At 71.7% G+C, this 54,715-nt stretch carries 57 protein-coding genes, 1 other RNA gene and 1 pseudogene (1 of these 59 cut by a window edge); 32 read left to right on the top strand and 27 right to left on the bottom strand.

Translation table 11 applies throughout. The annotated features are described in order from the left end of the window. The 4 genes from BM419_RS21425 to BM419_RS32520 form a co-directional block, all read right to left on the bottom strand. Positions 1-2,528, bottom strand: partial view of an efflux RND transporter permease subunit gene (locus BM419_RS21425; RefSeq protein ID WP_091927612.1) — the 5' portion only. It extends 622 nt beyond the left edge of the window; the window shows 2,528 of its 3,150 coding nt (coding positions 1-2,528); its start codon is at positions 2,526-2,528; its stop codon lies beyond the left edge, outside the window. A gap of 11 nt (positions 2,529-2,539) precedes the next feature. Then, a complete protein-coding gene (locus BM419_RS21420) occupies positions 2,540-4,276 on the bottom strand; it encodes an efflux RND transporter periplasmic adaptor subunit (protein WP_056530501.1) in 1,737 nt (578 codons plus the stop codon). A gap of 86 nt (positions 4,277-4,362) precedes the next feature. Next, positions 4,363-4,812, bottom strand: coding sequence for a hypothetical protein (locus BM419_RS21415; protein ID WP_056530504.1), 450 nt, complete (start codon positions 4,810-4,812; stop codon positions 4,363-4,365). Beyond that, positions 4,809-5,081 carry a heavy-metal-associated domain-containing protein gene (locus BM419_RS32520; RefSeq protein WP_056530506.1) on the bottom strand — a complete coding sequence of 91 codons (273 nt, stop codon included), beginning with the start codon at positions 5,079-5,081 and terminating at the stop codon, positions 4,809-4,811. The genes BM419_RS21415 and BM419_RS32520 overlap by 4 nt, the downstream gene beginning before the upstream one ends. Positions 5,082-5,604: 523 nt before the next feature. On the opposite strand from BM419_RS32520, the gene chrA reads away from it, so the two are divergent. Beyond that, a complete protein-coding gene (chrA, locus tag BM419_RS21405; protein WP_020094873.1) occupies positions 5,605-6,780 on the top strand; it encodes a chromate efflux transporter in 1,176 nt (391 codons plus the stop codon). Positions 6,781-7,148: 368 nt separating this feature from the next. Here chrA and BM419_RS21400 read toward each other — a convergent pair whose 3' ends face one another. After that, entirely contained in the window at positions 7,149-7,352 is a 204-nt protein-coding gene (locus tag BM419_RS21400; RefSeq protein WP_128083351.1) for a hypothetical protein, read from the bottom strand. A gap of 410 nt (positions 7,353-7,762) precedes the next feature. Between BM419_RS21400 and BM419_RS21395 the strand changes: the two genes are divergently transcribed. Continuing rightward, positions 7,763-9,202 (top strand): 8'-apo-carotenoid 13,14-cleaving dioxygenase, encoded by a 1,440-nt coding sequence (locus tag BM419_RS21395; protein ID WP_056530508.1) that lies wholly within the window; start codon positions 7,763-7,765, stop codon positions 9,200-9,202. Between the two features lie 41 nt (positions 9,203-9,243). On the opposite strand, the gene BM419_RS21390 is transcribed toward BM419_RS21395, so the two are convergent. Next, complete coding sequence (locus BM419_RS21390) at positions 9,244-9,879, bottom strand: class I SAM-dependent methyltransferase (RefSeq protein ID WP_056530512.1); 636 nt, start codon at positions 9,877-9,879, stop codon at positions 9,244-9,246. A 550-nt stretch (positions 9,880-10,429) separates the two neighbouring features. On the opposite strand from BM419_RS21390, the gene BM419_RS21385 reads away from it, so the two are divergent. The 7 genes from BM419_RS21385 (at position 10,430) to BM419_RS21355 (ending at position 13,509) form a co-directional block, all read left to right on the top strand. Next, positions 10,430-10,639 carry a cold-shock protein gene (locus BM419_RS21385; protein ID WP_012329763.1) on the top strand — a complete coding sequence of 70 codons (210 nt, stop codon included), beginning with the start codon at positions 10,430-10,432 and terminating at the stop codon, positions 10,637-10,639. Positions 10,640-10,747: 108 nt separating this feature from the next. Beyond that, positions 10,748-11,110 carry a DUF6481 family protein gene (locus BM419_RS21380; RefSeq protein WP_043712997.1) on the top strand — a complete coding sequence of 121 codons (363 nt, stop codon included), beginning with the start codon at positions 10,748-10,750 and terminating at the stop codon, positions 11,108-11,110. Positions 11,111-11,164: 54 nt separating this feature from the next. Then, positions 11,165-11,359 carry a hypothetical protein gene (locus BM419_RS21375; protein WP_020094878.1) on the top strand — a complete coding sequence of 65 codons (195 nt, stop codon included), beginning with the start codon at positions 11,165-11,167 and terminating at the stop codon, positions 11,357-11,359. 112 nt (positions 11,360-11,471) lie between these two features. Further along, on the top strand, positions 11,472-11,747 hold the full coding sequence (locus BM419_RS21370; protein ID WP_020094879.1) for a hypothetical protein: 276 nt from the start codon (positions 11,472-11,474) through the stop codon (positions 11,745-11,747). Positions 11,748-11,943: 196 nt separating this feature from the next. Continuing rightward, positions 11,944-12,162: a hypothetical protein gene (locus BM419_RS21365; protein WP_056530514.1), complete on the top strand. Its 219-nt coding sequence runs from the start codon at positions 11,944-11,946 to the stop codon at positions 12,160-12,162. 430 nt (positions 12,163-12,592) lie between these two features. Next, on the top strand, positions 12,593-12,937 hold the full coding sequence (locus tag BM419_RS21360; RefSeq protein WP_056530516.1) for a hypothetical protein: 345 nt from the start codon (positions 12,593-12,595) through the stop codon (positions 12,935-12,937). Positions 12,938-13,140: 203 nt separating this feature from the next. Further along, entirely contained in the window at positions 13,141-13,509 is a 369-nt protein-coding gene (locus BM419_RS21355; RefSeq protein WP_020094882.1) for a hypothetical protein, read from the top strand. Between the two features lie 73 nt (positions 13,510-13,582). Here BM419_RS21355 and BM419_RS21350 read toward each other — a convergent pair whose 3' ends face one another. The 9 genes from BM419_RS21350 to BM419_RS21315 form a co-directional block, all read right to left on the bottom strand. Then, positions 13,583-13,855, bottom strand: coding sequence for a hypothetical protein (locus BM419_RS21350; RefSeq protein ID WP_128083350.1), 273 nt, complete (start codon positions 13,853-13,855; stop codon positions 13,583-13,585). 11 nt (positions 13,856-13,866) lie between these two features. After that, positions 13,867-14,076 (bottom strand): hypothetical protein, encoded by a 210-nt coding sequence (locus BM419_RS21345; protein WP_020094884.1) that lies wholly within the window; start codon positions 14,074-14,076, stop codon positions 13,867-13,869. 66 nt (positions 14,077-14,142) lie between these two features. Further along, the gene (locus BM419_RS33280) at positions 14,143-14,274 is read right to left on the bottom strand and encodes a hypothetical protein (RefSeq protein WP_280141598.1); all 132 of its coding nucleotides are present in this window, start codon (positions 14,272-14,274) and stop codon (positions 14,143-14,145) included. Positions 14,275-14,317: 43 nt separating this feature from the next. Beyond that, entirely contained in the window at positions 14,318-14,596 is a 279-nt protein-coding gene (locus tag BM419_RS21340; protein ID WP_056530519.1) for a hypothetical protein, read from the bottom strand. Positions 14,597-14,875: 279 nt separating this feature from the next. Further along, the gene (locus BM419_RS21335; RefSeq protein WP_056530523.1) at positions 14,876-16,132 is read right to left on the bottom strand and encodes an extracellular catalytic domain type 1 short-chain-length polyhydroxyalkanoate depolymerase; all 1,257 of its coding nucleotides are present in this window, start codon (positions 16,130-16,132) and stop codon (positions 14,876-14,878) included. A 56-nt stretch (positions 16,133-16,188) separates the two neighbouring features. Then, the gene (locus BM419_RS21330; RefSeq protein WP_091927611.1) at positions 16,189-16,608 is read right to left on the bottom strand and encodes a CopG family transcriptional regulator; all 420 of its coding nucleotides are present in this window, start codon (positions 16,606-16,608) and stop codon (positions 16,189-16,191) included. Between the two features lie 229 nt (positions 16,609-16,837). Next, a complete protein-coding gene (locus BM419_RS21325; RefSeq protein WP_091927610.1) occupies positions 16,838-17,527 on the bottom strand; it encodes a hypothetical protein in 690 nt (229 codons plus the stop codon). A gap of 154 nt (positions 17,528-17,681) precedes the next feature. Continuing rightward, a complete protein-coding gene (locus tag BM419_RS21320; RefSeq protein WP_056530534.1) occupies positions 17,682-17,903 on the bottom strand; it encodes a hypothetical protein in 222 nt (73 codons plus the stop codon). Between the two features lie 104 nt (positions 17,904-18,007). Continuing rightward, a complete protein-coding gene (locus tag BM419_RS21315) occupies positions 18,008-18,580 on the bottom strand; it encodes a cobalamin B12-binding domain-containing protein (RefSeq protein WP_244540820.1) in 573 nt (190 codons plus the stop codon). Positions 18,581-19,221: 641 nt separating this feature from the next. Between BM419_RS21315 and BM419_RS21310 the strand changes: the two genes are divergently transcribed. Next, entirely contained in the window at positions 19,222-19,452 is a 231-nt protein-coding gene (locus BM419_RS21310) for a DUF6894 family protein (RefSeq protein ID WP_020094891.1), read from the top strand. A 395-nt stretch (positions 19,453-19,847) separates the two neighbouring features. On the opposite strand, the gene BM419_RS21305 is transcribed toward BM419_RS21310, so the two are convergent. After that, on the bottom strand, positions 19,848-20,141 hold the full coding sequence (locus BM419_RS21305) for a hypothetical protein (protein ID WP_056530538.1): 294 nt from the start codon (positions 20,139-20,141) through the stop codon (positions 19,848-19,850). A gap of 84 nt (positions 20,142-20,225) precedes the next feature. Then, positions 20,226-20,604: a transfer-messenger RNA gene (gene ssrA, locus BM419_RS21300) on the bottom strand. Positions 20,605-20,741: 137 nt separating this feature from the next. Here ssrA and BM419_RS32515 point away from each other — a divergent pair. Both BM419_RS32515 and msrA read left to right on the top strand, forming a co-directional pair. Next, complete coding sequence (locus tag BM419_RS32515) at positions 20,742-20,897, top strand: hypothetical protein (RefSeq protein WP_020094893.1); 156 nt, start codon at positions 20,742-20,744, stop codon at positions 20,895-20,897. Positions 20,898-21,059: 162 nt separating this feature from the next. Beyond that, positions 21,060-21,578 carry a peptide-methionine (S)-S-oxide reductase MsrA gene (gene msrA / locus BM419_RS21295; protein ID WP_026605211.1) on the top strand — a complete coding sequence of 173 codons (519 nt, stop codon included), beginning with the start codon at positions 21,060-21,062 and terminating at the stop codon, positions 21,576-21,578. A 226-nt stretch (positions 21,579-21,804) separates the two neighbouring features. Here the strand turns inward: msrA and BM419_RS21290 are convergent, their stop codons facing one another. From BM419_RS21290 to BM419_RS21275, 4 genes are all read right to left on the bottom strand, one after another. Then, complete coding sequence (locus BM419_RS21290; RefSeq protein WP_020094895.1) at positions 21,805-22,560, bottom strand: ABC transporter ATP-binding protein; 756 nt, start codon at positions 22,558-22,560, stop codon at positions 21,805-21,807. 8 nt (positions 22,561-22,568) lie between these two features. Then, complete coding sequence (locus BM419_RS21285) at positions 22,569-24,404, bottom strand: branched-chain amino acid ABC transporter ATP-binding protein/permease (RefSeq protein ID WP_091927609.1); 1,836 nt, start codon at positions 24,402-24,404, stop codon at positions 22,569-22,571. Then, complete coding sequence (locus tag BM419_RS21280; protein WP_012329745.1) at positions 24,401-25,276, bottom strand: branched-chain amino acid ABC transporter permease; 876 nt, start codon at positions 25,274-25,276, stop codon at positions 24,401-24,403. The genes BM419_RS21285 and BM419_RS21280 overlap by 4 nt, the downstream gene beginning before the upstream one ends. Positions 25,277-25,339: 63 nt before the next feature. Continuing rightward, positions 25,340-26,503: an ABC transporter substrate-binding protein gene (locus BM419_RS21275; protein ID WP_020094897.1), complete on the bottom strand. Its 1,164-nt coding sequence runs from the start codon at positions 26,501-26,503 to the stop codon at positions 25,340-25,342. A gap of 510 nt (positions 26,504-27,013) precedes the next feature. Between BM419_RS21275 and BM419_RS21270 the strand changes: the two genes are divergently transcribed. After that, a complete protein-coding gene (locus tag BM419_RS21270) occupies positions 27,014-28,207 on the top strand; it encodes an alpha-hydroxy acid oxidase (protein WP_056530545.1) in 1,194 nt (397 codons plus the stop codon). Positions 28,208-28,836: 629 nt separating this feature from the next. Here BM419_RS21270 and BM419_RS21265 read toward each other — a convergent pair. Then, positions 28,837-29,373, bottom strand: a complete 537-nt coding sequence (locus BM419_RS21265; RefSeq protein WP_056530934.1) for a DUF2059 domain-containing protein — start codon at positions 29,371-29,373, stop codon at positions 28,837-28,839. 207 nt (positions 29,374-29,580) lie between these two features. On the opposite strand from BM419_RS21265, the gene BM419_RS21260 reads away from it, so the two are divergent. Next, on the top strand, positions 29,581-29,874 hold the full coding sequence (locus tag BM419_RS21260) for a hypothetical protein (protein WP_056530937.1): 294 nt from the start codon (positions 29,581-29,583) through the stop codon (positions 29,872-29,874). Between the two features lie 63 nt (positions 29,875-29,937). Here BM419_RS21260 and rnhA read toward each other — a convergent pair whose 3' ends face one another. After that, the gene (gene rnhA / locus BM419_RS21255) at positions 29,938-30,600 is read right to left on the bottom strand and encodes a ribonuclease HI (protein ID WP_056530549.1); all 663 of its coding nucleotides are present in this window, start codon (positions 30,598-30,600) and stop codon (positions 29,938-29,940) included. Between the two features lie 275 nt (positions 30,601-30,875). Here rnhA and BM419_RS21250 point away from each other — a divergent pair, with 275 nt between their 5' ends. After that, complete coding sequence (locus tag BM419_RS21250; protein WP_056530551.1) at positions 30,876-32,087, top strand: MFS transporter; 1,212 nt, start codon at positions 30,876-30,878, stop codon at positions 32,085-32,087. 88 nt (positions 32,088-32,175) lie between these two features. Here BM419_RS21250 and BM419_RS21245 read toward each other — a convergent pair whose 3' ends face one another. Beyond that, positions 32,176-32,586 (bottom strand): group III truncated hemoglobin, encoded by a 411-nt coding sequence (locus tag BM419_RS21245; RefSeq protein ID WP_020094904.1) that lies wholly within the window; start codon positions 32,584-32,586, stop codon positions 32,176-32,178. Between the two features lie 187 nt (positions 32,587-32,773). On the opposite strand from BM419_RS21245, the gene BM419_RS21240 reads away from it, so the two are divergent. The 3 genes from BM419_RS21240 to BM419_RS21230 all read left to right on the top strand — a co-directional run bounded on the left by BM419_RS21240 (position 32,774) and on the right by BM419_RS21230 (position 37,758). Then, a complete protein-coding gene (locus BM419_RS21240) occupies positions 32,774-33,859 on the top strand; it encodes an efflux RND transporter periplasmic adaptor subunit (protein ID WP_056530554.1) in 1,086 nt (361 codons plus the stop codon). Then, on the top strand, positions 33,856-36,969 hold the full coding sequence (locus BM419_RS21235; RefSeq protein WP_056530556.1) for an efflux RND transporter permease subunit: 3,114 nt from the start codon (positions 33,856-33,858) through the stop codon (positions 36,967-36,969). Before BM419_RS21240 ends, BM419_RS21235 begins: the two co-directional genes overlap by 4 nt. A gap of 246 nt (positions 36,970-37,215) precedes the next feature. Further along, positions 37,216-37,758: a TetR/AcrR family transcriptional regulator gene (locus tag BM419_RS21230; RefSeq protein WP_020094907.1), complete on the top strand. Its 543-nt coding sequence runs from the start codon at positions 37,216-37,218 to the stop codon at positions 37,756-37,758. Positions 37,759-37,932: 174 nt separating this feature from the next. Here the strand turns inward: BM419_RS21230 and BM419_RS21225 are convergent, their stop codons facing one another. Together BM419_RS21225 and BM419_RS21220 are read right to left on the bottom strand one after the other, a co-directional pair. Beyond that, on the bottom strand, positions 37,933-39,630 hold the full coding sequence (locus BM419_RS21225) for an IlvD/Edd family dehydratase (RefSeq protein ID WP_056530558.1): 1,698 nt from the start codon (positions 39,628-39,630) through the stop codon (positions 37,933-37,935). Between the two features lie 51 nt (positions 39,631-39,681). Then, positions 39,682-39,981 carry a hypothetical protein gene (locus tag BM419_RS21220; protein ID WP_056530560.1) on the bottom strand — a complete coding sequence of 100 codons (300 nt, stop codon included), beginning with the start codon at positions 39,979-39,981 and terminating at the stop codon, positions 39,682-39,684. 120 nt (positions 39,982-40,101) lie between these two features. Here BM419_RS21220 and BM419_RS21215 point away from each other — a divergent pair, with 120 nt between their 5' ends. The 10 genes from BM419_RS21215 to BM419_RS21170 all read left to right on the top strand — a co-directional run bounded on the left by BM419_RS21215 (position 40,102) and on the right by BM419_RS21170 (position 50,081). Next, positions 40,102-41,025: a CDP-diacylglycerol diphosphatase gene (locus tag BM419_RS21215; RefSeq protein ID WP_091927608.1), complete on the top strand. Its 924-nt coding sequence runs from the start codon at positions 40,102-40,104 to the stop codon at positions 41,023-41,025. A gap of 435 nt (positions 41,026-41,460) precedes the next feature. Then, positions 41,461-42,483 carry an ABC transporter substrate-binding protein gene (locus tag BM419_RS21210; protein WP_056530566.1) on the top strand — a complete coding sequence of 341 codons (1,023 nt, stop codon included), beginning with the start codon at positions 41,461-41,463 and terminating at the stop codon, positions 42,481-42,483. Next, positions 42,480-43,232, top strand: coding sequence for a succinate dehydrogenase/fumarate reductase iron-sulfur subunit (locus BM419_RS21205; RefSeq protein ID WP_091927607.1), 753 nt, complete (start codon positions 42,480-42,482; stop codon positions 43,230-43,232). Before BM419_RS21210 ends, BM419_RS21205 begins: the two co-directional genes overlap by 4 nt. Beyond that, complete coding sequence (locus tag BM419_RS21200) at positions 43,229-43,558, top strand: succinate dehydrogenase/fumarate reductase transmembrane subunit (protein ID WP_020094913.1); 330 nt, start codon at positions 43,229-43,231, stop codon at positions 43,556-43,558. Before BM419_RS21205 ends, BM419_RS21200 begins: the two co-directional genes overlap by 4 nt. Then, positions 43,555-43,932 (top strand): succinate dehydrogenase, cytochrome b556 subunit, encoded by a 378-nt coding sequence (locus tag BM419_RS21195; RefSeq protein ID WP_056530578.1) that lies wholly within the window; start codon positions 43,555-43,557, stop codon positions 43,930-43,932. The genes BM419_RS21200 and BM419_RS21195 overlap by 4 nt, the downstream gene beginning before the upstream one ends. A gap of 29 nt (positions 43,933-43,961) precedes the next feature. Beyond that, a complete protein-coding gene (locus BM419_RS21190) occupies positions 43,962-44,834 on the top strand; it encodes a fumarate hydratase (protein WP_056530581.1) in 873 nt (290 codons plus the stop codon). Between the two features lie 10 nt (positions 44,835-44,844). Beyond that, a complete protein-coding gene (locus BM419_RS21185; RefSeq protein ID WP_056530583.1) occupies positions 44,845-45,456 on the top strand; it encodes a fumarate hydratase C-terminal domain-containing protein in 612 nt (203 codons plus the stop codon). Continuing rightward, positions 45,453-47,177, top strand: coding sequence for an L-aspartate oxidase (locus BM419_RS21180; RefSeq protein WP_056530585.1), 1,725 nt, complete (start codon positions 45,453-45,455; stop codon positions 47,175-47,177). The genes BM419_RS21185 and BM419_RS21180 overlap by 4 nt, the downstream gene beginning before the upstream one ends. A 13-nt stretch (positions 47,178-47,190) precedes the next feature. After that, positions 47,191-48,816, top strand: a complete 1,626-nt coding sequence (locus BM419_RS21175) for a thiamine pyrophosphate-binding protein (RefSeq protein WP_056530587.1) — start codon at positions 47,191-47,193, stop codon at positions 48,814-48,816. Positions 48,817-49,076: 260 nt separating this feature from the next. Next, positions 49,077-50,081: an ABC transporter substrate-binding protein gene (locus BM419_RS21170; RefSeq protein WP_056530590.1), complete on the top strand. Its 1,005-nt coding sequence runs from the start codon at positions 49,077-49,079 to the stop codon at positions 50,079-50,081. Between the two features lie 17 nt (positions 50,082-50,098). On the opposite strand, the gene BM419_RS21165 is transcribed toward BM419_RS21170, so the two are convergent. After that, positions 50,099-50,845 (bottom strand): sulfite exporter TauE/SafE family protein, encoded by a 747-nt coding sequence (locus tag BM419_RS21165; protein WP_056530594.1) that lies wholly within the window; start codon positions 50,843-50,845, stop codon positions 50,099-50,101. Between the two features lie 337 nt (positions 50,846-51,182). Between BM419_RS21165 and BM419_RS21160 the strand changes: the two genes are divergently transcribed. The 4 genes and pseudogenes from BM419_RS21160 to BM419_RS21145 all read left to right on the top strand — a co-directional run. Further along, positions 51,183-51,500 (top strand): UxaA family hydrolase, encoded by a 318-nt coding sequence (locus tag BM419_RS21160; RefSeq protein WP_020094921.1) that lies wholly within the window; start codon positions 51,183-51,185, stop codon positions 51,498-51,500. A 7-nt stretch (positions 51,501-51,507) separates the two neighbouring features. Beyond that, complete coding sequence (locus BM419_RS21155) at positions 51,508-52,788, top strand: UxaA family hydrolase (protein ID WP_056530944.1); 1,281 nt, start codon at positions 51,508-51,510, stop codon at positions 52,786-52,788. 136 nt (positions 52,789-52,924) lie between these two features. Beyond that, positions 52,925-54,289, top strand: a complete 1,365-nt coding sequence (locus BM419_RS21150) for a cation:dicarboxylate symporter family transporter (protein ID WP_056530596.1) — start codon at positions 52,925-52,927, stop codon at positions 54,287-54,289. Between the two features lie 12 nt (positions 54,290-54,301). After that, positions 54,302-54,715 (top strand): annotated as a pseudogene (locus BM419_RS21145) (3-phosphoglycerate dehydrogenase); the annotation flags it as partial.

The raw sequence follows: 54,715 nt of genomic DNA, 5'->3' as shown, positions 1-54,715 counted from the left end.
GTGAAGAAGCCCGGTGGCAGCGGCTCCTTCGCCACCGCCTCGCGGATGGCCGCCACGACGGTGGCCATGTCGCGCCCGCCGTCGGTGTTGGCCTGCACCACGATGCGGCGCCGGGCGTTCTCGCGCAGGATCTGGTTCGGCCCGTCCGTCTCGCGGATGTCGGCCACCTGGCGCGCCGGCACCCAGCCCGAGGGCGTCTCCAGAAGGAGGTCGCCCAGGCCCGCGGTGGTCCGGCGGTCCTCGGACAGGCGCAGCACCACGTCGAAGCGGCGCACGCCGTCGACCACCGTCGAGACCACGCGCCCGTTCGAGAGGCGGCTGATCTGCTCGATCACGGCCGCGGGCTGCACCCCGTAGAGGGCCGCCCGCGTGTAGTCGACGCGGACCTCGAGCTGCGGGATGCGGACCTGGCGCTCCACCTGCAGGTCGGCGAGGCCGGGGATCGCCGCCATCCGGTCGCGCAGGGCGTTCGCGACCCGCCGCAGGGCGTCGAGATCCTCCCCGTACACCTTGAGCGCGATCTCGGCGCGCACGCCCGAGAGCATGTGGTCGAGCCGGTGCGAGATCGGCTGGCCGACGTTGACGGCGACCGGCAGGGCCGCGAGGCGTCCGCGGATGTCGGCGACCAGCGCCTCCTTCGGGCGCTCGGCACCCGCGTCGAGGGCCACCTCGATCTCGGAGGCATGGACGCCCTCGGCGTGCTCGTCGAGTTCGGCCCGGCCGGTGCGGCGGCCCACCGTCCTCACGCCCGGGATGTCGAGCAGCAGCTTCTCGGCGATCAGCCCGACCCGGTTGCTCTCGGCGAGCGAGATGCCCGGGTTGAAGGTCATGTTGACCGTGAACGAGCCCTCGTTGAACGGCGGCAGGAAGGCCCGCGGCAGGGTCCAGGCCGCCACGCCGGCGGCGACCACCGCGACCGCGACCGTGCCGACGAGCAGGCCCTGGTGCCGGAATGCGACCCGCAGCAGGGCGGCGTTGCCGCGTTTGAGCCGCTTCAGGAGACGGCTGTCGTGCTCCTCCAGCGTCTTCAGGCCGGGCAGCAGTAGGGACGCCAGCGCCGGGGTCAGAGTGATGGAGGTGAGCAGGCTCGCCAGGATGGAGATGATGTAGGCCTCGCCCAGCGGGGCGAAGAGGCGTCCCTCGATGCCCGACAGGGCGAAGAGCGGCACGAACACGAGGATGATGATGAGCGTCGCGTAGACGATGCCCGAGCGGACCTCGTTCGAGGCCTCCACCACCACCTGGAGCACGCCTCTCGGGTTGGCCGCCCGCCGGTTGTCGCCGAGCCGTCGGTAGATGTTCTCCACGTCCACCACCGCGTCGTCGACGAGCTCGCCGATGGCGATGGCCAGCCCCCCGAGCGTCATCGTGTTGATGGACAGCCCGAACAGGTGGAACACCGCCGCGGTCGTCAGCACCGAGACCGGGATGGCCAGCAGCGAGATGGCCGTCGTCCGCACGTTCAGCAGGAAGGCGAACAGCACCACCGCCACCACCAGCACGGCCTCGACGAGGACGCGCGCGACGTTGCGGATCGAGGTCTCGATGAAATCGGCCTGGCGGAACAGGACTCGGTCGGCCCTGATGCCGGACGGCAGGGTCGGGCCCATCTCCTTCAGGGCGGTCTCGATGCTGCGGGTGAGCCGCACCGTGTCGACGTCCGGCTGCTTCTCGACCGAGACGATGACCGCGGGTCGCGCCATGTAGCCGGCGTCGCCACGCTTCACCTTCGCGGCGAACGAGACCTCGGCGACCTGCCTCAGGTGGACGGGCGCGTCGTTGATCGTCGCGACCACCAGGCTGCGCAGGTCGTCGAGGCTCATGGTCCGGCCGATGTTCCGGATCAGGTACTCGCGCGCGTTCTGGTCGGTGAATCCGCCGCCGGCATTGGTGCCGAACCGGGCGAGCGCCGCCTCGAGCTGCGCGTTCGTGACGGCGAGCGCGCGCATGGCGGCCGGGTTCGGGCTGACCCGGAACTGGCGCACCTCGCCGCCGATGGGGATGACCTGCGCGACGCCCGGGATGGTCAGCAGCCGCGGCCGGATCGTGAAGTCGGCGACCTCGCGCACCTGCATGGGGGTCGCGGTGTCGCCCGTGACCGCCACCAGCAGGATCTGGCCCATGATCGAGGAGATCGGGCCCATGACCGGGGTCACGCCCCGGGGCAGCTGGTCCTGCACCAGGGCGAGGCGCTCCGCGACCTGCTGCCGGTTCCGGTAGATGTCCGTGCCCCAGTCGAACTCGACGTAGGTAATGGACAGCCCCACGCCCGAGACCGAGCGCACCCGGGTGACGCCCGGCAGACCGTTCATCCGGGTCTCGATGGGGTAGGTGACGAGCTGCTCGACCTCCTGGGGCGCGTAGCCCTCGGCCTCCGTCATGATGGTGACGGTGGGCTTGTTGAGGTCGGGGAAGACGTCGACGGGCAGCTTGGTGGCGGTAAAGGCGCCGTAGAGCACGAGCACCGCGGCGAGCGCGAGGACGAGCAGGCGGTTGCGGACCGATTGTCCGACGAGGACGGTGAACATCGGCGGATTCCTCAGCGGACCTGGTCGAGGAGTTCGGCGCCCTGCGTCACGACCCGCGTGCCGGGCCCGACCCCCTCCGCCACCAGCACCCGGCCGCCGTCGAGGGGCTCGACGCGGACCGGCCGTGCCTCGAAGCGCTCGGCGGTGGTGTGCTCGTAGACGACGTCCTGCCCGTTCCCCGCGCGCACGACCGCCGCGCGCGGCAGCGCCAGCCCGGCCTGCTCGGTGTCGGTCCCGGCGAGCACGGTGACGAACTGCCCGACCCGCAGGCCCGAGGCGTCGCCCTGGACGGCGAACTGCACCGGAATGGCCTGGTTGCGGTCGGCGAGGCCCGAACCCTGGTAGGCGAGCTTGAGGGTCCGGCCGTCGGCGAGCCGTGCCGTGGCGTCCTGCGCCGCCGCGAGGGCGTCGAAGCTCAGAGCCTCGACCCAGAGGCGGCCCGGGTCGACGACCTGGAAGACCATCTGCCCGGGGGTGGCCATCTGACCGGCCACCGCCGCGGCCTGCGCGACGACGCCGTCGACCGGCGCGACGAGCGGTTCCGGCTCACGCCTGATCCTGTCGAGGGCCGTCCGTCGGTCCTGCAGGCCCTTGAGCTCGGCCAGGGCGTCGTCGAGCTGGGTCTGGGCCACGGCGCCGGTCAGGGCGAGCCGCCTGTAGCGGTCGACCCGGCGCTCGACGATGGAGATCTGCTGGTCGAGATCCCCTTGCGTCTGGCGCATGTCGGAGACGTCGACGGCCTGGATCGGCGGTGTGACCGTGGCCAGGACCTCGCCCTTGCGCACCCGCGTGCCGAGGCGCGGGAACAGTCCCGAGGGCGGAGGCGACAGGCGACCGCCGACCGAGGACTGCACGACGCCGCTGGCGTTCGGGTCCGGGATGATGCGGCCGGGCAGCTCGACCGAGCGGTGGAAGCTGTCCCGCTCGGTCACCGTCGTGCGCAGGGCGAGCAGGCGCTGGGTGGGCTTCGGCACGAAGACGGATCCGTCGGGCAGGCGCTGCGCGAGATCCGACGCGGACGGCGCGGCCGGGCGCGTCCCGGTCAGCGCGGCCCCCTGCACGGGGGGGGCTTCGCGGTCGTCGTCGCCGTGCGCGAAGGCGGCGGTGCCCAGAACGAGGGTGATGCCGACGGCGATCAGCGCCGCCGTCGGGACGCCGCGGCGGCCCCGCGCGAGGGCGGTGACGAGGACGCCGAGCAGGAAGGCGACGGCGACCGCGCCGACCAGGATCGGGTCCCCGGCGCCGAGGCGCTGGCGGACGCCGCGGGCGACCTCCGAGACGCGCGCGAGCGCCGCCCGTGCCGCGGCCGGCTCGGCGGGAATTGCGGCGCCGGCATCGGCCGGCACGGTCACCGTGACCGGCAGCACGTCGACCGCGTCGCCGGCGGTGACCGTCGCGACGAGGTCGTGCCGGCTGTGCCTCGACAGCCACGGGGCCGGCAGCGTGTAGCCGCCCCCGGGCGTGGCGCTGGCGGTCCTCGGGCCCTCGGGGGTCTCGACCTCGATCGTCGCGCCGGTCACCGGCTCGTTCGTCCGGAAGCGGTCGAGGAACAGGGTCAGGGTGCCGTCGCGCGGGATGGCGACCAGCTCGAAGGCGTCGGAGAAGGCCTCGCCGCGCGGGGCGATGGTCTTCGAGACGGGGGGCTGGGCGGCGCCGTGGTCGTGGCCCTCGTGGGCGCGGGCGGGCCCCGCCGGGACGGCGGCGAGCAGCGCCACCGCGCCGAGGGCGGCGGCAAGACGGGTCGACATGGAAACGGTATCCTCGCGATGGGGATGCCGGGCGCGGCCACGGGCGGGCGCACCTCGGGCGTCGCGCGCCTCGGGCGCGCCTCATCTCACGCGCGGGTTCGTGGGGGCTCGGGCAGGGCCTCGGGGCCGAGGCCGGTGCGGCCGGCGACGTCGCCCGGGACCAGCGTGACGGCGCCGAACAGGTCCGGCGACAGGCCAGGGGGCCCCCCGAGGACGCCGGTGGCGCAGCAGGCCATCGTCCCGCAGCAGCGGGTCTCGCGGCCCGGACGACAGCACCCGTCCTCGGTCGGCTCGACGCGCGCCGCCGCGACGGTGGCGCGGGCGACCTTGGACCATGCCGGCGCCGCCGACCGGGCGGCGGGCGTCACCGGTACGGACGCGGCGACCGGGGCGACCGCCCTCGGCTGCGCCGCGGCCGCGCGGTGGCCGTGGTGGGCATGGCCCTCGTGGGCCTGGGCGGCGGACGGCGCGACGTAGGCGATGATCGCGAGGATCATCGCCGCCATCAGGCGCAGGATCTGCCGGTCCGGGCTCATGGGTACGGGATTACACCGGTTCTGGCGGCGGGACCATGTCCGCGGCCGGGACGTGGATGCCGACGTGCGATTCCGGTCGCTGCGGCGTCCCCTGGGGCCGCCGCGAGCACGGGCTCGGCCGGGAAGAAGGCCGCGGTGACGCGCTTCGTCGCCAGGTCGACCTCTATGTCGACCTCGATCCGGGCGCCGGGCGCGACGGCCTGCACGGCGCGGGTCACGGACCCGGCGCAGCCGCCGCGCCCCGTCTTCCCGACCTCGAAGCGGACCATGTGGCTCTCCTCCCGACGGCGTCCGAACGAGATGGGGCTTCCCACCGTTGGAAGGTCAAGGCCCGAGGTTTGCCCAGTTTCGCGCCCATCGCAGGCCGAGACTCGTCCGGTGCCATCCCGCCCGGCCGGGATGGTATCCTGCGCCGTTCGTCCCGCGCCCGGCCTCGCCCGCCACGAGCGGAGCGGATCAGTCCCGCGAGCGCCCCAGCGCCGCTCCGCCTGTTCGCGAGGACGTGACGGACGCGCTCCCGGCACGGCCGCCCGCGAACCGCGGAAACCGGTTGGGTCATCCTGGTGCGCCTGCTGGTAGGCCAGGTGGTAAGCTTGGTAATACGCCCGGCGGTGTTCTTCCCGGACGGCATCCGGACGCGGCTCGACCCCGAGGTGCCCGGGGCCGGTCGTTGGACGCCAGCCACGCCCGCCCCTTCGCGACACGCCCGGACCCAGGCCGCCCATGACCGACGCCTCATCGTCCGCTGAGCCCGGGCGGCCCGAGTCCGCGTCCGCACGCGCGCCCGGTTCCGTGGGAGAGGTCTTCCGCGCCTTCCTCAAGCTCGGATTGACCGCGTTCGGCGGCCCCATCGCGCACCTGGGCTACTTCCGCGACGAGCTGGTCACCCGGCGCCGGTGGCTGGACGAGCGCGGCTATGCCGACCTGGTGGCGCTGTGTCAGTTCCTGCCCGGGCCCGCCTCCAGCCAGGTCGGGTTCTCGCTCGGCGTGCTCCGCGGCGGCGGCCTCCTGGGCGGGCTCGCCGCCTGGGCGGGGTTCACGCTGCCCTCGGCCCTGCTGCTCTTGGCCTTCGCCTACGGCGCCGCGGCCCTGTCGGGTCCGGTCGCCGACGGCGTGATCCACGGTCTCAAGCTCGTCGCCGTGGCGGTCGTCGCGCAGGCGGTCTGGGGGATGGCCCGCTCCCTGGCACCGGACCGGCCGCGCGCCGGCATCGCGGTGGCGGCCCTGTTCCTCACAGTGTTCGTCGCGGGCTCGGTCGGGCAGCTCGGCGCCATCGCCCTCGGTGCCCTCGCCGGGCTCGTCCTCTGCCGGGCGGCACCGCAGGCGCAGGCGGGGCACCTCGCGGTCCCAGTGTCCCGGCGGGCCGGCGCCGCGGCGCTGGTCGCCTTCGCCCTGCTCCTCGTCGTGCCCCATCTGCTCGTCGCCGGCCTGCCATCCCAGGGCCTGGCGCTGTTCGACGCCTTCTACCGCTCCGGCTCCCTGGTGTTCGGCGGCGGCCACGTGGTGCTGCCGCTGCTGCAGGCCGAGGTGGTCGCGCCGGGCTGGGTCGGCCCCGGCACCTTCCTCGCCGGGTACGGCGCCGCCCAGGCCGTGCCCGGCCCGCTGTTCACGTTCGCGGCCTACCTCGGCGCGGTCGCGGGGCCGTCGCCCCACGGCGTGGTCGGCGCGGCCATCGCGTTGGTCGCGATCTTCCTGCCGGGCGTGCTCCTGGTCTACGGCACGCTGCCCTACTGGGACGCGTTCCGGACGCGTCCGCTGGCCCAGGCTGCGATGCGCGGGACCAACGCGGCGGTGGTCGGAATCCTCGGTTCCGCGCTCTACGATCCCGTCTGGAGCAGCGCGGTCGGCAACCCGCGCGATTTCGCCGTGGCCGTGCTGGCGTTCGTGCTGCTGACGGTCGGTCGGGTGGCGCCGTGGATCGTCGTCGCGCTCACGGCCCTGGGCGGTGTCGCCCTCGCCTCGCTCTGACCGGAGCCGCCCTGACCCGATCGGCCCGCTCGACCCGGCCGACCTGAACCCGACCGACTTGGACCCGACCGACCTGGACCCGACCGACTTGGACCCGTCCTGGCCGGTGCGAGCGAGAGGATCGGCTTCGACCGAGGGAGCCGGACATGCGGCGCGGTCGGAAGACGAGCGCGGAGCAGGCGGTGCTGACGCTGCGCCGGATCGCGGTGCGGAACGGAACTGCCCCGTCCCCGTCGCGGAGCTTCGCTTCGGCTGCGCGCCCAGACCGGCGGCATCGCCGGCGGCAGCGGCGTCGGCCCCGGTCGCGATGGGCGGGCCCTGTGGGCCTGGAATGCGTCACAGGGCCCGCCACCTTCGAGGCGCCTCGGCTACGGCTTGTTGGCGGGAGCCGGGTTCGTCGTCGTGGCCGGAGGCGCAGGGTTCGCCGGCGCCGTGCCGGCGGGAGGCGGAGGCGGCGGGGGGGTCTCGGCCTTCTTCTCGTCCTTGCAGGCCGTGAGCGCGAGCAAGCCGACGAGCGGCAGCAGATAGCGAATTCGCATGAGCGTTCCTCCTGTCTGGGCGATGTAGGCCATGAGGAACGTCACCCGGCCGCTGTTCGATCCAGCGCGCAGCGAGACCGGCCCCTCGGACGATGCCGATTCATCGCGGGTCGCGGCAAGGCACGGCCATGGGCCCGATCCCGCGGGCCGGCAGGTCGGAACGACGCGGAGCGGACATCGCGAGAGCCGGCCTCGGGTCGGGAACAGGCGCGCCGGCAACGTCCGCGACCCTGGATCACCGCGCGGAGGCGGACCGTCGCGAGACCACCCGCATGCGTCACGCGCGCCGCCTCCGGTCGCAGCGGCATCCGGCAGCACGCCGCCTCACCGCTTTCGGCTATACTGCGCCGTGAAGCGCGTGCGGCGGCCTCCGGTGGCGAGGATCCGGACGGCCTCGCGTCGATGTCGCTCCTGCCCGCCGCCCCATCCTGGAAGCGCTGCCGATGCCGAATCGAGTCCAGTCGGCCTTCCGCGCGGCCGCCGAGTTCGGCGTCGGCCTGGTGGCGGCCTGCAACCGGCTGCGGCTGCCCGGGGCGGCGAATCCCTTCGTCGTCGGTGTCCACGCGCCGATGCGCGCGGAGCTGACGCTGGAGAACCTGCCGGTCACCGGGACGATCCCGCCCGGCCTCGACGGCCTCTATCTCAAGATGGGGGCGAACCCCGTCCGCGCGGCGACGCGGGGCCACGACTGGTTCCTCGGCGACGGCATGGTGCACGGTCTCGCGCTCGAGGGCGGCAGGGCGCTGTGGTATCGCAACCGCTGGATCGGCTCGCGCACGGCCGCCGCGGCGCTCGAGCGGCCCGCGGCGCCCGGGCCGCGGCGGGGCGGCAACGACACCGTCAACACCAACGTCGTCGCGATCGGCGACCGGATCTTCGCGGTGGTGGAGGCCGGCAGCTTCCCGGTCGAACTCTCGCCCACCCTGGAGGCGCAGCGCTACAACCCGTTCGACGGGACGCTGGCCGGCTCCTTCAGCGGGCACCCGCACCGCGACCCGCTGACCGGCGAGACGCACGCCGTCGCGTACGACGGCCGCGTCTGGGACAGCGTGCGCCACGTCGTCCTCGCCCCGAGCGGGCGGGTCGTGCGCGATGTGCCGGTCGCGGTCGCGCACGGCCCCTGCATCCACGATTGCGCGATCACGGCGCGCTTCGTGATCGTGCTGGACCTGCCGGTCACGTTCTCGTTCCGGGCCCTGCTCGCCGGGTACCGCTTCCCGTTCCGCTGGAACCCCGGCCACGGGGCCCGTGTCGGCCTCCTCCCGCGTCAGGGCGACGGCGCCGACATCGTCTGGTGCGCCGTCGAGCCCTGCTTCGTGTTCCACACCGCCAACGCCTACGACGACGCGGACGGGCGGGTGATCCTCGATGTCGTCGCCTACGGGACGGTGTTCGCCTCGGCCGGCGGCGGGCTCGACGCGCCGGGCCGGCTCGAGCGCTGGATCATCGACCCGTCGACGGGTCGGGTCGAGCGGCGCGTGATCGACGCGGCGGCGCAGGAATTCCCCCGCATCGATGAGCGGCGCCTCGGGCAGCGCCACCGCTACGTCTACACGGTCAGCGTGCCGGCCGACGGCAACACGCAGCTCGCCGGTGCGACGCAGCTCTACAAGCACGACCTCGAGACGGGCGCGCGCCACATGCACGACTTCGGTCCCGGTCACGTCCCGGGGGAGTTCGTCTTCGTGCCGGCGCGGACCGGGGCCGATGAGGACGAGGGCTGGCTCGTCGGGCTCGTGATCGACACCGCCGGCGACGTGACCGACTTCACCGTCCTCGACGCGCGGGCGTTCGACGCCCCTCCCCTCGCCCGGATCCGCCTCGGGCACCGGATCCCCCCGGGCTTCCACGGCAACTGGTTCCCGGCGCGCGCGCCGGCCTGAGAGACCGGGCGCGGTCCCGGTGACGGCCGAATCCGGACCGATCAGGCCGCGGCGGTCCAGCCGACCACCGCCGTCACGGGGTCGCCGGGACCTCCCGAGGGCTTGAGGACGCGCCGCTCGACGCGGGCGAAGCCGGCGCGCTGGAGGTACAGGCCGACGAGCTGGGCATGTCCCCCACCGTCGAGGGCACTCCAGATGGCCACCGCCTTGGTCGGGAAGCAGCGGTTCGAGAAGCTGATCACCGCCGGGGCACCGGGGCGCAGCACGCGCGCGACCTCGGACAGGACGGAGACGGGGCGCTGGAGATACTGGACCGAGACGCAGATCAGCGCGGCGTCGACGCAGGCCGTGTCGAGCGGCAGGCGCGGCTCGGCGTTGAGGTCCTGCACGAAATGCCGGGTCAGGCGCGGGTTGGCGGCGAGTTCGGCGGCGTTCAGGCCGTGACCGGTGACGCTGGCATACGCGACCTCGTCCGGCAGGTGGCTGACCCAGCTCGACATCAGGTCGAGGACGTCGCCGCCCGCCGGCACGATCGCCCTGTAGAGGTCGGTGACCGCCGCCACCGCGGCGGCATCGATATGGGTCACGAAGCGCGGTTGCGCGTAGAAGGCGGGATCGGGATCGCGGTCGTGCTTGGCGAACGCCTCCGGGGGAAAGTCCGGCAGATCCTGGGTCATCGTAGCGCGCTTCCGGATCTGACGGCGCGCCGGCTCCGAGAGACTGCGCGCGAACCGTGGATTGCGTGCGCGTGTAGAGAGAGCCGTGACGCCCCGCGGCCAGGTGTTCACGTCGCCGCATCCGCGCCGTGGCGCGGACGGCATCACGGGTCGGAGCCGACATTGCCGCCGCTTGTCCGCCCCGCTGGCGCGGCCCTCCTCATCACGCGCGACCGGCCGTCGACACTGCCGGAGATCGGGCGGCCGAACGCGGGACCGCACGGGAACCGGCAAGCCGCTTCGTCCGAGCCGTTCACGGGAAACGCCACGCGAAGTTTCAGGATAAATAATCGCCGCACAAATCGGCGTGAAACTCGCAATTTCTCAATGTACTTGTCATCGACACGTCGATGGCGTACAGATACGAAATCGATTTTTGGCCAGGTATCCGGCCGTATCGCCTCAACAGGGCGAGCGTTCTGCATCTCTCCCATTTTCGACATCCGGCGACCGGGCGCGTGTGATCCATGCGCCCGCCCTATCTATTTGCCTTCACTGACATGGAATACCTATGACCATCGGCACCGTTAAATGGTTCAACGACACCAAGGGCTTCGGCTTCATCCAGCCGGATGACGGCGGCAAGGACGTGTTCGTCCACATCTCGGCCGTCGAGCGCGCCGGCATGCAAGGCCTGAACGAGGGCCAGAAGGTCTCCTACGAGATGGAGACCGACCGGAGGACCGGCAAGCAGTCGGCCGGCAGCCTTCAGGCGGCCTGAGTCTCACGCGTCCACTCGTGACGCGCTTCGAAGCCGTTCCTACCGCGGAGCGGCTTCATCCATGTCTCGCCACCGGGGGCTGACGTCCGGTGCGCCCACGGAGAGTTCGTGAAGCCTTTGAAAACCGATCACCTCGTCGATCGTCTCGCGGAGACGGCCAGAGCGCGGCAGGCCACACTGGCCCGGTTCCGGGCACGCCCGGCGGCCGATGATCCGGTCGTCCTCGCGCGGCAAGCCGCGCGGCGCGCGGTCGTCCAGGCCCGGGACCTGCGGGCGACCGAACGGGAAGCCGTTCGTCTGGCCGCCGAGATCGAGCGTGAGGCTGAGGTCCAGGCCGCGCAGGCCCGCGCCGAGGCCGAGTCAGACCGTCTGGCCGCCGAGAAGGCGGAGCAGCAGGTTGCCCGCGCCGCCGAACAGAAGGCGGCACGCGACGCGCGATTCGCGGCCCGCAAGGCGCGTGCACGTCGCTAGCACGCCGCTAGGTCGAACCCAGCCCGCGCGCGCCATCACTCCGGAGGACGACCCATGTCTCACAAGTTCAAGATCGGCCAGCATGTCCGGCAGCTGGGGATCAGCTACGCTGGCAGTAAGAGCACCGTCGACGGCCTCTTCGAGGTGGTCCGCCTGACGCCGGACGATCGTTCCGGCGAGCCGACTTACCGCATCAAGTCCGCGAGCGGCGAGCGCGCCGTGCGGGAAGGCGAACTCACGCCCGCCTGAACCGTCTCGGGCGCGCGGGGGACGACGCGACGTCCCGTGACGCGCATCCGCCATAGTGCAACGGCCCGGCGGAAGGCCTCCGGATGGACCGAGATCGAGGCCTTTGCGATCCATGACGACGACGAAGGACATCCACCCGGCCGATGCGGCGATGATCGAACCCAATCAGACGGCCTTCATCCTCAAGGTGACGCGGCCCGACGACGCGGAGCTGTCGGGCCGATTGGTCATGTTCTACGCCGCGATTACCACCTCGGAGGACGAGGCGCTGGCCATCGTGCGCCGCGCGGTGAAAGCCGATGCGGAGGTCGAGCCGACGGGCGTCCGCCTCTCTCAGCAGACCGCCAGCGCACTCGATCTGGAAGCGGGCCTCGCGCGGGCGCTCTGACACGACGGCCCCCTGGCCCGGCCACACCGCGGGATCGCGCGGAGAAGCCGAAGTGCGACCCTCGTAACCCACGAGGTCTTCCAGCCGCGCCGATTCCCCGAGCCGATCTGCGGCCCCGACCGGGGTCACGGCCGCGTTGGACCTCCGGGCAGGACAGCGCGTTGTGGCAGGCGGCGGTGAGCGGAGGACGTCTGCCATGAACATCGAACGCTTCGCGGAAACCGAGACGACGCTCGCCGTCGCGGACCGCCTCTGGCGCGCCGAGATGCGTCGCGTCTTCGGACCCGATGCGGTCCTGCTCCACGGCTTCGGCGCGGAGCGTCAGGGCGCACCGGGCACGCGGTTGCGCACGGCTTTCGAGGCGAGACGGAGCGCGATCGCGGCGTGGCGGCACGCGCGGCGCCCGGCCGCCTGAGCCACCCGCCTGCGGGATCGGACGCCGCTTGGCACGGCCCGTCGTCGAAGCGCCCGGCACGCGCCGGGAAGACGCCGTTCCTGGCGCGCAGCACCCGCCGCCCTCTCGGTCCGGCCCGATCGCGGAGCGGCATCCCGGACGGGGGACGTGAACAGCGGCCGCCGACACGGTATGAGGGCGATGCGGCTCCGCGGGCTGTGCAGCGACCGACGGTTGCGCAGCCCCCTCGCCTCTCCGAGATCAGCACCATCGCCGCCGCACGACGGCAATCGAGGACAGACCGATCGCAAGCGAAGCACGAGCCCGCGGCGTCCCGAGCCGGGATGCCCCGCGCGTTCCCGAGCGCACCGTCCCCGGCCGGTCATGCGGTTCCTGCACGGTGTGCTGCCGTGCTCTGGCGATCCCTGCCCTCGACAAGCCGGCAGGGATCGTGTGCCGGCACAACACCGGAACGGGCTGCGGGATCTACAGCGAGCGCCCAGAGGCCTGTGCCCGGTGGTACTGCCTCTGGCGCAAGATCGACGTCCTGCCCGACGCGCTCAGGCCCGATCGATCGGGCGTGATGTTCTCACTGGATATCCGCTCGCCCGCGGCCGATGTGGCAGATGCGGTCTGCATCGTCGGGCGTGCAGTCGAGGGCGTGCACGCCTTCGACCGGCCGCACGTGATCGAGGCGTTCGCCATGTTCGTGCGCGAGGGCTCCTGGCCCGTGTGGCAGGCGACCGAACACGACACGACCCTGGTGCATCCGGGTCCGCAGATCTCTCCGCCGTGACCGTCGGCTGTGCGGGCACGGCCGGGTGCCGGGACGCGCGACGACTCGGTGGGTGCGCGGCGTCCGGCCCCCGTCCCGGCATACCGCGGCGGTAGGCCGGGGCTCCTAATTGTCTCCGAAGTCGTATTTTTAAGATCAGGGCGCGACGCGATGTGCTATGTGTCCGCACGGGCACGCATTCGCCGCCCGCTCAGGAGATTCCGATGACCATCGTCCGGTGGCTGATCTCCAGAACGATCCAGTTTTTTCTTGGCAGCGCGCAGGAGCGCAGGTCCGATGCGATCGCCAAGCGAAAGGAAGCCGGGACCTTCGAGGGGGCATCGGCGAGCAAGGGCCGGGATTTCGAAGCCAACTACGCCGCGGCAGCTCAGCTCCTCAGAACGCGGATCGATCGGGAATTCCCCGACGCCTACTACGCGCGGCTGAGTTCCGGGAGAAACAGCTCCTACGATTACGGGCAGGATCGCGCGCTCGCCATCGACACCATGTCGATCGCCATAGCGATGGCGTTGCGGAACGGCGCCACCGTTCCGCAGGCGGCCGCCGCCGGGGCGGCGAGCATCGGCATCTGACGGGAGGCGCGGGACATTCGTGCCTCGGAGGACCGGGTCGCGCTCCCGCGGTCGCTCGGCCAGCGGCGGCGCGTCACGCCGTCGTGGCACCGGCCATGTCGCGGGTCCGCTCGATCATCGCGAGGAGGACCGTGTGAAAGGCTTCCTGCTCGCGCGAGCGGGAGCCCGCCCGCGTCGCGCACGCGAGTTCGGCACGGAGCCCGTCGAGGGCCGCCGCGCGTCGCTCCGCACCGTCCTCACGCAGGACGAGTCGCAGCAGGATATCTTGGGCGGCCGCGAGATCGGCCGGGTCCGCCCGGACGATGAGCGCTCCCAGAGCCTCCAAGCACGTCTCACGATCAGTCATGCGCACATCCATCAGGGAGCGAGCGGCAGAGACGACGTCGGCATCAGGCCCTCGACGCGCAGCTTCAATCGAGTGGCCCTGATCGTCTCGATGGAGCGCCACGAAATATTCCGGGCCAGGCCCTCGGTTTCCAGATCCGTGAGCTGATCGATCAGCCGCCCGCTCTCGAGGAGGCCGGGTCGCTGCGCCATACGGACGACCAACCTGGTCAGCTTTCGCATCACCGGGCACGGCCGGGGTTGGCCGGGCTCTACCACGCGGCTTGGCCGTGACGCGCGAGCATCGCGTCAGACCTTCCGGGGCGGCTTCGTGGCCACCGCGACGGAGCCCTTGACGGAGGGCGCCGACGCGTTGGTCTTGGGCACAGACTTCTTCGGCTTCTTGGCTTCGCGATTTCCGCGCTTCTGTTCCGCTGCCATGATCTCGCTCCTGGATACGGTGACAGCCCCGACGACGTCGTCCTCACCGTTCGGGCGTCGGCTGGTCTGGAAGCAACCGGATCGCGGTCGCGACCGGGGTCTCGAACAGGCCGAAGACGGCAACGAGGCGGTCGCTTGCCCAGAGTTCGGCATGATGCCCCGCGATCAGACCCGCTGCCTGCCGCCTGGCGTCGCCGTCGTTGCGCGCTGTGATGACGCAAGTCGTGAGCACGCCACCGGTCGGGGCGAGCCGGTGGACCTGATAGGCGCGGCGCGCGTGTCGTGAGCGCGGCTTGGCGGGAAACGTGATGAGGTCTGCCACGCGCGCCTGTCCGTTGCAGGCGGGGGCATGGACCCTCAGCCACCGGAGCCTGGATCAACCGATCCGGTGATGGCAACACTCTGCGCTCTCACGGCCGACAAAGATAGCCCTGACCGGACGGGCGTCGCGCCCGGCGCGCGACGCGGCGGGCCCGCTCGAGACATGCGCCCAGCGCCCGTTGGATGATCGGGACGGGCGCGAGCGCGCCGACCGGTTGCGATCGAAGACGGTCGGTCCCGTGAGTCGGCCGGGCCGATGCGCCCGACGGGCCGTCAGCGCTCAGGATCGGGCACCGGCCGCGCGCGCGTGCTCCAGGAAGAAGCGGATCATCTCCTGGCTCGCGTCCGGTCCGCGCGGGTCGGTGAACGAGCCGGCCGGGCTGCCGCCCGACCACGCGTGCCCGGCTCCGTGCAGAACCCACTGCTCCACGATGGCGCGGCCGGACGCGTCCGAACGGACGGTGCGGGTGTAGTCCACCCCGTCCGGTGTCCGGCCCCGGGTCACCGCTGTGCGGAGTTCCGGGTCCGACGGCCCCTGAGCGGCCACGCGATCGCCGTTGGCCGCGTGCACCGTGCGGTCGCGGTCGCCGTGGAACACGATCAGCGGCACGGCGTGGCGTTGTCCCGTCGCGCGCGCGCCGTCCCCCTTCATGGCCGCGAAGGCCGAGGGCACGTCCCGCGCGGAGCCGCAGGCCAGGCCGGAATGGACGCCGATCGCCGCGAACAGGTCGGGGTGGGTCATCGCCAGGATCGCGGCGGCAGCCCCGCCCGCCGACAGGCCCGCCGCGTAGACCCGCCTGTCATCGGCCGAGAACTCCGCGATCACCTGCCGGACGATGCCGGCGATCAGGGCGGGCTCGCCGCCCTCCCGCTGCTGGTCACCGGGCTCGTACCAGTTCCAGCACCGCTGCATGTTGGCCGAGCGCGGCTGCTCCGGATAGACCACCAGGACGCTGCGCGCCTCCGCGACCGCGTTCATCCGCGTGCCTGCGGCGAAGTCGTCCGGGTTCTGCGTGCAGCCGTGCAGCATCACCACGACGGGCAGGGCCTGGCCGGTGTAGCCGCTCGGTACGTAGACCTTGTAGTTTCGGGTCCCGGCCGCGCCGGTGAACGTGCGGGCCTCGAAGCGTGCCCCCTCCGGAAGCCGGGGCGCGGCCGGCGTCGCGCCGTCCCGCCCGTCGCGATCCGTGCCGATGCCGGCCTTCGCCAGCGCCTCCTGGACGGTGCGCATCACGGTGCCGGCGATGTCGCCCGCGGATCCGGCGTGGGGATGGCGGCCCGGACGTTCTCCGGCCGTCTCCGGCGCGACCCAGGCTTCGCCGGGAGCGGAGGGCGCGACCATGTCGAGGATGTCGGCCGCGTCCGCGCTCGGCGCACCCGTCTCGGTGGCGCTCCGGGCCGCCCCCGACCACAGCCTGAAGGCTGCGGCCTGACGCTCCTGAAGCCTGGCCATCGCCTCCGCGGCGCGGGCGGCACGGGCCGGGTCGACCTTCGGGAACGCGAAGCGCGTGAAGGCGGTCTTCGTGGCGTGATCCATCGGACGGGTCCTGGCTGAGCGGGAAGCGGGCGCGGCGGCGGGGAGAGGTGGAGCCGTCAGCTCGTCCGGTCGGCGAGCGCCGCCTTGACCGCGGGACTGGCCTGGAAGGCGCCGAGCACCTCGACCGAGGCGATGGCGGCGCGCGCCAGTTCGGGCGTGACGTCGAGGGCGATGCTGGCCAGCCCGAGCACCTGGATGTGCAGCGGCGCGCCCGCGTCGCGCGCCGCCTCGAGCGCCTGCTTCGTGTAGTGCGTCAGGCCCAGGCTGAGCTGCTTCCGGCTGACCGATTGCCTGACGGCCTCGCCCTGGCGCTCGATCTGATTGCGCACGGCGGTGCGGATGAAATCGGCACGGTTGGCGTAGAAGCCGTCGCGCACCATCAGGTCGATATGGCCGAGGTCGACGAAACCGAGGTTGAGCGTGATCTTCTCGCTGTCCGGCAGCCTGGGTTGCAGATCGTGCACCTTGTCGGCCATGTGAACCATCCATACGCCATCCGGTTGGATGGTCTGTAGATGGTGCGCAGATACGGCGGCGCAAGGGTTGCCGGTGACGACTCCAATCCGAGGGGCCGATCGCGACGTCTTCGAGGATGCGCGGAACTGCCTCGAGGACAGGAACAGCGCCGCGTCGGATCGAACCGCGGCAGGGCGCGGCCCTGCTAGGTCTCGCCGCGAGAAATCGATTCCGGATCCGGACGGGTCGTCAGGTTTGAGGCCGGCGCGCGATCGGTGCGGCCTCGTCCCATTCACGATCCTGCTCCGCCAGCAGGGCGGCGCGGCGGGCCGCCGCGCTCGCGGCGTCGCACGACGGTGCCGCCCCGGCCTCCTCCAGGGGACGCGGAGGCACCGGATCGGACGCCCGAGCGAGGTGGGTGAGCGTGGCGACGACGTGGTCCACGTCACCGGATGTCACGGCGCCTGTCCGGAGGAGCCCGAGACGCGAACACGTGGCGATGTCCGTACAGGAGGCGTCCGCGAGGCGGAGCGCTGCGATCTGACCCGCCGCGAGGGGCAGGCATCCGGCCGGCAGCCCGCGCAGCCGGCCGAGCCGCCGCTCCCGCGTGGCCTCGGGTGTGTGCATCTCCCGCGCGCCCGGGAGCCAGCGCGCCAGCACGTCGAGGATGAAGTGCCGGACGCGCTCGACGCGGATGGGACCGAACTTCCTGATCGCGGCGATCGCGACCGGAGAAGACTGGGCCAGATGACCGAGATCCGGGAAGCCGGCCTTCCGCAGGCGGGCGCGCAGGGACGCCGTCAGCAGGCCGCGCCCGAAGCCCTCGGCCGACAGACGCCGGATCGTGTCCGGGGACAGGTCGTCGAAGAGGGGAAGGCGGGCGCCGACCTCGGCCATGAGGCTGTCGGACCAGACGGCACGGAGGGATCGGTCGGGCATCACCGCGGCCGATAGGGCACTTGCCGGGTGTCCGCAACGAACCGTCACCGCGGGCCCGAGGGACGGGTGCCGAAACGGACCGTCGGACGCGGCATCGCTGGTCGCTCGCGACCGGCCCTGGCCCGCGCGTCGCCGCGGAAACCGTCCGATCAGACTACGATCTCACCGCGGTCAGTTCCTGGAGAGCGCAGTCGATCGCCCGGATGATCTGCTCGCTGGTTCGAACCACGTCAGCGTCTCGCGATAGAGCGACGACCGCTTGCTGCAACGCCCGGAACTGATCGAGCCGGATGGCCGGATCGAGACCGCGCGCGACGGCCGACTGTACGAGGCCGCGGACGAATTCACGCGCCAATTGCTCGTCGAACTCGTGCAAATTCTGGATCTCTGCCTCTCTACCGCGACACGTCTAACACCGTCCGGATGAGAAGGGATCCGCGCAGCAGCGAGTCGCCGAATCCGGCGTCTGGCCGCACGGCGTCATCGCGCGAGGGTGGCCTCCGCGATCCGGACGGCCGATTGCGCGTCCGCGGCGACGGCGTCCGCGCCGACGACACGGGCGCTGGCAGGCTCCCGCACGAAGAGCGGCCCGCCGACGATGACGCGCAGGTCCGGGTTGCACGACGCGGCGCGCAGTTTCGCCACGGACACCGCCATCACCGGCAGGAGGATGTCGCAGGACAGCGAGATGCCGACCAGATCGAACTGTTCGGCGCGGACCAAGCTGGCGGGGTCCTCGTCCGCTCCGTTGGTCAGGACCACGTCCCACCCCGCCTCGCGGAAGAAGCTCGCCACGAGCGCGAGGCTGAAGAGATGGGTCTCACCGGGACAAGGCATCAGCAGGACGCGGCGACCGTTCGCCGTCACGTCCACGCCCTCCAGATCCGCACACAGGGCGCGGGTCAGGTTCTGGAGGCGACCGAGCGCGAGCGCCACGTCGAGGAAGTCGGCGGCATCGTCTTCCCAGAGCTCGCCCAGATACCGCGCCGCGGGTGCGAACAGGTCGAGCAGCAGGGCATCCAGCGACAAGCCCTCTTCCAGGAGCGCGCGCACCCACTCGGCGTGCGGTTCGCCCTCCATCAGCGCTTGAGCGAGAGAGGCGACGCGCTCAGGCGTCGGTGATCGCGTCGTCGACGCGGGCGACGGCGGATCCGCCCGATGCGCGAGCGCCAGACGCGGCAGGATCTCGTCCTCGACGATCCGGGCGAGACCGGCCTGGATGATGGCCGAGTTGCGTTTGGCCGCTCCGTGAACGGACCAAGTCCGTCGGTCGACGCGGGCGCGCGCGACACCGATACCGGCCATTTCAGGCATTGGCTCCCCCGCCGACGCGGCACTATATGTTTTGTATCGGCACTAGGCAACTCGATTAGCGAACTATAATTCCGATCGCGGACGGATGATTTTGGCTACAGCCTGACGGAACTCACGCGCGCCGCGACCGGTGCGGGCTGTACAGGTCGGTACCGGCACAGAACTGCCGCCTCGGATGACGGTTCCCGTCAATCCGGCACGGCGGACAGGGCGCTCCGGAGCGAACGATCTCTTCACCGAGAGAGCCGGTCGTTCCGCGCCGCGGCGATTGATCCAAGTGAGTGCCCGCGCGCCGCGTTTGTGCGAGCGTAGACGATTGTGGGCTCGGCGGCCGGTGACCGCGTGATGCGCGCTGCCATGTCCAGTCGGCGGAGAGCCCGATGCCGCGATATTTCATCGTCACATCCGATCACATCACGGTCAAGGACGACGAAGGCGTGCAACTTTCCGGTCGGGACGCGCTGCGCGACACCCTTCGCCGGCTGCTGACCGACATCCTGCGCGATGAGGGCTATCGCACCGAGGTGAACGCGTTCACCGCTCAAGCCTACGACGAAGCGGGCAAGCTCGTGATGAGCGCGAGCGCCAGCTTCTCGGCGACAGATGTGTAGGTTGCAGCCTGTCCGTCGCCGAGGCGCGCGGGCGCTCCGTGGCCGCGGAGGCAGATCGGGTTCTCGCTGATCGACGGTGCGGCGGGTACAAGATCAGGGATGACGGAAGGCCTGCCGCGCTCGGCTGGTTTGACCGGCGGTCGCACCGGCATTCCCGGGCGAAGTGCGCGGGCCCCTCGCCGCGGCGGTTCCACTCTTCCCTGCTCCTCCCCGGCGAGAAAGAACCTGAAGACCTGTCGCCCCGATTCCCTTGTCCTCGGCCGGGAACGCGGTCTCAACATTCCCGAGACGGAGCTTAGCCCAGGAAGATGGCGAGCAGTTCGCCGGGGACTGTCGCCGTGCGCGGACCGCCTGGAAGGGCCCGCGCCCGGCGGCAGGCACATCCACGGAGTGCCTCAGTCGCGCGCCGCCTCGACGCTGGCGCGATCGACCACGGCGCGCAGCGCCTCACCGCCCTCCATGGCGAACCAGGCCCGCAACATGTCCGTCGTCTCCGGCGTGTCGCCGGGCCGCTCGCGGAACAGGTCGGCGCAGCGAGCCAGCTCGCGCGCCACGAAGATTTCCAGGAAGGCCGCACCACGGGTTCTCGCGAGTTCGGCGAGAGCGTCCTCCAGGACGCGCCGCATCATCTCGCCGACCATGGCCGAGATGTAGACGGCCTCCGCGCTGCCCTGTTCGGGCTCGTTCAAGCAAGTCTCCGATCTGCCCGGACGCGACCCCGAACTGAACAACGGGCAGACGATAAAGGCGGGTCCCGAGGCCGAAGCCTCGGGTTCTGTTGCTAGGCGTACCCACGCCCCGGAAGATTACGCCGCGAGGCGCATCTCCATGCCGACGTTGTCGTTGGCATTTAGAGTTTTGGTCAGGTGCCCGGAACGAGGGTTGCCCGCGCCGAGCCGGTCGAGTCCTTACCGAAAGCCGCATCTTACCCTGCCGAGGCAGGGCAGAACTCGCGATCCCTTTACCGCCCAGTCGAACCTGTTTCACCCCCAGCAGAAGCACCCTGGCAGCGCGCGATCCGCAACGCCGGACGCTCGCCCTCGTCCCCGCGCGGTATCCGGGGCAAGATGCTTCTGGTGGAGGCGCCGGGTACCGCCCCCGGGTCCTGAAGCGTTATTACGAACCGGTCATCAACCTCGCAGCCACCGTAACCCATCCCGGCCCGCCGGTCCATCGCGTGCACGCAGCGATCCTGGCCGGACATCGGTGGCGCCGCGGCCGCCGCGTGCCCATATGCGTGCGATCCCTCCGCGCAATTCCGTGCTCTGGGCCACGAAGCGGAGGCCGAGATGGCACGCGAACTCAAGACCGGCAAAGCGCAGGGCGTCACGCCCGAGGACTTCAACGAGCGCGTGAAGCGGCTCCTCGCCGACAAGCCGGATCCCCGCAAGGCCGAACCGGCACGGAAGAATTTCAAGGTCAACAAGCCGCTCGTGCGGAGCTGACAGACCGCTTCGGAGACGTTCGCCCGGCAGCGAACGTCTTCTCGGAACCCCGCGCGTGCTCGTGCAGGCATCGCAGGCATGGCAAGCTACGAGGCCGCAGCGCGAAGCGCCTCGGGATCCCTATATCTGCGCGATCAGTGGAACGGCTCAGGAGGAGCGACGATGGAAACCGAGAGGGCGGTGCTGGCCGGTGGTTGCTTCTGGGGCATGCAGGACCTCATCCGGCGCCAGGAGGGCGTCGTGTCGACCCGCGTCGGCTACACGGGCGGCGACGTGCCGAACGCGACCTACCGCAACCACGGCACCCATGCCGAGGCCATCGAGATCATCTACGACCCGGCGCGGACGAGTTTCCGGCGCATGCTGGAATTCTTCTTTCAGATCCACGACCCGACGACGCCGAACCGCCAGGGCAACGACAGGGGCCCGAGCTATCGTTCGGCCATCTTCTACACCGACGAGGGCCAGCGCCGCGTCGCCGAGGAGACCATCGCCGACGTCGACGCTTCCGGCCTGTGGCCGGGCAAGGTCGTGACCGAAGTGGCGCCGGCCGGCCCGTTCTGGGAGGCCGAGCCGGAGCATCAGGACTACCTGGAACGGCGTCCCGACGGATATACCTGCCACTTCATCAGGCCCAACTGGGTGCTGCCCGCGCGCGCGCCCGCCACCCAGAGCGCGTAGGCTTATCGGCCCGAGGCCGCCGGACAGTCGGCGGTCTCGGGCCTCACGGTCGCGACGGTACCGCCGGGGGCCGCGGAGACGCGCCGGTCGTGACGCTGGCGGGCTCGCGGGCCGAGGCGCGTCCGACCGCTGCCGGACCGCCGCGTCGCGGACGCCATTCCGTCCGGCGGTGGTTGCGCGCGCTGCACCGCGCGAGCGACGAAGTCGCCGACGAGGCCCGGTGCGGTCAGCCCGCGAGTTCGGGCCTCGTCCGTCCGCCGAGATAGGCCGACCGGATCTCGTCGTTGGCCCAGAGGGCGTCGGGGGCGCCCTGCAGGACGAGCCGGCCCGTCTCCAGCACGTAGCCCCGATCGGCGACCGAGAGCCCCATCCGGGCGTTCTGCTCCACCAGCAGCACGGTGGTCCCGCGGCGCCGCACCTCGGCGATGATCGCGAACACCGCCTGGACGATCACGGGGGCCAAGCCGAGCGAGGGCTCGTCGAGGAGCAGGATGCGGGGCTTGGCCATCAGGCCGCGCGCGAGGGCCACCATCTGGAGCTGGCCGCCCGACAGCGTCCAGCCCAGGGCGTCGCCGAACCGGCGGATGTCCGGGAAGAGGTCGAACATCGCCTCGACCTCGTCGCGCAGCGCCCGCTTGCCGAGGCCGGCGCGGTTGGACGCGCCCAGCATGATGTTCTCGCGCACCGTGAGCCCCGGGAAGACCCGGCGCCCCTCCGGGACGTGGGCGACGCCGAGCCGCACGATCGCCTCGGGCTTCAGGCCCTCCAGCGGCCGCCCCTCCAGCAGGATCGTGCCGGCGGCGGGCCGCACCAGCCCGGAGATCGCCTTGAGGGTCGTCGACTTGCCGGCGCCGTTGGACCCCAGCAGCGTCACCACCTCCCCGGCTCCGACCGAGAAGGACAGGCCGCGCACCGCCTCGATCTCGCCGTAGCGGACGACCAGGTCGCGGATCTCGAGGAGTGGCGTGGCGGGCGTCGTCATCGCTGGGGTCAGGCCGGGGCGAGGTCGGTCTTGAGGCTCGCCGCCGGACCGGCGGCGGCGTCCTCGCCGAGATAGGCCTGGATCACCGCCGGCTCGCGCAGCACGGTCGCCGTGACGCCGTCGGCGATGCGGCGGCCGAAGTTCAGCACGGTGATGTGGCTCGCCACGTCGCTCACCAGCGTCATGTCGTGGTCGATGATCAGGATGGTCAGGCCCTTGGCGGCCATCCGGCGCAGGAGCACCGTGAGGGCATTCTTCTCGCTGGAATTGAGCCCCGCGGCGGGCTCGTCGAGGAGCAGCAGCACGGGGTTGCCGGCCAGCGCCCGCGCGATCTCGATCAGGCGCTGGTGGCCGTACGAGAAGCCGGAGATCGGCTCCTGCGCCCGCCCCTCCAGCCCCACGAAGGCCAGAGCCGCCCGGGCGCGGGTCTCTAGCCCCGCCCGGTCGCGCGCGCCGAGCGGGTTGTTGGGGCGCTCGGCGCCGATGACGACGTTCTCCAGGGCGCTCATGGAGCGGAACAGGCGGATGTTCTGGAAGGTGCGGCCGATCCCGGCCGCCGCCCGCCGGTGCGGGGACAGGCGCGTGACGTCCTGCCCCGCCAGCCGCACGGTGCCCCCCGTGGGGCTGTAGAGGCCGGACAGGACGTTCAGCGTCGTGGTCTTGCCGGACCCGTTCGGGCCGATCAGCGCGTGGATGCCGCCCCGCGCCACCGTGAAGCTCACCGCGTCCACGGCCTTGAGGCCGCCGAAGTGCTTGGACAGGTCCGACACCTCCAGCATCGGCGCGGCGGACGCCTCGCCCTGGCTCAGAATCAGTTCGGCGGCGGGCGGCGGGATCGGGCGGGCGCGGCGCAGGCGCCGGACCTGGTCGCCGAGGAAGCCCCAGATCCCGTCGGGCATGAACACCACGATCAGGATCACCGCGAGCCCGTAGATCGCGAGGTAGAGCCCGGGGATCTCCTTGAGGAAGCGGAGCCATTCCGGGATCAGGATCAGCAGGGCCGTGCCGATCACGGCGCCCACCGGCGAGCCGACGCCGCCGAGCAGCGCCATCGTCAGGAAGACGATCGACTCGGCGAAGGCGAACTGGTCCGGGCTGATATAGGTGAAGCTGCCGGCGAACAGCCCGCCGCCGAGCCCCGCCAGCAGCGCCCCGAGGGCGAAGGCCGCGACCTTGGTGCGGTAGATGTCGATGCCCGAGACCCCCGCCGCGAGCTCGTTGTCGCGCACCGCCCGCATGGCGCGCCCGAGCCGCGTCCGCGGCATGTGCCAGACGAGCCAGCCGACGACGGCCAGCACCAGCACGCACAGGGCGAGGTAGCTCTGCCCGTCCGCGAACAGGACCGGGCGGCGGATGTTCGGCACGCCGTCGGGCCCGTGCGTGACCGGGATCCAGTTGGTGAGGACCAGGGTGAGGATCTGCTGGAACGAGATCGTCACCATGGCGAGGTAGTGGCCGCCGAGCCGCAGCGTGGAGGCGCCGAGCGCGGCGCCCAGCACGACCGCGAGACCGAGGCCGGTGAGCAGGCAGATCCAGAAGTTCAGGCCCCCGTCGACCGTTCCGAGCCCGACCGCGTAGGCACCGATCCCGAAGAAGGCGGCCTGGGCGAGGTTGATCTGCCCGCACAGGCCGAGCACCACGGTGAGGCCGATCACCGCGATGGCGTAGGTCGCCGCCTGCATCAGGATGTTAAGGGCGTAGCCGCTGAGCGGCGTCGTGGCGGCCAGCGTCACCAGGGCGGCGGCCAGGACCGCGTAGGCGAGGCTCCCGAGGGGCAGGCGGCGGGGCGGGGGCGCGGGAGCCGCTGCGGCCGGGCCGGCGACGGTGGAGGGGCGACCGCTCATGCCTTCTCCGCCACGCGCTCGCCGAACAGGCCCTGCGGGCGCACGACCAGGAACACCACCAGCACCAGGAACGCGAAGGCGTCCTTGTAGGGGACCGAGATGTAGGCCGCCCCGAAGGTCTCGATGATGCCGAGCGCGAGGCCGCCGATGATCGCCCCGGTGACGTCGCCGAAGCCGCCGATGATCGTCGCCGCGAAGGCCTTGAGGGCGATCGTGGCCCCCATCTGGATCGACACGAACAGCACCGGCGCCACCAGGATGCCGGCGATGCCGCCGAGCACCGCGCTGTACACGAAGGTCAGCATGATCATGCCGGCCACCGGGATGCCCAGGAGGGCGGCCATCTCTTTGTCCTGGGACGTCGCCTGAAGCTTCTTGCCGACCAGAGTGTGCTCGAAGAACCAGTACTGGAACGCCACCAGGGCCGCCGTCACCGCGATGATCAGCAGGTACTGGCTGTCGAGAAAGACCGGCCCGAGCAGGAACCCTTGCGTCTCGAAGACGGGCGGGAGCACCTGGGGCTGCGGCCCGTAGAGGGCGAGCGTCGTGTTCGCCAGGAAGATCGAGGCGCCGATGGTCGAGATGATCACCGGCAGGTAGCTGCGGTGCCGCAGAGGGTAGTAGACGCCGAGATTGAACAGGGCGCCGAGCAGCGCCATCCCGCCGAGCGTCAGGAGGAGGGAGAGCCAGTAGGGCCACTGGAGGTCGACGGCGAAGACCACCATCAGGAAGGCCGCCACCATCGAGAACTCGCCCTGCGCGAAGTTCACCACGTTGGTGGCGCGGAAGATCAGCACGAAGCCGAGCGCCACCAGGGCGTAGACGGAGCCGATGCCGATCCCGGTGAAGAGGAGCTGCAGGATCAGGTCCATGCGGTCCGCACTCTCGCCTCCTTCTCCGGATGTCGTTCACGCACCCCGAACACGTCGGCCGGCTCACCCTTGGTAGAAGTCGATCCGCCGGTCGAAGACGATGTTGCCCTTGTCGTTGCGCACGACGTTGTAGCCGTGCAGGCCGTCGCCGTTCTTGTCGAAGTTGTAGGTTCCCTCGGCGCCCTCGTGGCCGCGCACCGCCAGGATCGCCTCGCGGACCGCCTGCGGGTCGGTCTTGCCCGCCGCGTTGATCGCCTTGGCCAGCACCGTGACCGCGTCGAAGGTCCAGGAGGACTGGTTGTCGGGCGCGATCTTCATCGCGGCGCGGTAGGCCTTGCCGTAGGCGCGCGCGGCGTCGCCCGACTCCTCGGCGTAGTCGGCCACGCCGTAGGTGCCGTAGAGGGACGGCCCGGCGAGCTTCAGGGCGGTGACGTTGGTGATCGAGGGCGAGCCGACCCAGGGCGCGGTGACGCCGAGCTGGCGCAGCTGCCGGGCGAAGATGCCGATGTCGTTCTCGAAGGTGAAGTACGAGCCGATCACGTCGGCGCCCGACTGACGGATCGCCAGCACGACCGGCGTGAAGTCCTGGCTCTGGTTGGTGTAGCCCTGGTCGAGGGCGACCGTGGCACCGCCCTTGGCGAGGCTCTCGGTCAGCGCCTTGGCGCCGCTGGTGCCGAAGGCGTCGGTGGAGTGGATGATCGCCCACTTCTTCTTGCCCAGCCCGTTGACGCCGTGCTCGGCGATCACCCGGGCCGAGAAGGTGTCGTTGGGGCGGAAGCGGAACAGCCAGGGATTGCCGAGCTGCGTCAGGACCGGGTCGGTGCCGCCGAAACAGACGGGTTTCCCCGTCTTCAGGATGTCGGGCGCCATCGCGTGGTTCTGGGTCGAGCGGATCGAGCCGAGGAACCCGACGAGGTCGCCCTGCGACGCCAGTTTCGAGAAGGCGAAGACCGCGCCGGGATTGGTGGTCTGATCGTCCTCCGTGACGATCTCCAGGGGCTTGCCGAGCACGCCGCCGGCCTTGTTGACCGTCTCCAGGGCGATCTTGGCCCCGGCGAGCGCGTAGCGGCCGGCATCCGCGCCGGGCCCCGTCACCGGGAGCACCATGCCGATCCGGACGGTCGACCCGGCGCCCTGAGCGCAGGCCGAGCGGATCACCCCCGGCGCCAGGCCGCCCGCGACTGCGGATGCGGCCCCCGTCAAGAAAACGCGGCGCGTCGTCCTCATTGGCGTATCCGTCCCACCGCCGATGCTCAGGCCCGGCGTTGGCGACGATGGTCCCTATTCCGCGCGCCGATGTCTATCCTGCAAACCTTCGACGCTCAGCTTCGATGAGAAGAAGCTCTCGGATCGTCACTCGACCGCTTTCGCTGCGGTGCGGCGAAGGCGAAGACGATGACGGCGAGATACCGCTCGCATACACTCTGTCCTGACGCGCGCTCGGAACGCGAAGATCCGAACAGGCGCGATCCGGAATGTGTACTATCAGGCAGAGATCCGGCGTTCCTCTGCGGCGCGGGCGAGCGCAACAGGCGCTATAGGATCGGTGTACGCGCGGGAGAGGCCTGACGCGACCGGCGCATTCGGCGAGGAGGCGCTTCCGTTTTCCAGCGAACCGTTGCACCGTCGAGCTTCCAGCACGGGGCATCGCGGCCTGAAGCGCGCGGCGTACGAGCGGGCGCGAGCCCGCCTCAACCGCGACCGGCCCCGTCATCCAGTCGCGAGGCCGAACCTCCCATGGCGCCCATCATCACGACGGTCGAGGATCTGCGGCGGGTCGCCAAGCGGCGGGTGCCGCGGATGTTCTACGATTACTGCGATTCCGGTTCGTGGACGGAGTCGACCTACCGCGCGAACGAGGCCGAGTTCGCCGGCATCAAGCTCCGCCAGCGCGTCGCGGTCGACATGACCGACCGTACCCTCGCCACGACGATGGCCGGTCAGGCCGTCGCGATGCCCGTCGCCCTGGCGCCGACGGGGCTCACGGGCATGCAGCACGCCGACGGCGAGATCCTGGCGGCACGGGCGGCGGAGGCGGCGGGGGTGCCGTTCACGCTGTCGACGATGAGCATCTGCAGCATCGAGGACGTCGCGGAGAACGTCAGCAAGCCGTTCTGGTTTCAGCTCTACTTCATGCGCGACCGCAGCTTCAACGATCGCCTCATCGACCGCGCGAAGGCGGCAGGCTGCTCGGCCCTGGTCCTGACGCTGGACCTCCAGATCCTCGGGCAGCGCCACAAGGACATCCGCAACGGCCTGTCGGCCCCGCCGCGGCTGACGCCGGGCACGGTTCTCGATCTCCTGACCAAGCCCCGCTGGTGCTGGTCCATGCTGCGCACGCAGCGCCGGACCTTCCGCAACATCGTGGGGCACGTGGACGGCGTGCGGGATACCCGCTCCATCTCGGCCTGGACGGCGGACCAGTTCGACCCGCGCCTGGACTGGGACGACGTGCGGCGGATCCGCGACCGGTGGCAGGGTCCCCTGATCCTGAAGGGCATCCTGGACGTCGAGGACGCCGAGAGGGCGACCGCGACCGGGGCCGACGCGCTCATCGTCTCGAACCATGGCGGGCGGCAGCTCGACGGCGCCCCCTCGTCCATCGCCGCGCTTCCCGGAATCGCGGACGCGGTCGGCCGGCGCGTCGAGGTGCTGATGGACGGCGGGATCCGCTCGGGCCAGGACGTGCTGAAGGCCGTCGCCCTGGGCGCGAAGGGCGTGTTCATCGGCCGCGCCTTCCTCTACGGGCTCGGCGCCTACGGGCAGGCCGGCGTCGCCCGCTCCCTGGAGATCATCCGCACGGAACTCGACATGACGATGGCCCTGTGCGGCCATCGCGACATCCGCGCCGTCGACCGGTCCATCCTCTGGACGCCCTCAGCGCAGGAGACCCGGGAGGATGCGCCGCCCGTGCGGCGCATCGGGCCCTGACGGCGGGCGACCACCGGTCCGATCCGGACCTTCACGGTGTCGCGGTTCCCGATCCGAATCCCTCGCCAATCGCGCATCGCCGCGGCCGAGGCGTCCCAGCGCGGCACCGGGCCGGGGCGCTCGCGCCGCGCCCGAGCCACAACGACAACGGCGCAGCGACCCGTGGGGTCGCTGCGCCGCTGGATCGGGCCGCCGAGGGGGGAAAGACGGCCTGCTGAATTCAATATGCCAGAAGAGCCGTCCGGGAGGTGCGCCCGAGCACATCCAAAAGGATGTGGCGCGGCAGCGACAGAGATCGGCCATCACCTGTGGACAGCGCGAAGCGCCCTCGATCCGTCAAGGTTCAGGAGCGAGCGTGATGCCCTCACCACCGATCCGACCCAGCCATGTTCGCCAGCCCGCACGCCTTCGTCCTGCACCATCGCGAGCGCCTCGCCGTGCTCGTCTCCTCGGCCCTGTTCCTCGCGGGCGCGCTGCCGCTGTTCTGGGCCATCGGCTGACCGTTCAGGCCCGCCGCGCTGACCGAGCGTCCGGGCACGCTGTCCCGGCGCCCCGCATCGTGTCCGGCCTATCGACGCCTTCGAAGCAGGGCGCCGCTCCGCTCGGAAGGCGTCGCGGCCCGGGGAGGCTCAACGCGGCTTCGCCGATCCGCCCGGCGCCCAGCCGTGGGCCTGGATGGCCGTCGTCAGCTTGCCCTGCATCTCGGGCATCACCGACTGGATCCATTGCTGCATGCCCGCGAGCTGGATCTGAGCGAGCTGCGGCTGGGCCGCCGCGAGGCGCTTCCCGGCGGGGGTCGCGTAGAAGGCGGCGATGGCCTGCAACTCGTCCTTGTTCAGCACGGTGGCGAAACCGCGCGCCTGGATGTCGAGCAGCTCGTCGTAGTGCGCCGTGAGCGTCGGCATGACGACCTCCTGCACCAGCACCTGCGCCTTGTCGGGCTCCTTGATCCCGATCTGCTGCATCATGCCGATCATGGGGGCCGCCATCGAGCCGAGCGTCGCGGCGCGATCACCCTGCATCTGCGCGACGGTCTCCCGGGCAACCTTCAGCAGGGCCGGATCCGGCGCGGTCGTGGGCGCGGGCTTCGGGGCCGGTTGTGCCAGTGCCGCACCGATCGGGAAGGAGGTCAGGCACAAACCGACGACGAGGGCAGAGAAGCGCATGGCGGTCCCGTTCACGAGCGCCGCGCGGTCCACAAGGCCGCGCGGCCGGTCCGGGTAGCTACCACAGCTCCGAACAGGATCGATGACAGCGCCGGATCGCCCGGCACCGCGTCGCGCGCGGCGGGCCCTGAACTCGGGGTGCCGATCAGCACCGAGATCCGGCGGTCGCGGGCTCATGGTGTCCGCATCGAGGAATGGGAGGACACCATGCGTCAAACGTTTCTGCGGACCGGCGGTGCGGCCGCGCTGGTCGCTCTGGCACTCTGCGCCACCCCGCCGGCCGCTCAGGCGCGCGGCATCGGCGTCGGCGGCGCCGTGGCGCTGGGCATCCTCGGCGGCGTCGTGGCCGGCAGCGCCATCGCGTCCGCCAACAGCGGGTACTACCCGGGTCGCCCCGTCTACGCCGCGCCCGACCCGTACGGCGCCTGCCACTTCGAGCGCCGCGCGTACATCGATCCGTACGGGTACGAGCACGTTCGGCGGATCGAGGTCTGCGAGTAGGCCGAGCCCCGTCCCGGAGATCGCGGAGCGGCGACCCGGCGTCGCCGCGCGCGGCCTCGCCCGCTAGGCCCGGCCTGATCGCAGGCGTGCGACCTCGCTCGGCCCGATCTCCAGGTAGAACCGGATCGCATCGTCGACGAGTGCGTCGGGCGTGACACCCGCCGCCTTCGCGGCCCGAGCGACCTGGAGGCCGAGCGCGAGGTCGATCCGCAGGTCGGCGCCCCGGCTCGACGGCGCCGGTGCGGCGGTCGGGGCCGGTACGGGCGCGGCGCTGCTCCGCGACTCGAGCTTGCCGAGCTTCGCTTCGCGACGCCCCCTGTGGACGAGCGCGTCGGCGCGTTCGTTGAGGCGGTCGCCGGCATGCCCCCGGACCCAGGTCCACTTCACGTCGCGCGCCGCGTTCAGTTCGTCGAGGCGCTTCATGAGATCGACGTTCTTCACGTCACCCGTCGTCGAGCGCCAGCCCCGCGCCTTCCAGCCGCGCATCCACTCGGTCACCGACTTGACGACGTACTGGCTGTCGCACCGCATCTCGATCGCGGCCCCGGCGGGGAAATGCTCGAGGCCCTTGATCGCGGCCGTCAGTTCCATCCGGTTGTTGGTCGTGGTGCCGGGCTCCCCGCCGCACAGCTCGATCGTGCCGTCCGGGGCCGCGATGACGACGCCCCACCCCCCCGGCCCGGGGTTCGGGTCGCAACCGCCATCGGCATAAACGATCATTCGCATCGTGGCGTCAGCCCTCTCGTACGGGTGGTCGGTGGACGGGCGCCATCGAGGCCCGACATCGGCCGACCGATGGTCGCCCCGGCCCGAGCCGGCATCGCCGGCGAGCGCGGCGGCACCTCTAGCACCGATCGCGCGCCGCGGCAGGGCCGGGTGAGGCGCGCGTCGGCGAGCGAGCGGTGTCCCGAAGCCCCGCGCCGACGGGCGGGCCCGGTGCTGGCGACGAAGGCGCATTCGTGTGAAACGCGCCGCACGGACGGAGATCGATATGCGCCGGAATGGCTGAGGATGGGATTGCCGATTCGGGCCGCGCCTGGCGTCGGCTCGCCGCGGCGACGGCGCTCGGCACGGTCGGAGGCGTCGGCATGTGGTCGGTCGTCGTCGTGCTGCCCGCGGTTCAGGCCGAGTTCGGGGTCGATCGGGCAGCGGCCGCCCTGCCCTACACCCTCACGATGGTCGGCTTCGCGGTCGGCGGCCTCCTGATGGGCCGGCTCGCGGACCGCATCGGCATCGTGCCCCCGCTGCTCCTCGGCACCGTCTGCCTGGCCCTCGGCTACGGGCTCAGCGCCCTCGCGACGAACCTCTGGCAGTTCGCCCTCGTGCACGGCGTGCTCGTCGGGGCGCTCGGCAGCTCGGTCGCCTTCGGACCGCTGATGGCCGACGTGTCGCGCTGGTTCTCGCGCCGGCGAGGGCTCGCCGTCGCGCTGTGCGCGTCCGGCAATTACCTCGCGGGCACGCTCTGGCCACCGGTGGTGGAGCGCGCGGTCCACGCGTACGGCTGGCGCGCGACGCAGGTCGGAATCGGCCTGTTCTGCCTCGTCGCCATGCTGCCCCTCGCGCTGGCGATGCGGGGCCGACCGCCACGGGCTTCGGCGACGCGCGCGGCCGGTCCGCAGGCCGTGACGACGCTGTCGCCCGCGGCGCTGCAGGGCCTCCTCGTCGTGGCCGGCACCGCGTGCTGCGTGGCGATGGCGATGCCGCAGGTCCACATCGTGGCGTACTGCAGCGATCTCGGGTACGGCGTCGCCCGCGGCGCGCAGATGCTGTCGCTGATGCTCGGTTTCGGCATCGTCAGCCGGGTCGCGTCGGGCTTCGTCGCCGACCGGATCGGCGGTCTCGCGACGCTGCTGGCCGGTACGCTGCTGCAGGCGGCGGCGCTCGCGCTCTACCTCGCGTTCGACGACCTGACCTCGCTCTACGTGATCTCGGCCCTGTTCGGCCTGTTCCAGGGCGGCATCGTGCCGGCCTACGCGATCATCGTGCGCGAGTACCTCCCGGCCGAGGAGGCCGGGGCGCGGATCGGTGCGGTGCTGATGGCGACGCTGGCCGGCATGGCGCTCGGCGGCTGGCTCACGGGGGCGATCTTCGACGCCACCGGCTCCTACCGTGCGGCGTTCGTCAACGGGCTGGCCTGGAACGCCGTCAACGTGGCGATCGTGCTGTGGCTGATCCACTGCCGTCGGGCGCGCACGAGTCCGGCCGCGCTCTGAGGGCTCCGGACCCGCCCCCCCCGGGATCTCGGGCCGTCCCGCCGGTCGCGGCTCCGCGCGCGTCTCACGCGTGCGCCTTCTCCGCGGGTCACGGCGCGGCCGATCCCGCCGCGGGCACGGGCAGCACGTCTGGCCGGAAGAACAGGCCCGCCTTCAGGCTGTCACCGATGCGGTGCGCGCGCTCGATCAGGAGGGCGGCAGGTTCGGGCGGGAAATGGGCGGAGGCCGTCTCCCCGAACAGGTCGAGCCACCGCGCGAAGTGCTCGGGCTCGAGGCGGCCCAGCGCGAGATGCTTGCCGAACGGGTTGCCCTTGTAGCGGCCTGACTTGAAGAGGACCGAGGACCAGAACGCCCGGACGGTCTCCATGTGCCGCGGCCAGTCCGGGTCGGGGATCGCGGCCGCGAAGACGGGTCCGATCAGCGCATCGCCGCGCACGCGCCCGTAGAAGGCATCGAGAAAGCGGGCGAGGCTGGCTTCGTCGAGCGCGACATCGGGCATGATCGTGAGATGCCGGCAGACCCCGCTCTCTTCAAGGGGGATCGGACGGCCGCCGGATCGGAGCCGGAGGGGACGGCGCGTCAGGCCTCGGCCGACGCCGGGCGCGGCCGCCATTGACGGCGGTATCGCGCCAGAATAAATGATGGTCATAATTATTTTGGGCGATCGGCTGCGACGGGGCTCGGTGATGGACGCGCGATGGGTGATCGGGTTCGCCGGTTTGGCACTCGCGGCATGCTCGCCGGCCGAGACCGCCGTCACGCCGGAGCCGCCGCTGGTGCAGACCGTTGCGGTCGCGCCCGCCTCGGCGGCGGTGGCGCGCTACACCGGCGTGATCCGGGCGCGCACCGAGAGCAACCTCGGCTTCCGGGTCGGCGGCAAGATCTTCGAGCGCCTCGTCGACCCGGGCGACCACGTGCGCCTCGGCCAGCCCCTGATGCGGCTCGACCGGACCGACTTCACCCTGGCGCTCAACGCGGCCCGCGCCTCGGTCGAGGCGGCCCGCGCGCAGATGATCAAGGCCAGGGCCGACGAGGAGCGCAGCCGCAAGCTCGTCGGCGACGGGTGGACCTCCAAGCAGACCTACGACCAGAACAAGGCGGCCGCCGACGCGGCCATCGCCCAGTTCGCCAACGCCGAGGCGCAGGCGAGCCAGATCGCCAACCAGGCCGGCTATTCCGAGCTCCAGGCCGATGCCGACGGGGTCGTGATGGAGGTGCCGACCGAGCCGGGCCAGGTCGTCGCCGCCGGGCAGACGGTGGTGAAGCTCGCCCGCGACGGCGCGCGCGAGGCGGAGGTGTTCCTGCCGGAGGGGAGCCGGCAACGCGCGAAGGGCACGGCGTCGGCCACCCTCTACGCCGAGGGCGAGACGACCTACCCGGCCAAGCTCCGGGAATTGTCGGCCACGGCCGATCCGGCGACCCGCACCTACCGCGCCCGCTACATCCTGTCGGGCGGGGGCGAGGCCGCGCCCCTCGGGGCGACCGTGACGCTCCAGCTGATCCCTGCCCAGGGGCAGGCGCGGGCTTCGGTGTCCGTGCCGCTGGGGGCCCTGTTCGACCAGGGCGGCGGCTCGGCCGTCTGGCGCTACGACGCCGAGACCCAGACCGTCGCGGCGCAGCCCGTCACCGTCGCGCGCCTGTCGGAGGAGACCGCGGAAGTCGCCTCGGGCCTGACGCCCGGTGACCGGATCGTCGCGCTCGGCGCCCATCTGCTGAGAGCGGGCGAGAAGGTCCGTCAGGCCGACGCCAGCGTCGTGGAGGCCGGTCGATGAACGCCTCCGGCTTCAACCTCTCGGCCCTGGCGGTGCGCGAGCGCGCCGTCACGCTGTTCCTCCTGCTCGCCGTCACCGCGGCCGGGATCTTCGCCTTCGAGAAGCTCGGGCGCGCCGAGGACCCGACCTTCACGGTCAAGACCATGGCGGTCTCGGCCGCCTGGCCCGGCGCGACCACCGACGAGATGCAGCGGCAGGTCGCCGACCCGCTGGAGAAGCGGCTCCAGGAGCTCGTCTACTACGACCGCGTCGAGACGACCGTCCGCCCCGGCCTGATGCTGATGAAGGTCTTCTTCAAGGACAGCATGCCGCCGGCCCGGCTCCAGTCGGAATTCTACCAAGCGCGCAAGAAGCTCTCCGACCAGGCCTCCGGCCTGCCGCGCGGCGTGCTCGGGCCGCTGTTCAACGACGAGTTCTCGGACGTCTACTTCGCCCTCTACGCGCTCCAGGCCCAGGGGCTGCCGCACCGGCATCTCGTGCTCCGCGCCGAGGAGATGCGCCAGCGCCTGCTGCGCGTGCCCGGCGTCGAGAAGATCAACATCCTCGGCGAGCAGGCGCAGAAGATCTTCGTCGAAGTCTCCTACCAGCGCCTCGCGACCCTGGGCATCACCGGCCAGCAGCTGCTGGCGGCGCTCGCCAACCAGAACGACGTGACGCCGGCCGGCTTCGTCGAGGCCGACGGCCCGCGGGTCTACCTGCGCCTCGACGGCGCCATCGACGGCCTCGACGCGATCCGCGACCTGCCGGTGGCGGCCGGCGACCGCAGCCTCAAGCTCGGCGACATCGCCGAGGTGAAACGCGGCTACGAGGACCCGAAGACCTTCGCGATCCGCAACGACGGCGCGCCGGCCCTGGTGCTCGGCCTCGTGATGAAGCCGGGCTTCAACGGACTCAGCCTGGGCGAGGCGCTGAACGCCGAGGAGGTCGCGATCCATCGCGATCTCCCGACCGGCATCACCTTCACGAAGATCACCGACCAGGCGAGGGTGATCGACGACGCCATCCACGAGTTCATGGTGAAGTTCTTCACAGCGCTCTCGGTGGTGATCTTCGTCAGCCTCGTGGCGCTCGGCTTCCGGGTCGGCATCGTGGTGGCGCTGGCGGTGCCGCTCACCCTCTCGGCCGTGTTCGTGGTGATGATGATCACCGGCCGCGACTTCGACCGCATCACGCTCGGCGCGCTCATCATCTCACTGGGCCTCCTCGTCGACGACGCCATCATCGCCATCGAGATGATGGTGGTGCGCATGGAGGAGGGCGCCGACCGGGTCTCGGCGGCGACCCATGCCTGGAGCGCCACCGCCGCGCCGATGCTGACCGGCACGCTCGTCACCATCGCGGGCTTCCTGCCGGTGGGCTTCGCCGCCTCCACGGCGGGCGAGTATGCCGGCAACATCTTCTGGGTGGTGGCCTTCTCGCTGATCGTCTCGTGGGTCGTGGCCGTGACCTTCACGCCCTACCTCGGCGTCAAGCTCCTGCCGAACATCGAGACGGTCGAGGGCGGCCACGCCGCGATCTACGCCACGCGGAACTACCAGCGCCTGCGCCGGGTCGTGCGGCTCTCGGTCGACCACAAGTGGATGGCCGCAGGCATCACCGTGGCGCTGTTCGCCGCGGCCGTCGTCGGCATGGGCAAGGTCGAGAAGCAGTTCTTCCCGAACTCGGAGCGCTCCGAGCTCATCGTCGAGGTGACGCTGCCGACCGGGTCCGCCTTCGCGACCACCGAGGCCAGCGTCCGGAAGGTCGAGGCGGCCGTGCGCGCGCTGCCCGAGGCGGGCGAGATCACGAGCTATATCGGCCAGGGCATGCCGCGCTTCGTGCTCTCGTTCGACCCGGAGCTGCCGGACCCCGCCTTCGCGCAGATCGTCGTCCAGACCGCCGATTCCCACGCCCGCGACGTGCTGCGCGGCAAGGTGCGCCGTCTCGTGGACGACGGCCGCTTCCCCGAGGCGCGGGTGCGGGTGCTGCAGATCGTGTTCGGGCCGCCGGTGCGCTTCCCCGTCGCCTTCCGGGTGGTCGGGCCCGACCTCACCGTCATCCGGGGCATCGCCGCGGAGGTGCGCGACGTCATGATGGCCAACCCCAACATGCGCCTCGTCCACCTCGACTGGGGCGACAGGACGCCGACCCTGCACCTCGCCCTCGACCAGGAGCGCCTGCGCCTGATCGGCCTGACGCCGAAGGAGGCCGGCCAGCAGTTGCAGAGCTACCTCAACGGCACGCCCGCGACCCAGGTCCGCGAGAACCTCCGCTCCGTGGACGTGCTCCTGCGCAGCCCCGGCCCCGAGCGCCGCTCGCTCGGCGACATCGGCGACCTGACGCTGGCCACGCGGGACGGGCGGCAGGTGCCGCTCTCCCAGGTCGCGCACCTGGAGAGCCGCAACGAGGACGCGGTGCTCAAGCGCTACAACCGCGAGACCTACATCCGCGTGCAGGGCGACGTGATCGACGGCAAGCAGCCGCCGGACATCCACGCGCAGATCGTCCCCGAACTCGCGGCCATCAAGGCGAGGCTGCCGCCCGGCTACCGCATCGACACGGCCGGCTCGGTGGAGGAGAGCGAGAAGGCGATGAAGGCGCTCGTCACGGTCTTCCCGCTGATGCTGATCGTGACCCTGACGGTCATCATGCTGCAGGTCCGCTCGTTCACCACGATGGTCATGGTGTTCGCGACCGCGCCGCTCGGCCTCGTCGGGGCGGTCCCGACGCTGCTCGTCTTCCACCAGCCCTTCGGCTTCAACGCGATCCTCGGCCTGATCGCGCTGTCCGGCATCCTGATGCGCAACACGCTGATCCTGGTGGACCAGATCCACCACGACCGGGCGGCGGGCCTGTCGGACTACGAGGCCATCGTCGAGTCGACGGTGCGGCGGGCCCGACCGGTGATCCTGACGGCCGCTGCCGCGATGCTCGCCTTCGTCCCGCTGACCCACTCGGTGTTCTGGGGGGCGCTGGCCTACGTGCTCATCGGCGGCGTCGGCGTCGGGACCCTGCTGACCCTGCTGTTCCTGCCGGCGCTCTACGCACTCTGGTTCCGGGTGGCGCGGGACGCGCGCGCGACGCGGACCGCACCCGGCCCCGCACCGGTGCCCGTTCCGGTCGAGCCCTGACCCGGCCGCCCCCCACCGATGCCCAGCTCGGGGCATCCCGCGATCGCGCGCTCGGGTCCCGGGCGCGCGGTGCGCCGACCGGCCCGCGCTTCGCCCCCTCGCGCGGGCCGGTCGGCAGCCCTGAACGGCCGCCGCGGCGCGACCGCGACGCCGCTCTCCGCCCGGCCTCGGGCATCCGCGGCTCGCCGTCCCTTCAATAAATGACATCTCGCATCTATGTGAGGAGGCGGAGCGGAGGACGGTACGATGCCGAGGGTCTCGCAGGAGCAAGCCAAGCTGAACCGCCAGCGCGTGGTCGAGGTCGCCTCGGCCCTGTTCCGGGAGCGCGGCCTGCACGGTATCGGCGTCGTCGACATCATGGCGGCCGCGGGCCTGACCCATGGCGGCTTCTACGGTCAGTTCGCCAGCAAGGATGCCCTCGCTGCGGAGGCGTTCGACGCGGCGATCAGCGCCGAGTACCGGGCCAACCTCGACGCCTTCATCGAGAATTACCTCTCCCTGGGGCATGTCCGCACGCCGGGGAGAGGCTGCCCCGTCGCGGCGCTGGTGAACGACGTCGGGCGTGAGCCGCCCGGAAGCGCCCTGCGGGCGCGGTTCACCCAGGGGGTCAAGGGGCTCGCCGGTCTCATCGCGGACAGGCTGCCCAGAGCGTCGAAGGAACGCCGCCGGCAGCGCGCCCTGATCGCGCTGTCGACCATGGTGGGGGCGGTGGTGCTGGCCCGGGGCGTCGACGACGAGGCCCTGGCCGGTGAACTGCTCGAGGCGGCGCGCTCCACGATCCCGGGCTGAGCCGGTCCGAGGCGGCACCCGGCTCGGGCCGCCTCACCGCCGGGACGGGGACGGGCGATGCGACGGCCCCAGATGCCGCGACGGCGCGCGCGGCCCGCCGGGCGGGCCGCGGGTTTCGGATCGACGGTGTCCGTCACGGCCGTCCGGCGCGTCCGGACGGAGGGTTGCGGGCCGTCAGCCCTCCGCCTTGGCGAGGAAGTCGAAGTCGCAACCCTCCGGAGCCTGCGTGACGCTGCGCCGGTAGAGCGCCTTGTAGCCCCGGGCCGGGACCGGCGGCGGCCGGTGGTCGGCGAGCCGGCGGGCGATCTCGTCCTCCGCGACCAGGAGATCGACGCGCTTGTCCCGGATCGACAGGCGGATGCGGTCGCCGTCGCGCACCGCGGCCAGCGGTCCGCCCACCGCGGCCTCCGGGGCCACGTGGAGGACGATCGACCCGAAGGCCGTGCCCGACATCCGCGCGTCGGAGATGCGCACCATGTCCTTCACGCCCGCCTGCGCCAGCTTCTTGGGGATCGGCAGGTAGCCCGCCTCCGGCATGCCGGCCGCGTGCGGGCCGGCATTCTGCAGGACGAGGATGTCACCGGGCGCCACGTCGAGCGCGGGGTCGTCGATGCGCGCCGACAGGTCCTCCAGGCCGGTGAACACCACCGCCCGGCCCTCCGACTCGAACAGGTCGGGCGTCGCCGCCGCGCGCTTGAAGATCGCCCCGTCGGGCGCGAGGCTGCCGGACAGGGCCACCAGGCCGCCGACCGGCGACACGGGATCCGCCGCGGTGCGGATGACCGCGCGGTCGACCCAGGACTCCGGCTCGTCCAGGCGCTCGGCGAGCGTCCGGCCCTCCACGTCCACGGTGTCGAGATGGAGGAGCGGGCGCAGCTCGCGCAGGAGCGCGCCCATGCCGCCGGCGGCGTGGAAATCCTCCATGTAGCCCTGCCCCACGGGCTTCAGGTCGACCAGCACCGGCGTCTCGTCGGAGATCTGGTTGAAGCGCTCGGGCGAGATCCGGATGCCGAGCCGCCCGGCGATGGCGGTGAGGTGCACGATGGCGTTGGTCGAGCCCGACACCGCCATCAGCACGCGGATCGCGTTCTCGACCGACTTCTGCGTGATCACCTGGGAGGGCCGGATCCGCGTCTCGATCAGCCGCACCGCCGCGCGGCCGGTCTCCTCGGCGGCCACCAGCCGGTCGGAATGCACCGCCGGGATCGCGGCGGTGCCCGGCAGCGACATGCCGAGCGCCTCCGCGATGCACGCCATGGTCGAGGCCGTGCCCATCACCGCGCAGGTGCCGGCCGTGACGGAGAGCCGACCCTCGACCTCGGCGATCTCCTCGGCGTCGACGGTGCCGGCCCGGTACTTGGCCCAGAAGCCCCGGCAATCCGTGCAGGCGCCGAGCCGCTGGCCCCGGTGGCGGCCGGTCGACATCGGGCCGGTGACGAGCTGGATCGCCGGCAGGTCGGCGGAGGCCGCGCCCATGAGCTGGGCCGGCACGGTCTTGTCGCAGCCGCCGATCAGCACAACCGCGTCCATGGGCTGGGCCCCGATCATCTCCTCGGTGTCCATGGCCATGAGGTTGCGGTACATCATGCTGGTCGGGTTGAGGAAAACCTCGCCGAGCGACACGGTCGGGAACGGCCGCGGCAGGGCGCCGGCCGCCAGCACGCCGCGGGAGACCGCCTCCACCAGCTCGGGCATGCCCCGGTGGCAGTTGTTGAAGCCCGACGGCGTCATGGCGATGCCGACCACCGGCTTGTTCAGCAGGCCGACCGAGATGCCCATCGAGCGCGCGAAGGAGCGGCGCAGGTACCGGGCGAAGTCGCGGTCGCCGTAATTGGTCAGGCCGCGGTCGAAGCCGTGCGGTTCGTCGGTCATGGTCGTCTCCTCGCGTGGGCGGCCCGGGTCGCCCCGGCCGTCCGGTCTGTCTCAGCGGTCGCCGGGCTCCCGGCTCCCGGAGCGCGCGTCGAGCAGGTCCTCGCGCGCGTCGTCCCACCCCTGTCGTTCGCGCCGCGTTCCCGGCGGCGCGCCGCCGGATCGGTTGCGGCCGCCGACGGCATCGGGGTGCGGACAGGCATGTCCCAGTCCGGCGCCGATGACGAGGCCTCTCAAGGCATGGCCCATCGGATAGGTGTCCGAGAAGGGGCCGCGCGGGTTCCGGAGCGCGAAAAGCGCGGCCGCGTCACCGCGCCCGGTGCCGGCCCCCACGGCGGCGCCCGCGTTCCGCACGATCCGTCCGGCGTTGCATCCGTAGCGGGACAGAGATCGCTCAGGCGGCGGGCGATCTGTAAGACGGTTCCGGCGTCGGCGGCCCCGGCGCTTCGCGGCAACGGGCTACCGGGTCACGTCATGGATTTGCGCAGAGCCGCGGTCGGGCTCACCCGTCAGGTGCGTGACGCCGTCCGCGGCCGGCCGGGCACCGTGTCACCGCGCGGCTCGACGGGGCGCGCGAGGACCGGGCTGTCGCGGCGATCGCTGGGCATCCTGCTCGTCCTCGCGGCGACGGCCGTCTGGCTGGCCGTCGCCCTCGTGCCCAACCTCCTCGGGAAGGGCGGAGCCCTGTGGGCGATCGTGCACGGCGCGTGCGTCCCCCACGCGTTGCGCGGACAGGGCCCCGCACCGTGCAGCCTCGTCGACCTGGAGGGCGGGGTCGAGAAGGGATACGCCATCCTCAAAGACCTTCGCGGGCGGGCGCAGTTCCTCCTGATCCCGACGGCGCGCATCACCGGCATCGAGAGCCCCGTGCTCCTCCAGCCCGGCACGACGAACTACTTCGCCAAGGCGTGGCGCGCCCGAACCTTCGTGGAGGAGCGTCTCGGCCATCCGCTCGACCGGCGGGACGTCAGTCTCGCGGTGAATTCGCAGCTAAGGCGGACTCAGGGGCAGCTGCACATCCACATCGACTGCGTCCGCCAGGATGTCCGCGACACCCTCCGCCGCCTCGCACCCACGATCGGGGATCGCTGGGCTCCTCTCGCGGAGCCGCTGGTCGGTCGCCCGTACAGGGCGATGCGCGTGCTCGGCGAGGATCTCGGCACCGCGGACCCGTTCGACCTGCTGGCGCGCGACGACGGGGCGCGCTCGGCCATGGGCGAGCACGCCCTGGCTGTCGTGGGCGCCGAGTTTCCGGGTGCGAAGCCGGGCTTCGTGCTCCTGGACGGTCTGGTGACCAGCCGCTTCGGCAAGGCCTCCAACGGCGAGGTCGTGCAGGACCACACCTGCGCCGTGGCGGCGGAGCCCGCGTCGAGCGGGTTTCGGCCACTGGAAGACTGACGCGGGCGGATCCGGCTTCCGCCGCGGGTCGGGTTGCGCGGTGCCGGCCGCGGGCCGCATTCCGGCCGGCCCTCGCGTGAGCAACGTCGCGGCGGCCGGCAGCGGCGCTGCCTGCGCGCAAGTCTTATAAATGACCTTAAATCTGCGCCGACGCCCGCAGCGGGGCGGGTAGCCCGAGACAAGGGCCGACTCTGACGCGTGCCAAGTCGACGATCATCCCGACGAGAGCGTCCGCGAGAGCCGGTCGAACTCCGCCCATCCGCCGCCGGTCCCCTCTCGCACGGGACATCTCGGTGCAGCCACCGGGGGCTCGGTACTCAGGTCATATATATGACACATGAATATTGACAGAGCTTCCCGGGGGCGTATCCTCGATCCGACGCCGACGAGGTCGCGGACTTCGCAAGATCGGCGCGCGGACAGGTGAGGAGCGCCATGACGGCACGGAGCATCATCCGGCTCGTCGGGACGGTCGCGGTCCTATGGGGGGCGCTCGGCGCCGCCCGGGCCGAGGTCTCGACCGTGCGGCTCGCCAAGCAGTTCGGGATCTCCTACCTGCCGCTCACCGTGATGGAGGAGGAGGGCCTGCTCGAGAAGCAGGCCAAGCAGCGCGGGCTCGACGTCAAGGCCGAGTGGCTGCGCTTCACCGGCGGCTCGGGGATGAACGAGGCCCTGCTCTCCGGGAACCTCGACCTCGCCTCCGGCGGCGTCGGCCCGTTCCTGACGATCTGGGGCCGGACGCAGGGCAATCTCAAGGTCAAGGGCGTGGCGGCGCTGAACGCGATGCCGCTCTGGCTGGTCACCATCAACCCGGCGGTGAAGGCGATCACGGATTTCGGGCCCCAGGACAAGATCGCCCTGCCGACCGCCAAGACCTCGATCCAGGCCATCACCCTGCAGATGGCCGCCGAGAAGGCCTTCGGGCCGGGCCAGCAGGCCAAGCTCGACCCGCTCACCGTCTCGATGGGGCATCCGGACGCGCAGACCGCCATGATGGGCGGCCGCTCCGAGATCACCGCCCATTTCGGCTCTCCGCCCTTCCAAGAGATGGAACTGAAGGACCCGCGCGCCCGCAAGGTGCTCGACAGCTACGACGTGATGGGCGGCCCCCACACCTTCAACCTCGTCTGGGCGACCAGCCGCTTCGTCACCGAGAACCCCAAGGTCACGGCGGCCTTCCGGGCGGCGCTGGAGGAGAGCCTCGCGCTGATCCGCGACGACCCGGCCCGGGCCGCCGCCCTGTGGATCAAGGCCGAGGGAGCGAAAATCTCGCCCGAGGAGGCCGTGGCCATCATCCGCGCGCCGCAGAACGCCTGGACCACCAAGCCCGAGCGGATGCTCGCCTACCTCGCGTACATGAACCGGGCCGGGCTGGTCTCGGCCAAGGCCGACAGCGAGAGCGAGCTGTTCTTCCCCGATCCGACCGCTGCCGGCGCCCCGAAGGAGGCCAACCGGTGACGGCTCCCGTCGGCCACGCGGCCGTCGACCCGGACGCAGGCGAGACGCTGCGGGTGCATGTCCGGCGCGGCGAGACCGTCGCGGACTACGCGGTGCCGCGCCGGGCCAACCAGACGGTGCTCGACGTCGTCACCGAGATCCAGCGCGACCAGGACCCGACCCTCGCCTACCGGTTCGCCTGCCGGGTCGGCATGTGCGGCTCCTGCGGCATGACGGTGAACGGGCGCCCGCGCTGGACCTGCCGCACCCGGGTCGCCGCCGTGGCGCCGGACGGGGTGCTGACGCTCGAGCCCCTGCGCAACCTGCCGGTGGTGAAGGACCTCGCGGTCGACATGGAGCCCTTCTTCGAGAAGTGGCGCCGGGCCCACGGCTTCTTCGAGCCGGGCGAGAACCCGCCCGAGGATTTCGCGGTCGTGGCACCGGAATCCGCCGCGCGCCGGGAGGTCGATGCCGGCATCGAGTGCATCAATTGCGGCGTCTGCTACGCGGCCTGCGATCTGGTGACGTGGAACCCCGACTACCTCGGGCCCGCGGCCCTCAACCGGGCCTGGACGCTCGTCAACGACGTGCGCGACCGCGACCGGGATCGGCTCGCCGCAGTGGCGGGCGATGCCGGCTGCCACTCCTGCCACAGCCACATGAGCTGCACCGAGCACTGTCCGAAGGGCCTGAGCCCGACCTTCTCGATCGCGGGCCTCAAGCGCGAGACCGGCAAGGCGGCGCTGCGCCGGTTCTGGAGGCGCGGATGAGCCCGCTCCTGTACCTCGCCCAGCGCGGCACAGCGGCGATCCTGGCGGTCACGGTCGCGGTCCATCTCGGCACGATCCTCTACGCGGTGCGCGGCGGGCTCACGGCCGGCGAGATCCTGGGCCGGACGCAGGGCAACCTCGCCTTCCTGCTGTTCTACGCGGTCTTCGTTCTGGCCGCCGCGATCCACGCGCCGATCGGCCTGCGCAGCGTCCTGCGCGAGTGGACCGGCTGGCGCGGCCGCTCCCTCGACGTCGCCATGATCGCCCTCTCGGCCCTGCTCGCCGGGCTGGGCCTGCGGGCGGCACTCGCGGTGTACGCGGCATGAGGACCGCCCCGGGCACGGCCGGGCGGACCGGCATCACCCGCGCGTCCCTGCGCCGGCCCGGCTTCGCCGCCGCGCTGATCCACCGGCTCTCGGGGATCGCCCTGGCGCTGTTCCTGCCGATGCACTTCATCGCGCTCGGCACCGCGCTCCAGGGTGCCGACCGGCTGGAGAGCTTCCTCGGCCTCACCCATAACGGCCTCGTCCGCACGGCCGAGTGGGGCCTCGTCTGCGCGCTGGCCGTCCACATGGCGCTCGGCCTGCGGGTGCTCGCCATCGAGTGGCTGCGCTTCCGCGAGCGCGATGCCCGCGTCGTGGCGGGCTGCCTCGCGGCCGCGTTCGCGGTCGGCCTGCTGTTCCTCCTCAGCGGGGCCTGATCCCCGTCCGTCACCAGCGGAGACCCGCCATGGATCTCGACATCCGCGAATTCGAGGAGGTCTGCCGCGACCTCTACGTCCGCGCCCTGAAGATCCTGCCGCCCGACATCAAGGCGGGCTTCGCCGACCTGCAGCGGGCCGAGACCAGCGCCACCGGCCGCGCCATCCTCGACACGATGGTGGAGAACGTCGCGGTCGCGGAGCGCACGAAGAATATCCTCTGCCAGGATACCGGCATCCCGATCTACAACGTCGTGATCGGCGCCGACGTGCGCTTCGACGGCGCCGCGCTCAAGGCCGCGATCCGGCGCGGCTGCGAGCGGGCGACCAAGGACTTCTCCCTGCGCTCCTCGGTGGTCCACCCGATCACCCGCAGGAACGAGCAGACCTCCTGCGGCATCCGCGTGCCGATCATCCACGTCGACTTCGACGATCGGCCCGAGACCGTGGCAGTGGAGATGATCCCGAAGGGCTCCGGCTCCGAGAACGGCTCGTTCCTACAGATGCTGCTGCCCTCGGACGGGATCGGCGCGGCCAAGCGCTTCGTCATCGACCGGGTGATCGAGCTCGGCGGCCGGGTCTGCCCGCCGACCATCGTGGGCGTCGGGCTCGGGGGCACCTCCGACCTGTGCATGCACCTCGCCAAGGTGGCGGCGACCCGGCCGCTGCGCTCGGTCTGCGCCGATCCCGAAGGCGCCCGGATCGAGGCCGAGCTGTCGCGGGCGGTGAACGAGCTCGGCATCGGCCCGCAGGGGCTCGGCGGCCGGTCCACGAGCTTCGCCGTCCATGTCGAGCTCGCCGCGACCCACATCACCCAGAACCCGGTCGCGGTGAACATCCAGTGCCACTCGGCCCGTCGCGCCCGCGCGACGCTCACGCCCGGCGGCATCGCGTTCGATTGAGGAGCAGACCGTGGCCCACCACGTCCTCGACATGCCGGCCACTGAGGCCGAGATCCGGGCGCTCCGGATCGGCGACACCGTCACCCTGCGGCGCTGGCTGTTCGGCATCCGCGACGCGACCCTGATCCACATGTTCGACCGGGACCGCCGCACCCGGCTCGACCTCGACGGCCACGCGGTGATCCACACCGCGCCGAACGTCCACCGCGTCCCGGTCTCCAACGAGGCGCCGGTCGGCTTCGCGCCGTTCTGCATCGGCACCACCACGTCGATGCGCATGGAGCGCTTCACCGACGCGCTGATGGAGCGCGAGGGCGTGCGCCTCATCGTCGGCAAGGGCGGCATGGGGCCGGCGACCCTCGACGCCTTCGCGCGGCGCGGCGGCGCCTACCTGGCGATCGTCGGCGGCGCGGCGGCGCTGGAGACCACCTGGATCGAGACCATCGTGGACGTCGACCTCGACGATCTCCATCCCGAGAGCCTGTGGCAGTTCGCGATCCGCGATTTCGGGCCGCTGCTGGTCGGCATGGATTCGCACGGCGGCTCGCTCTTCGCCGACGTGCAGCGCGACGTGGCCGCCCGGCGCGACGCCGTCATCGCCTCCCTCGAGGACGCCCGATGAGCCCCGAACAGGTCGAGACCGACATCCTGATCCTCGGCTCCGGCGGGGCCGGGCTGTTCGCCGCGCTTCACGCCAAGAAGATCGCGCCGGACCTCGACGTCACCGTCGCGGTGAAGGGTCTGCTGGGGAAATGCGGCTGCACCCGCATGGTCCAGGGCGGCTACAACGTGGCGCTGGCGCCGGGCGACTCGGTCGAGCGGCACTTCATGGACACGATCGAGGGCGGCAAGTGGCTGAACGACCAGGCGCTGGCCTGGACGCTCGTCACCGAGGCGCAGGTGCGGATCCGCGAGCTGGAGACCGAGCTCGGCTGCTTCTTCGACCGCAACCCGGACGGCAGCGTCCACCAGAAGGCCTTCGCCGGCCAGACCTTCGACCGGACGGTGCACAAGGGCGACCTCACCGGCATCGAGATCATCAACCGCCTGTCCGAGCAGGTCTGGCGCCGGGACGTGCGCCGCCTGGAGGACCACCGCGCCCTGGAACTGATCCCGGCCCGGGACGGATCGGGGCTGGCGGGCGTGCTGATGCTCGACATGCGCACCGGCGAGCCGAAACTGGTGCGGGCGAAGGCCGTGCTGCTCGCCACCGGCGGCGGGCCGACCATGTACAAGTACCACACGCCGTCGGGCGACAAGTCCTGCGACGGTCTCGCCATGGCTTTGCGCGCCGGACTGCCGTTGCGCGACATGGAGATGGTGCAGTTCCACCCGACCGGGCTGCTCGCCGGCGCCGGCACCCGCATGACCGGGACGGTGCTGGAGGAGGGCCTGCGCGGGGCCGGCGGCTGGCTCCTCGACTCCACCGGCCAGCGCTTCATGGAGGCCTACGATCCGCGGGCCGAGCGCGCGACCCGGGACGTGGTCAGCCGCTCGATCATGCGGCGGCTGCGCGACGGCTTCGCCACGCCGAGCGGGGGCGTGCACATCCAGATGAGCCATCTCGGCCCCGAGGACGTGCGCCGCCGGTTCAAGGGCATGGTCGAGCGCTGCGCCGATTGCGGCTTCGACCTCGCGGGCGGGCTCGTCGAGGTCATCCCCACCGCCCACTACATGATGGGCGGCCTCCAGTTCGCGGTCGACTGCACCACCGCGCTGCCGCGCCTTTACGCTGCCGGCGAGGATACCGGCGGCGTCCACGGGGCGAACCGGCTGGGCGGCAACGGCGTTGCGAACTCCACGGTGTTCGGGGGGCTCGCCGGCCAGTCCATGGCGCGGGCCGTGACGCGCGAGGGCCGCCTCGCCGAGCCGGATCCCGCCGCCATCGAGGCGGGCCTCGCCCGCGCCTACGGCCCGCTCGGCCGGCCGGCGGTGTCGCTGCCGGAGATCCGCGAGGCGCTCTACGAGGCGATGTGGGCCGATGTCGGCATCCTGCGGGACGCGGCCGGCCTCACCCGGGCGCTCGCCACCCTCGACCGGCTCTCCGACGCGGTCGCCCAAGCCGGCGCGCCGGACGGCGACCGCCGCTACGCGCTCACCTGGATGGACCGGCTGAACCTCGAGAACCTCGTGCTGGTCTCCCAGGCGGTCGCCCGGGCGGCGCTCGCCCGCACCGACAGCCGCGGCGCCCATTTCCGCGAGGATTTCCCGGAGGCCTCGGATCTCGCGACCTCGCACTACACGGTGGTGCGCCAGCGCGGCGGGGCGCTCGACCTCGCGATGGAGCCGGTGCACTTCACGCATGTGCGGCCCGGCGGCTCCCTCCTCGACGCCGCCGCCTGAGGGAAGACCATCCATGCAGACCCTGCGCGGCGCCGACATCGTGGCCCGGACCCTGGAGGCGCTCGGCGTCACCCGGATCTTCACCCTGTCGGGCAACCACATCATGCCGGTCTTCGACGCCCTGCTGGAGACCGGGATCAGCCTCGTCCACACCCGCCAGGAGGCGGCCTGCGTCCACATGGCCGACGCCTGGGGCCGGCTGACCGGCGAGGTCGGCGTCGCCCTGGTGACCGGTGGGCAGGGCCACACCAACGGCGCGGCGGCGCTCACCACGGCGCTCGCGGCCGAGTCGCCCGTGCTGCTGCTCTCCGGCCATGCGGGCCTGTCGGAGCTCGGGCGCGGCGCCTTCCAGGAACTGGCCCAGGCCGACATCGCCCGGCCGATGACCAAGGCCGCCTGGACCGCCGGGTCGGTCGCCGCCCTCGGGCCGGACCTCGCCCGGGCCTTCCGGATCGCCCGGGAGGGGCGGCCCGGCCCGGTCCATCTGAGCCTGCCGGTCGACCTGCTAGAGACGGCCGTCCCCGCCGCCTCGGTGCGGATCCCGGACCGGGCCGCGGCCGCCATCCGGATCGCCGAGCCGGCGCCGGATCTCGTGGCCGATCTCCTCGCTGCCCTCGCGGGGGCGGAACGGCCGCTGATCGCCTGCGGCCCGGCGCTGTGCGACGCCTCCGGCCGGGCTGCCATGGCAACGCTGGAAGAAACTCTCGGCCTGCCGGTCGTCGGCATGGAGAGCCCGCGCGGGATCAACGATCCGGCGCTCGGCGCCTTCGCCGAGGTCCTGGCGCGGACCGATCTCCTCGTGCTCCTCGGCAAGCCGCTCGACTTCACCCTGCGCTTCGGCGCGGCGCCCGCCCTCGCGCCCGACTGCCGCTTCGCCGTCGTCGATCCCGATCCGGCGCTGTTGGCCCGCGCGCCGGCCGACCGCCTCGCCGTCTCGGGCCTCGCCGATCCGCGGCCGGTGCTGGCGGCGCTGACCGCGCGCGCCACCGCCCTCCCCCGCCGGGAGGCCTGGCACCGGGAGGCGCGGGCCGCCCTCGCCTACCGGCCGCCCGCCTGGGCGGATTTCCACGGGACGGGTCAGCGCCTGCACCCGGTGGAGCTGTGCCGGGCGGTCGACGCCTTCCTGGAACGCCACCCCGACGGCACGCTGATCTGCGACGGCGGCGAGATCGGGCAATGGCCGCAGGCCCTGGTCCGCGGCGGGCGCCGGCTGATCAACGGCGTCTCGGGCACGATCGGCGCGTCGATCCCCTTCGCGATCGCCGCCGCACTGGAGCGGCCCGGCGCCCCGGTGGTCGCGGTGCTGGGCGACGGCACCTTCGGCTTCCACATGGCCGAGTTCGACACCGCCGTGCGCTATCGGATCCCGTTCATCGCGGTCGTCGGCAACGACGCGCGCTGGAACGCCGAGCACCAGATCCAGCTGCGCAGCTACGGCCCCGATCGGACGCGCCACTGCGACCTGCTCCCGACCCGCTACGACACGGTCGTCCAGGCCCTCGGCGGCTTCGGGGCGCTGGTGACCGAGGCGGCCGAACTTCCGGCGGCGCTGGAGGCGGCCCAGGCCAGCGGCCTGCCGGCCTGCATCAACGTGATGATCGAGAGCGTGGCGGCGCCGGTGATCCGCCGCCCTGGCTGAGGGGGCGAGCACGATACATGACGGCGACGCCGTCTTGCCGAATGAGGCGCGGGTCCCCTCTCCCGGGCGGGAGAGGGACAGGGTGAGGGATGAGACCTATCCGGACGAGGCGCACCGCGTAGGCGGTTCGAGGGCGGGCTTAATCCTGAACCTTCTCATCCCTCACCCCAACCCTCTCCCGCTCGGGAGAGGGAGCAGGTCGCGCCCGCCACGTGCGTCGGCGCGACGGTCGCGGACCTTGGGCTCAGGGAGAAGATCTCATGCGCAGACGCGACGTTCTGGCCGGGGCCGCGGCGTTCCTGGCGAGTCCCGTCCCGGGGCGGGCCGACGAGGTCGGCGCGGTGGCGATCGCCCGCCAGCCGAGCCTCGGCCACCTGCCGCTGATGCTGATGGAGGAGCAGGGCCTGCTCCAGAAGGCCGCGGCCGCCCGCGGCGTGGCGGGGCTCCAGGTGCGCTACCTCACCCTCGCGGGCGGGGCCGCGATGAACGACGCCCTGCTCTCCGGGACGATCCAGTTCGCGGCCGGCGGCGTGCCGCCCCTCGTGCTGCTCTGGTCGAAGACCGAGGGCACCGCCATGGCGGTGAAGGGCGTGGCGGCGATGAACAGCATGCCGCTCCTGATGAACACCAGCAATCCGAAGGTGCACCGGCTCGCCGACTTCACCGACCGGGACAAGATCGCGCTCCCCGCCGTGAAGGTCTCGGTCCAGGCGATGTTCCTGCAGATGGCCGCCGAGAAGGAGCTCGGCGCAGGCCGCCGCAACGACCTCGACCGGCTCACCGTCACCCTCTCCCATCCCGACGGCATGGCGGCGCTCCTCGGGGGCAGCGAGGTGACGGCCCACTTCACCGCCGCGCCGATCCAGGAGCTGGAGCTGCGCCGGCCCGGCATCCGCACGGTGCTGAACAGCTTCGACGTGCTGGGCGAACCCTCGACCTTCAACGTCGTCTGGGCGTCCTCGGCCTTCGCGGGCGCCAATCCCCGTGTCGTCGCGGCCTTCGGCGCCGCCTTCGACGACGCGCTCGCCGCGATCACGGCCGATCCGTCGGAGGCGGCGCGCGCCTACGTGCGGCTCGCCCGCGACGGGAGCGATGTCGGGCTGATCACCGAGATCCTGAAGGACCCGCAGGTCTCCTTCACGGCGACGCCCCGGGCGGTCGGAAAGGTCGCCGACTTCATGGCCCGCACCGGCACGATCCGTCGCCGGCCGGAGAGCTGGAAGGACCTGTTCTTCGCGGGCGTCCACGACAAGGCGGGCAGCTGACGCCCCACCGGCCGCGCTCAGTTCTGCAGCAGGCCGGGCAGCGCCAGGGCGGTCGTGGTCAGGCCGATCGCGGCGAGCAGCGCGAGGACGAGCGTGCGGAAGCGGCGCTGGTCGATCCGGGCGAACAGCGAGAGCCCGGCGAGCACGCTCACCAGCACCACCGGCAGCGCCAGGGCGAGGTCGCCGACGAGTTCGGGCGGCAGCGGATCGAGATAGAGGAGGATCGTCAGGGCCCAGACCTGCATCACCAGGGTGAAGGACTGGTAGACCGCCCGCTGGGTGCGCGGATCCCAGCCGCGCACGAGGCTCCAGGCCGTCGGCAGGGCTCCGGACAGGCCCGCGATGCCGCCCAGCACGCCGCCGAGGAAGCCGATCGCGCCGTCGCTCCAGCGATTGCCGAAGCCGACCCGGTAATCGGCGCGCAGCAGGGCGACGCCGCCGCTGTAGAGGACAAGGAAGGCGCCGATCGCGACCTTGATGAAGCGCGGATCGAGATCGTGCAGCAGGTGGATGCCGATCGGCGCGCCGACGAGGCCCGGCAGGATCATCGCGAAGGCGGTGCCCCGCGGCGGCCAGGTCCGCAGGCGCAGGATCGAGATCACCTGCGAGAGGATGCTGCAGACGAGCACCAGGGCGGTCGCCTCAACGGGCGTGCGGATCGACAGCAGCGTGCCGGAGGCGATCAGCGCGAAGGCGAAGCCCGTCAGGCCCGAGATCACGCCGGCGCAGCCGACGCAGAGGACGAGGAGGAGCGTCTCGTTCACCGGGGGCGCCCGGCCCGGCTGATGCCATCCGCGCGCACACCCGCCATTCTCGTCCTCCCGGCCCGCGTCCCGCCGGGGCGGGCTCTGTTTCCATGTATCTTATATAAGACTTGTCCGACTGGGCAAGGCGCATACCTCTGCGGCGCGACAGGGCTGCCCTTCCGGATCCGGCCTGCGACCTCCCTCCGCCACTGAGGAGGATGGGGCGCTCGGTGCCGTCCCCGAACCAGTGAAATCACCCGCACCCCGCGATCACCCGTTGACGCCGGCCATCTCATTGGTCTTATATAAGACCAGTCGCCGCCGAGAAGCCGACGACGCAGATCAGGAGGACCGCATGAGCAGCCACGCCGCGTCCGGCGCGGGGCGCCGCAAGCCGCATCTTCTCGCCCATTCCCCCCAGGACAACGTCGCCGTCGCGGTGATCGAGGGCCTGAGCGCGAGCACCGACGCCTTCGGGGTGGTCACCGAGAACGACAGCACCTTCGAGGTCCATGTCCGCCACGACATCCCGATCGGCCACAAGGTCGCGCTCACCGACCTGAAGGCCGGCGACACGGCGATCAAGTACGGCCAGGACATCGGCAAGGTCATCAAGGACGTCGCCAAGGGCGAGCACGTCCACGTCCACAACGTCAAGACGAAGCGCTGGTGAGGTGACGATGTTCAAGGAAGCCGCTCAGCTCGAACACGAGATCGCCACCCCCTTCGTCGGCGGTGCGCCCGATCAGTTCGCCACCAAGGCGCTCGCGACCGGGCGCGCCTCGGAGAACTACACCTCCGCCACCTTCATGGGCTGGCGCCGGGAGAACGGCCGGGTCGGCGTGCGCAACCACGTCGTGCTCCTGCCGCTGGACGATCTGTCCAACGCCGCCTGCGAGGCGGTCGCCAACAACGTGAAGGGCACGATGGCGCTGCCCCACGCCTACGGCCGGCTCCAGTTCGGCGAGGACCTGGACCTCCACTTCCGCACCCTGATCGGCATCGGCTCGAACCCGAACGTCGCCGCCGTCGTGGTGATCGGCATCGAGGACCAGTGGACCAACCGCGTGGTCGAGGGCATCGCCAAGACCGGCAAGCCGGTCGTCGGCTTCGGCATCGAGGGCCACGGCGACATCGCGATCGTCGCCAAGGCGAGCTACCAGGCCAAGCGCTTCGTGCAGTGGGCCACCGAGCTCCAGCGCGAGGAATGCCCGATCGCCGACCTCTGGGTCTCGACCAAGTGCGGCGAGTCCGACACCACCACCGGCCTCGCCTCCTGCCCCACCGTCGGCAACATGTACGACAAGCTGATCCCGCACGGGATCTACGGGGTGTTCGGCGAGACCTCGGAGATCACCGGCGCGGAGCACCTCTGCCGCGAGCGGGCGATCAGCCCGGAAGTCTCCGACAAGTGGTACACGATGTGGAAGGCCTACCAGGACGACGTGATCGAGGCCCACAAGACCGACGATCTCTCGGACTCGCAGCCGACCAAGGGCAACATCGCGGGCGGCCTCACCACGATCGAGGAGAAGGCGCTCGGCAACCTCGAGAAGATCGGCCACGAGTGCCGCTTCATCGACGCGCTGCAGCCCGCGGAGGCGCCCGCCAAGGGGCCCGGCCTGTACTTCATGGACACGTCCTCGGCGGCGGCCGAGTGCGTCACCCTGATGGCGGCGGCCGGCTACGTGGTGCACACCTTCCCGACCGGCCAGGGCAACGTCATCGGCAACCCGATCGTCCCGGTGATCAAGATCACTGGCAATCCCCGGACCGTGCGGACCATGGGCGAGCATATCGACGTCGACGTCTCGGGTGTGCTCACCCGTGAGATGACGATCCCGCAGGCCGGCGACGCGCTCATCGACATGGTGGTGCGCACCGCCAACGGCCGGCTCACGGCGGCCGAGTCCCTCGGCCACCGGGAATTCGTGATGACGAAGCTCTACCGCAGCGCCTGACGCACAAGTCCCGCGCCCGCGGACCGCGATCCGGTCCGCGGGCGCGGCCCCGACGCCACGGGGTCAGGACCACGCCGGAGCGCACGACCGCGGGGGAAACCGCGGCGGCCTCCGTCCCGTCATTCTGGAGGAACGCATGAGGCTGCTTCGGTCGATCTACGGCCAGGTTCTGCTCGGCATCGCCCTGGGCATCGGCGTCGGCGTGGTCGCACCCGATTTCGCGGTGGGCTGCAAGATCCTCGGCGACATGTTCATCAACCTGATCAAGATGATCGTCGCCCCCGTGATCTTCTGCACGGTCGTGGTCGGCATCGCGCATGTCGGCGACATGAAGAGCGTCGGCCGGATGGGCCTGAAGACCATCCTGTACTTCGAGGTCGCCACGACGGTGGCGCTCGCCGCGGGCCTCCTGTTCGTCAACATGCTGCGGCCGGGCGACGGCGTGAACGCCACGGTCGACAGCCTCGACGCCAAGCTGGTCGCCGGCATCGCCGGCAAGGCCCACGCGCAGTCTCCGATGGAGATCGTCGCCAACATCATCCCCCACAGCGCGGTCGACGCCTTCGCCAAGGGCGACCTGATCCAGGTGATGTTCTTCTCGGTGCTGGTCGGCATGGGGCTCGCGATGCTGGGCCGGCGCGGCGAGTTCCCGCTCAAGGTGGTCCACGCCTTCGGCGACGTGCTGATGAAGGTCGTCGGCCTGATCATGCACTTCGCGCCGATCGGCGCCTTCGGGGCGATGGCCTTCACCATCGGCAAGTTCGGGCTCGGCATCCTCGCCCAGTACGGGATGCTGATCGTCTCCCTCTACCTGACCTTCATCGTGTTCATCGCGGTCTTCCTCGGCGGCGTGATGCGCTTCTACGTCGGCCTGAGCCTGTGGAAGCTGTTCCGCTACAGTCGCGAGGAGCTGTTCATCCTGCTCGGCACCACGAGCTCGGAATCGGTGCTGCCGCGGATCATGGCCAAGCTCAACGGGCTCGGCGTCGACAAGAGCGTGACCGGCCTCGTGATGCCGGCCGGCCTGTCCTTCAACATGGACGGCTCCTGCATCTACCTGACCATGGCGATCGGCTTCATCGCGCAGGCTCTCAACGTGCCGCTGACCTGGGAGCAGGAGCTCGGCATCCTCGCCATCGCGCTGGTGACCTCGAAGGGCGTGGCGGGCGTGGCCGGCGCCATCCTGTTCGTGCTCGCCGCGACGCTCCAGGCCTCGCAGCTCCTGCCGGTGGCGGGCATCGCCCTGATCATCGGGGTGGACCGCATCCTGAACGAGCTGCGCTGCGTGACCAACGCGGTCGGCAACATGGTGGCGACCCTCGTGATCGCCCGCTGGGAGGGCAAGATCGACCTCGCCCACGCCCGGGCGGTGCTCGACGGCCGCATCACCCCGAACCTCGACCTCCTCGACGACGAGGACGAGGCGGCGGACGCGATCCCAGCCCGCGAGCCGGCGGCGGCCTTGCGCCGCCCCCTCCCCGCTGCCGTGCCGGCGACCTGAGAAGGATCCTCCATGCCCAAGGTCATCATCAGCGAGTTCATGGACGAGGCCGCGATCGCGGCCGAGCTCGCCGGCCTCGACGTGCAGTACGATCCGGGCCTCGTCGACCGGCCCGGGGACCTCGCCGCCGCCGTGGCCCGGGCCGACGCCCTGATCGTGCGCAACCGGACCCAGGTCCGCGGCCCCCTGCTCGACGCCGCCCGCGACCTCAAGGTCGTCGGACGCCTCGGCGTCGGCCTCGACAACATCGACGTCCCGGCCTGCCGGGCGCGCGGCATCGCGGTCTACCCGGCCACCGGCGCCAACGACGGCGCGGTCGCCGAGTACGTGGTCGCCACCGCGCTGCTGCTCCTGCGCGGCGCCTACGGGGCCACGGCCCGCGTGGCGGCCGGGACGTGGCCGCGCAACGCCCTGATGGGCCGCGAG

The sequence above is a fragment of the Methylobacterium sp. yr668 genome (assembly GCF_900116245.1).
Taxonomy (GTDB): domain Bacteria; phylum Pseudomonadota; class Alphaproteobacteria; order Rhizobiales; family Beijerinckiaceae; genus Methylobacterium.
Note: the sequence above shows the minus strand (reverse complement) of the source record. Positions and strands in the feature narration are given on the sequence as shown.

Bases quoted from the DNA above. Each gene is read 5' to 3' on its own strand.
- BM419_RS21420 (WP_056530501.1), bottom strand. From the start codon at position 4,276: ATGTCGACCCGTCTTGCCGCCGCCCTCGGCGCGGTGGCGCTGCTCGCC.
- BM419_RS21415 (WP_056530504.1), bottom strand. From the start codon at position 4,812: ATGAGCCCGGACCGGCAGATCCTGCGCCTGATGGCGGCGATGATCCTC.
- BM419_RS32520 (WP_056530506.1), bottom strand. From the start codon at position 5,081: ATGGTCCGCTTCGAGGTCGGGAAGACGGGGCGCGGCGGCTGCGCCGGG.
- BM419_RS21400 (WP_128083351.1), bottom strand. From the start codon at position 7,352: ATGGCCTACATCGCCCAGACAGGAGGAACGCTCATGCGAATTCGCTAT.
- BM419_RS21395 (WP_056530508.1), top strand. From the start codon at position 7,763: ATGCCGAATCGAGTCCAGTCGGCCTTCCGCGCGGCCGCCGAGTTCGGC.
- BM419_RS21390 (WP_056530512.1), bottom strand. From the start codon at position 9,879: ATGACCCAGGATCTGCCGGACTTTCCCCCGGAGGCGTTCGCCAAGCAC.
- BM419_RS21385 (WP_012329763.1), top strand. From the start codon at position 10,430: ATGACCATCGGCACCGTTAAATGGTTCAACGACACCAAGGGCTTCGGC.
- BM419_RS21375 (WP_020094878.1), top strand. From the start codon at position 11,165: ATGTCTCACAAGTTCAAGATCGGCCAGCATGTCCGGCAGCTGGGGATC.
- BM419_RS21370 (WP_020094879.1), top strand. From the start codon at position 11,472: ATGACGACGACGAAGGACATCCACCCGGCCGATGCGGCGATGATCGAA.
- BM419_RS21365 (WP_056530514.1), top strand. From the start codon at position 11,944: ATGAACATCGAACGCTTCGCGGAAACCGAGACGACGCTCGCCGTCGCG.
- BM419_RS21355 (WP_020094882.1), top strand. From the start codon at position 13,141: ATGACCATCGTCCGGTGGCTGATCTCCAGAACGATCCAGTTTTTTCTT.
- BM419_RS21350 (WP_128083350.1), bottom strand. From the start codon at position 13,855: ATGACTGATCGTGAGACGTGCTTGGAGGCTCTGGGAGCGCTCATCGTC.
- BM419_RS21345 (WP_020094884.1), bottom strand. From the start codon at position 14,076: ATGCGAAAGCTGACCAGGTTGGTCGTCCGTATGGCGCAGCGACCCGGC.
- BM419_RS33280 (WP_280141598.1), bottom strand. From the start codon at position 14,274: ATGGCAGCGGAACAGAAGCGCGGAAATCGCGAAGCCAAGAAGCCGAAG.
- BM419_RS21335 (WP_056530523.1), bottom strand. From the start codon at position 16,132: ATGGATCACGCCACGAAGACCGCCTTCACGCGCTTCGCGTTCCCGAAG.
- BM419_RS21330 (WP_091927611.1), bottom strand. From the start codon at position 16,608: ATGGCCGACAAGGTGCACGATCTGCAACCCAGGCTGCCGGACAGCGAG.
- BM419_RS21325 (WP_091927610.1), bottom strand. From the start codon at position 17,527: ATGCCCGACCGATCCCTCCGTGCCGTCTGGTCCGACAGCCTCATGGCC.
- BM419_RS21310 (WP_020094891.1), top strand. From the start codon at position 19,222: ATGCCGCGATATTTCATCGTCACATCCGATCACATCACGGTCAAGGAC.
- BM419_RS32515 (WP_020094893.1), top strand. From the start codon at position 20,742: ATGGCACGCGAACTCAAGACCGGCAAAGCGCAGGGCGTCACGCCCGAG.
- msrA (WP_026605211.1), top strand. From the start codon at position 21,060: ATGGAAACCGAGAGGGCGGTGCTGGCCGGTGGTTGCTTCTGGGGCATG.
- BM419_RS21290 (WP_020094895.1), bottom strand. From the start codon at position 22,560: ATGACGACGCCCGCCACGCCACTCCTCGAGATCCGCGACCTGGTCGTC.
- BM419_RS21285 (WP_091927609.1), bottom strand. From the start codon at position 24,404: ATGAGCGGTCGCCCCTCCACCGTCGCCGGCCCGGCCGCAGCGGCTCCC.
- BM419_RS21280 (WP_012329745.1), bottom strand. From the start codon at position 25,276: ATGGACCTGATCCTGCAGCTCCTCTTCACCGGGATCGGCATCGGCTCC.
- BM419_RS21275 (WP_020094897.1), bottom strand. From the start codon at position 26,503: ATGAGGACGACGCGCCGCGTTTTCTTGACGGGGGCCGCATCCGCAGTC.
- BM419_RS21270 (WP_056530545.1), top strand. From the start codon at position 27,014: ATGGCGCCCATCATCACGACGGTCGAGGATCTGCGGCGGGTCGCCAAG.
- BM419_RS21265 (WP_056530934.1), bottom strand. From the start codon at position 29,373: ATGCGCTTCTCTGCCCTCGTCGTCGGTTTGTGCCTGACCTCCTTCCCG.
- BM419_RS21260 (WP_056530937.1), top strand. From the start codon at position 29,581: ATGCGTCAAACGTTTCTGCGGACCGGCGGTGCGGCCGCGCTGGTCGCT.
- rnhA (WP_056530549.1), bottom strand. From the start codon at position 30,600: ATGCGAATGATCGTTTATGCCGATGGCGGTTGCGACCCGAACCCCGGG.
- BM419_RS21250 (WP_056530551.1), top strand. From the start codon at position 30,876: ATGGCTGAGGATGGGATTGCCGATTCGGGCCGCGCCTGGCGTCGGCTC.
- BM419_RS21245 (WP_020094904.1), bottom strand. From the start codon at position 32,586: ATGCCCGATGTCGCGCTCGACGAAGCCAGCCTCGCCCGCTTTCTCGAT.
- BM419_RS21240 (WP_056530554.1), top strand. From the start codon at position 32,774: ATGGACGCGCGATGGGTGATCGGGTTCGCCGGTTTGGCACTCGCGGCA.
- BM419_RS21235 (WP_056530556.1), top strand. From the start codon at position 33,856: ATGAACGCCTCCGGCTTCAACCTCTCGGCCCTGGCGGTGCGCGAGCGC.
- BM419_RS21230 (WP_020094907.1), top strand. From the start codon at position 37,216: ATGCCGAGGGTCTCGCAGGAGCAAGCCAAGCTGAACCGCCAGCGCGTG.
- BM419_RS21225 (WP_056530558.1), bottom strand. From the start codon at position 39,630: ATGACCGACGAACCGCACGGCTTCGACCGCGGCCTGACCAATTACGGC.
- BM419_RS21215 (WP_091927608.1), top strand. From the start codon at position 40,102: ATGGATTTGCGCAGAGCCGCGGTCGGGCTCACCCGTCAGGTGCGTGAC.
- BM419_RS21210 (WP_056530566.1), top strand. From the start codon at position 41,461: ATGACGGCACGGAGCATCATCCGGCTCGTCGGGACGGTCGCGGTCCTA.
- BM419_RS21200 (WP_020094913.1), top strand. From the start codon at position 43,229: ATGAGCCCGCTCCTGTACCTCGCCCAGCGCGGCACAGCGGCGATCCTG.
- BM419_RS21195 (WP_056530578.1), top strand. From the start codon at position 43,555: ATGAGGACCGCCCCGGGCACGGCCGGGCGGACCGGCATCACCCGCGCG.
- BM419_RS21190 (WP_056530581.1), top strand. From the start codon at position 43,962: ATGGATCTCGACATCCGCGAATTCGAGGAGGTCTGCCGCGACCTCTAC.
- BM419_RS21180 (WP_056530585.1), top strand. From the start codon at position 45,453: ATGAGCCCCGAACAGGTCGAGACCGACATCCTGATCCTCGGCTCCGGC.
- BM419_RS21175 (WP_056530587.1), top strand. From the start codon at position 47,191: ATGCAGACCCTGCGCGGCGCCGACATCGTGGCCCGGACCCTGGAGGCG.
- BM419_RS21170 (WP_056530590.1), top strand. From the start codon at position 49,077: ATGCGCAGACGCGACGTTCTGGCCGGGGCCGCGGCGTTCCTGGCGAGT.
- BM419_RS21160 (WP_020094921.1), top strand. From the start codon at position 51,183: ATGAGCAGCCACGCCGCGTCCGGCGCGGGGCGCCGCAAGCCGCATCTT.
- BM419_RS21155 (WP_056530944.1), top strand. From the start codon at position 51,508: ATGTTCAAGGAAGCCGCTCAGCTCGAACACGAGATCGCCACCCCCTTC.
- BM419_RS21150 (WP_056530596.1), top strand. From the start codon at position 52,925: ATGAGGCTGCTTCGGTCGATCTACGGCCAGGTTCTGCTCGGCATCGCC.